This window comes from Arthrobacter sp. UYEF3 (assembly GCF_040546245.1).
GTDB lineage: Bacteria > Actinomycetota > Actinomycetes > Actinomycetales > Micrococcaceae > Arthrobacter.
Map to the genome: position 1 here is coordinate 1 of NZ_JBEPNK010000028.1, position 52,264 is coordinate 52,264.

Annotated in this window: 51 protein-coding genes, 6 pseudogenes, 1 riboswitch and 1 other annotated feature; of the genes and pseudogenes, 31 read left to right on the forward strand and 26 right to left on the reverse strand. The window is 65.1% G+C overall.

What is annotated here, in order from left to right:
• Positions 1-107: 107 nt before the first annotated feature.
• From ABIB14_RS15990 to ABIB14_RS16005, 4 genes and pseudogenes are all read left to right on the forward strand, one after another.
• Positions 108-623, forward strand: a pseudogene (locus tag ABIB14_RS15990) (TetR/AcrR family transcriptional regulator); the annotation flags it as partial.
• Between the two features lie 18 nt (positions 624-641).
• Positions 642-1,436 carry a maleylpyruvate isomerase family mycothiol-dependent enzyme gene (locus ABIB14_RS15995; RefSeq protein ID WP_354236902.1) on the forward strand — a complete coding sequence of 265 codons (795 nt, stop codon included), beginning with the start codon at positions 642-644 and terminating at the stop codon, positions 1,434-1,436.
• Between the two features lie 53 nt (positions 1,437-1,489).
• Positions 1,490-1,927 carry a hypothetical protein gene (locus ABIB14_RS16000; RefSeq protein ID WP_354236903.1) on the forward strand — a complete coding sequence of 146 codons (438 nt, stop codon included), beginning with the start codon at positions 1,490-1,492 and terminating at the stop codon, positions 1,925-1,927.
• The gene (locus ABIB14_RS16005; RefSeq protein WP_354236904.1) at positions 1,924-3,081 is read left to right on the forward strand and encodes a cation:proton antiporter; all 1,158 of its coding nucleotides are present in this window, start codon (positions 1,924-1,926) and stop codon (positions 3,079-3,081) included. Before ABIB14_RS16000 ends, ABIB14_RS16005 begins: the two co-directional genes overlap by 4 nt.
• A gap of 59 nt (positions 3,082-3,140) precedes the next feature.
• On the opposite strand, the gene ABIB14_RS16010 is transcribed toward ABIB14_RS16005, so the two are convergent.
• Complete coding sequence (locus ABIB14_RS16010) at positions 3,141-3,362, reverse strand: hypothetical protein (protein ID WP_354236905.1); 222 nt, start codon at positions 3,360-3,362, stop codon at positions 3,141-3,143.
• A 36-nt stretch (positions 3,363-3,398) separates the two neighbouring features.
• On the opposite strand from ABIB14_RS16010, the gene ABIB14_RS16015 reads away from it, so the two are divergent.
• Complete coding sequence (locus ABIB14_RS16015; protein ID WP_354236906.1) at positions 3,399-3,983, forward strand: dihydrofolate reductase family protein; 585 nt, start codon at positions 3,399-3,401, stop codon at positions 3,981-3,983.
• A 52-nt stretch (positions 3,984-4,035) separates the two neighbouring features.
• Here the strand turns inward: ABIB14_RS16015 and ABIB14_RS16020 are convergent, their stop codons facing one another.
• On the reverse strand, positions 4,036-4,806 hold the full coding sequence (locus tag ABIB14_RS16020; protein WP_502909685.1) for a hypothetical protein: 771 nt from the start codon (positions 4,804-4,806) through the stop codon (positions 4,036-4,038).
• 4 nt (positions 4,807-4,810) lie between these two features.
• Positions 4,811-4,996, reverse strand: a riboswitch (cyclic di-AMP (ydaO/yuaA leader).
• 176 nt (positions 4,997-5,172) lie between these two features.
• Between ABIB14_RS16020 and ABIB14_RS16025 the strand changes: the two genes are divergently transcribed.
• Positions 5,173-5,427, forward strand: a complete 255-nt coding sequence (locus ABIB14_RS16025) for a hypothetical protein (RefSeq protein ID WP_354236908.1) — start codon at positions 5,173-5,175, stop codon at positions 5,425-5,427.
• Here ABIB14_RS16025 and ABIB14_RS16030 read toward each other — a convergent pair.
• From ABIB14_RS16030 to ABIB14_RS16045, 4 genes are all read right to left on the reverse strand, one after another.
• Positions 5,424-5,954, reverse strand: a complete 531-nt coding sequence (locus ABIB14_RS16030; RefSeq protein ID WP_354236909.1) for a DNA alkylation repair protein — start codon at positions 5,952-5,954, stop codon at positions 5,424-5,426. The genes ABIB14_RS16025 and ABIB14_RS16030 overlap by 4 nt on opposite strands.
• A 55-nt stretch (positions 5,955-6,009) precedes the next feature.
• Positions 6,010-6,849 carry an anti-sigma factor gene (locus ABIB14_RS16035; RefSeq protein WP_354236910.1) on the reverse strand — a complete coding sequence of 280 codons (840 nt, stop codon included), beginning with the start codon at positions 6,847-6,849 and terminating at the stop codon, positions 6,010-6,012.
• Positions 6,836-7,405, reverse strand: coding sequence for an RNA polymerase sigma factor (locus ABIB14_RS16040; RefSeq protein WP_354236911.1), 570 nt, complete (start codon positions 7,403-7,405; stop codon positions 6,836-6,838). Before ABIB14_RS16040 ends, ABIB14_RS16035 begins: the two co-directional genes overlap by 14 nt.
• 161 nt (positions 7,406-7,566) lie before the next feature.
• Positions 7,567-8,265, reverse strand: coding sequence for a DUF4397 domain-containing protein (locus ABIB14_RS16045; protein ID WP_354236912.1), 699 nt, complete (start codon positions 8,263-8,265; stop codon positions 7,567-7,569).
• A gap of 285 nt (positions 8,266-8,550) precedes the next feature.
• Between ABIB14_RS16045 and ABIB14_RS16050 the strand changes: the two genes are divergently transcribed.
• The 3 genes from ABIB14_RS16050 to ABIB14_RS16060 all read left to right on the forward strand — a co-directional run bounded on the left by ABIB14_RS16050 (position 8,551) and on the right by ABIB14_RS16060 (position 11,325).
• A complete protein-coding gene (locus ABIB14_RS16050) occupies positions 8,551-8,940 on the forward strand; it encodes a hypothetical protein (protein WP_354236913.1) in 390 nt (129 codons plus the stop codon).
• Positions 8,941-9,054: 114 nt separating this feature from the next.
• Entirely contained in the window at positions 9,055-9,498 is a 444-nt protein-coding gene (locus ABIB14_RS16055; protein ID WP_354236914.1) for a glycoside hydrolase family 16 protein, read from the forward strand.
• A gap of 789 nt (positions 9,499-10,287) precedes the next feature.
• A complete protein-coding gene (locus ABIB14_RS16060; RefSeq protein WP_354236915.1) occupies positions 10,288-11,325 on the forward strand; it encodes a Gfo/Idh/MocA family protein in 1,038 nt (345 codons plus the stop codon).
• 25 nt (positions 11,326-11,350) lie between these two features.
• Here ABIB14_RS16060 and ABIB14_RS16065 read toward each other — a convergent pair whose 3' ends face one another.
• The 5 genes and pseudogenes from ABIB14_RS16065 to ABIB14_RS16085 all read right to left on the reverse strand — a co-directional run.
• Positions 11,351-12,745 (reverse strand): MFS transporter, encoded by a 1,395-nt coding sequence (locus tag ABIB14_RS16065; RefSeq protein ID WP_354236916.1) that lies wholly within the window; start codon positions 12,743-12,745, stop codon positions 11,351-11,353.
• The gene (locus ABIB14_RS16070) at positions 12,738-13,178 is read right to left on the reverse strand and encodes a MarR family winged helix-turn-helix transcriptional regulator (RefSeq protein ID WP_354236917.1); all 441 of its coding nucleotides are present in this window, start codon (positions 13,176-13,178) and stop codon (positions 12,738-12,740) included. The genes ABIB14_RS16065 and ABIB14_RS16070 overlap by 8 nt, the downstream gene beginning before the upstream one ends.
• A 52-nt stretch (positions 13,179-13,230) precedes the next feature.
• On the reverse strand, positions 13,231-13,638 hold the full coding sequence (gene mscL / locus ABIB14_RS16075; protein WP_354236918.1) for a large conductance mechanosensitive channel protein MscL: 408 nt from the start codon (positions 13,636-13,638) through the stop codon (positions 13,231-13,233).
• A 284-nt stretch (positions 13,639-13,922) separates the two neighbouring features.
• Complete coding sequence (locus ABIB14_RS16080; protein ID WP_354236919.1) at positions 13,923-14,444, reverse strand: IS3 family transposase; 522 nt, start codon at positions 14,442-14,444, stop codon at positions 13,923-13,925.
• Between the two features lie 57 nt (positions 14,445-14,501).
• Positions 14,502-14,615 (reverse strand) — a sequence feature (AL1L pseudoknot).
• Positions 14,573-14,872: pseudogene (locus ABIB14_RS16085) on the reverse strand (transposase); the annotation flags it as partial. Its footprint overlaps the feature before it by 43 nt.
• Before the next feature lie 437 nt (positions 14,873-15,309).
• Between ABIB14_RS16085 and ABIB14_RS16090 the strand changes: the two are divergent.
• Positions 15,310-15,531 (forward strand): annotated as a pseudogene (locus tag ABIB14_RS16090) (MFS transporter); the annotation flags it as partial.
• 101 nt (positions 15,532-15,632) lie between these two features.
• Here the strand turns inward: ABIB14_RS16090 and ABIB14_RS16095 are convergent.
• Positions 15,633-15,842, reverse strand: a pseudogene (locus tag ABIB14_RS16095) (IS256 family transposase); the annotation flags it as partial.
• A gap of 197 nt (positions 15,843-16,039) precedes the next feature.
• On the reverse strand, positions 16,040-17,242 hold the full coding sequence (locus tag ABIB14_RS16100; RefSeq protein WP_354236920.1) for an integrase catalytic domain-containing protein: 1,203 nt from the start codon (positions 17,240-17,242) through the stop codon (positions 16,040-16,042).
• A gap of 212 nt (positions 17,243-17,454) precedes the next feature.
• Between ABIB14_RS16100 and ABIB14_RS16105 the strand changes: the two genes are divergently transcribed.
• From ABIB14_RS16105 to ABIB14_RS16140, 8 genes are all read left to right on the forward strand, one after another.
• The gene (locus tag ABIB14_RS16105; protein WP_354236921.1) at positions 17,455-17,712 is read left to right on the forward strand and encodes a hypothetical protein; all 258 of its coding nucleotides are present in this window, start codon (positions 17,455-17,457) and stop codon (positions 17,710-17,712) included.
• 271 nt (positions 17,713-17,983) lie between these two features.
• Entirely contained in the window at positions 17,984-18,268 is a 285-nt protein-coding gene (locus ABIB14_RS16110; RefSeq protein ID WP_354236922.1) for an Hsp20/alpha crystallin family protein, read from the forward strand.
• Positions 18,269-19,242: 974 nt separating this feature from the next.
• On the forward strand, positions 19,243-19,614 hold the full coding sequence (locus ABIB14_RS16115; RefSeq protein WP_354236923.1) for a hypothetical protein: 372 nt from the start codon (positions 19,243-19,245) through the stop codon (positions 19,612-19,614).
• Positions 19,615-19,841: 227 nt separating this feature from the next.
• Complete coding sequence (locus tag ABIB14_RS16120; RefSeq protein ID WP_354236924.1) at positions 19,842-20,597, forward strand: hypothetical protein; 756 nt, start codon at positions 19,842-19,844, stop codon at positions 20,595-20,597.
• Between the two features lie 15 nt (positions 20,598-20,612).
• Complete coding sequence (locus tag ABIB14_RS16125) at positions 20,613-21,332, forward strand: class F sortase (protein ID WP_354236925.1); 720 nt, start codon at positions 20,613-20,615, stop codon at positions 21,330-21,332.
• A 107-nt stretch (positions 21,333-21,439) separates the two neighbouring features.
• Positions 21,440-21,922: a cupredoxin domain-containing protein gene (locus ABIB14_RS16130; RefSeq protein ID WP_354236926.1), complete on the forward strand. Its 483-nt coding sequence runs from the start codon at positions 21,440-21,442 to the stop codon at positions 21,920-21,922.
• A complete protein-coding gene (locus ABIB14_RS16135) occupies positions 21,919-22,434 on the forward strand; it encodes a hypothetical protein (RefSeq protein ID WP_354236927.1) in 516 nt (171 codons plus the stop codon). The genes ABIB14_RS16130 and ABIB14_RS16135 overlap by 4 nt, the downstream gene beginning before the upstream one ends.
• A 260-nt stretch (positions 22,435-22,694) precedes the next feature.
• On the forward strand, positions 22,695-23,264 hold the full coding sequence (locus tag ABIB14_RS16140) for a copper resistance CopC family protein (RefSeq protein WP_354236928.1): 570 nt from the start codon (positions 22,695-22,697) through the stop codon (positions 23,262-23,264).
• A gap of 1,161 nt (positions 23,265-24,425) precedes the next feature.
• On the opposite strand, the gene ABIB14_RS16145 is transcribed toward ABIB14_RS16140, so the two are convergent.
• The 4 genes from ABIB14_RS16145 to ABIB14_RS16160 are packed head-to-tail and all read right to left on the reverse strand — an operon-like array spanning position 24,426 to position 30,243.
• The gene (locus ABIB14_RS16145; protein ID WP_354236929.1) at positions 24,426-25,886 is read right to left on the reverse strand and encodes a UDP-glucose dehydrogenase family protein; all 1,461 of its coding nucleotides are present in this window, start codon (positions 25,884-25,886) and stop codon (positions 24,426-24,428) included.
• Positions 25,887-25,934: 48 nt separating this feature from the next.
• Positions 25,935-27,077, reverse strand: coding sequence for a right-handed parallel beta-helix repeat-containing protein (locus tag ABIB14_RS16150; RefSeq protein ID WP_354236930.1), 1,143 nt, complete (start codon positions 27,075-27,077; stop codon positions 25,935-25,937).
• The gene (locus ABIB14_RS16155; protein ID WP_354236931.1) at positions 27,074-28,948 is read right to left on the reverse strand and encodes a right-handed parallel beta-helix repeat-containing protein; all 1,875 of its coding nucleotides are present in this window, start codon (positions 28,946-28,948) and stop codon (positions 27,074-27,076) included. Before ABIB14_RS16155 ends, ABIB14_RS16150 begins: the two co-directional genes overlap by 4 nt.
• Before the next feature lie 23 nt (positions 28,949-28,971).
• Positions 28,972-30,243 (reverse strand): glycosyltransferase, encoded by a 1,272-nt coding sequence (locus ABIB14_RS16160; RefSeq protein ID WP_354236932.1) that lies wholly within the window; start codon positions 30,241-30,243, stop codon positions 28,972-28,974.
• A 717-nt stretch (positions 30,244-30,960) separates the two neighbouring features.
• Between ABIB14_RS16160 and ABIB14_RS16165 the strand changes: the two genes are divergently transcribed.
• On the forward strand, positions 30,961-31,902 hold the full coding sequence (locus tag ABIB14_RS16165; RefSeq protein ID WP_354235508.1) for a ferritin-like domain-containing protein: 942 nt from the start codon (positions 30,961-30,963) through the stop codon (positions 31,900-31,902).
• 260 nt (positions 31,903-32,162) lie between these two features.
• On the opposite strand, the pseudogene ABIB14_RS16170 reads toward ABIB14_RS16165, so the two are convergent.
• Positions 32,163-32,612, reverse strand: a pseudogene (locus ABIB14_RS16170) (twin-arginine translocase subunit TatC); the annotation flags it as partial.
• A gap of 34 nt (positions 32,613-32,646) precedes the next feature.
• Here ABIB14_RS16170 and ABIB14_RS16175 point away from each other — a divergent pair.
• On the forward strand, positions 32,647-33,714 hold the full coding sequence (locus ABIB14_RS16175; RefSeq protein WP_354236933.1) for a glycosyltransferase family 4 protein: 1,068 nt from the start codon (positions 32,647-32,649) through the stop codon (positions 33,712-33,714).
• Here ABIB14_RS16175 and ABIB14_RS16180 read toward each other — a convergent pair.
• Genes ABIB14_RS16180 through ABIB14_RS16190 form a run of 3 tightly spaced genes read right to left on the reverse strand, consistent with a single transcriptional unit; the run spans position 33,689 to position 37,289 of the window.
• Positions 33,689-35,182 (reverse strand): glycoside hydrolase family 130 protein, encoded by a 1,494-nt coding sequence (locus ABIB14_RS16180; RefSeq protein WP_354236934.1) that lies wholly within the window; start codon positions 35,180-35,182, stop codon positions 33,689-33,691. The genes ABIB14_RS16175 and ABIB14_RS16180 overlap by 26 nt on opposite strands.
• On the reverse strand, positions 35,179-36,201 hold the full coding sequence (locus ABIB14_RS16185; RefSeq protein ID WP_354236935.1) for a glycosyltransferase: 1,023 nt from the start codon (positions 36,199-36,201) through the stop codon (positions 35,179-35,181). The genes ABIB14_RS16180 and ABIB14_RS16185 overlap by 4 nt, the downstream gene beginning before the upstream one ends.
• Positions 36,198-37,289 carry a glycosyltransferase gene (locus ABIB14_RS16190; RefSeq protein WP_354236936.1) on the reverse strand — a complete coding sequence of 364 codons (1,092 nt, stop codon included), beginning with the start codon at positions 37,287-37,289 and terminating at the stop codon, positions 36,198-36,200. Before ABIB14_RS16190 ends, ABIB14_RS16185 begins: the two co-directional genes overlap by 4 nt.
• A gap of 838 nt (positions 37,290-38,127) precedes the next feature.
• On the opposite strand from ABIB14_RS16190, the gene ABIB14_RS16195 reads away from it, so the two are divergent.
• From ABIB14_RS16195 to ABIB14_RS16210, 4 genes are all read left to right on the forward strand, one after another.
• Entirely contained in the window at positions 38,128-38,865 is a 738-nt protein-coding gene (locus ABIB14_RS16195) for a 13E12 repeat family protein (protein ID WP_354236937.1), read from the forward strand.
• A 192-nt stretch (positions 38,866-39,057) separates the two neighbouring features.
• Positions 39,058-39,915, forward strand: a complete 858-nt coding sequence (locus tag ABIB14_RS16200; RefSeq protein WP_354236938.1) for an SDR family oxidoreductase — start codon at positions 39,058-39,060, stop codon at positions 39,913-39,915.
• A gap of 177 nt (positions 39,916-40,092) precedes the next feature.
• Positions 40,093-41,280: a TerC family protein gene (locus tag ABIB14_RS16205; protein WP_354236939.1), complete on the forward strand. Its 1,188-nt coding sequence runs from the start codon at positions 40,093-40,095 to the stop codon at positions 41,278-41,280.
• A gap of 322 nt (positions 41,281-41,602) precedes the next feature.
• Positions 41,603-41,989, forward strand: a complete 387-nt coding sequence (locus ABIB14_RS16210) for a nuclear transport factor 2 family protein (RefSeq protein ID WP_354236940.1) — start codon at positions 41,603-41,605, stop codon at positions 41,987-41,989.
• Between the two features lie 88 nt (positions 41,990-42,077).
• Here ABIB14_RS16210 and ABIB14_RS16215 read toward each other — a convergent pair whose 3' ends face one another.
• Positions 42,078-42,542: a DUF8821 family protein gene (locus tag ABIB14_RS16215; RefSeq protein ID WP_354236941.1), complete on the reverse strand. Its 465-nt coding sequence runs from the start codon at positions 42,540-42,542 to the stop codon at positions 42,078-42,080.
• A 198-nt stretch (positions 42,543-42,740) separates the two neighbouring features.
• Between ABIB14_RS16215 and ABIB14_RS16220 the strand changes: the two genes are divergently transcribed.
• Positions 42,741-43,334, forward strand: a complete 594-nt coding sequence (locus tag ABIB14_RS16220; RefSeq protein ID WP_354236942.1) for a VOC family protein — start codon at positions 42,741-42,743, stop codon at positions 43,332-43,334.
• Positions 43,226-43,969: an SDR family oxidoreductase gene (locus ABIB14_RS16225; protein ID WP_354236951.1), complete on the forward strand. Its 744-nt coding sequence runs from the start codon at positions 43,226-43,228 to the stop codon at positions 43,967-43,969. Before ABIB14_RS16220 ends, ABIB14_RS16225 begins: the two co-directional genes overlap by 109 nt.
• Before the next feature lies 1 nt (position 43,970).
• Here the strand turns inward: ABIB14_RS16225 and ABIB14_RS16230 are convergent, their stop codons facing one another.
• The 3 genes and pseudogenes from ABIB14_RS16230 to ABIB14_RS16240 form a co-directional block, all read right to left on the reverse strand.
• Complete coding sequence (locus ABIB14_RS16230; RefSeq protein ID WP_354236943.1) at positions 43,971-44,381, reverse strand: 3-hydroxyacyl-CoA dehydrogenase family protein; 411 nt, start codon at positions 44,379-44,381, stop codon at positions 43,971-43,973.
• 75 nt (positions 44,382-44,456) lie between these two features.
• A complete protein-coding gene (locus ABIB14_RS16235; protein ID WP_354236944.1) occupies positions 44,457-44,840 on the reverse strand; it encodes a hypothetical protein in 384 nt (127 codons plus the stop codon).
• A gap of 307 nt (positions 44,841-45,147) precedes the next feature.
• Positions 45,148-45,819, reverse strand: a pseudogene (locus tag ABIB14_RS16240) (plasmid pRiA4b ORF-3 family protein).
• A 105-nt stretch (positions 45,820-45,924) separates the two neighbouring features.
• Here ABIB14_RS16240 and ABIB14_RS16245 point away from each other — a divergent pair.
• Together ABIB14_RS16245 and ABIB14_RS16250 are read left to right on the forward strand one after the other, a co-directional pair.
• A complete protein-coding gene (locus ABIB14_RS16245) occupies positions 45,925-46,317 on the forward strand; it encodes a hypothetical protein (protein WP_354236945.1) in 393 nt (130 codons plus the stop codon).
• A gap of 3 nt (positions 46,318-46,320) precedes the next feature.
• Positions 46,321-47,025: an RES domain-containing protein gene (locus ABIB14_RS16250; protein ID WP_354236946.1), complete on the forward strand. Its 705-nt coding sequence runs from the start codon at positions 46,321-46,323 to the stop codon at positions 47,023-47,025.
• Positions 47,026-47,345: 320 nt separating this feature from the next.
• Here ABIB14_RS16250 and ABIB14_RS16255 read toward each other — a convergent pair whose 3' ends face one another.
• Positions 47,346-48,224, reverse strand: a complete 879-nt coding sequence (locus tag ABIB14_RS16255; RefSeq protein ID WP_354236947.1) for a LysR family transcriptional regulator — start codon at positions 48,222-48,224, stop codon at positions 47,346-47,348.
• A gap of 611 nt (positions 48,225-48,835) precedes the next feature.
• On the opposite strand from ABIB14_RS16255, the gene ABIB14_RS16260 reads away from it, so the two are divergent.
• From ABIB14_RS16260 to ABIB14_RS16270, 3 genes are all read left to right on the forward strand, one after another.
• A complete protein-coding gene (locus ABIB14_RS16260) occupies positions 48,836-50,626 on the forward strand; it encodes a DUF3604 domain-containing protein (protein ID WP_354236948.1) in 1,791 nt (596 codons plus the stop codon).
• A gap of 175 nt (positions 50,627-50,801) precedes the next feature.
• Positions 50,802-51,578 (forward strand): transporter substrate-binding domain-containing protein, encoded by a 777-nt coding sequence (locus ABIB14_RS16265; protein WP_354236949.1) that lies wholly within the window; start codon positions 50,802-50,804, stop codon positions 51,576-51,578.
• A gap of 3 nt (positions 51,579-51,581) precedes the next feature.
• Positions 51,582-52,208 carry an ABC transporter permease subunit gene (locus ABIB14_RS16270; RefSeq protein WP_354236950.1) on the forward strand — a complete coding sequence of 209 codons (627 nt, stop codon included), beginning with the start codon at positions 51,582-51,584 and terminating at the stop codon, positions 52,206-52,208.
• Positions 52,209-52,264 lie beyond the last annotated feature (56 nt).

Here is a 52,264-nt window from a genome sequence, read left to right on the forward strand (position 1 = left end):
ATGGCCAACTAAATTGAGACGGTTCCTACCCGATCTGTCTCAATTTAGATGTCCTTTTCCCACGTCACCATGGCCAACTAAATTGAGACAGGACACTCGATGCGGCATGGACCCTTGCCCGTGAGCGGGGGCTGCCCGGCTTCACGCTGCGGGAGGTTGCCGCCGTGGTGGGGATGCGGGCCCCCTCGCTTTACACCCATTTCCCGTCCCGCAACGCGATCATCGACGCAATGTTCGGGCAGGCCTGGGCTGAGTGCGCCCGGGCCCTCGGTGCGGTGGGCGCAAACCAGACCATGGCCCCGCGGGAATGGCTGCATCGATCCGCCCGCGAGTTTTTCGATTTCTGCGTCCAGGACCCGGTCCGGAACCAGCTCATGAACCAGCGATCCGTCCCCGGGTTCGTCCCCAGCCCGGAAAGCTATGCGCCGTCCGTGTCGTTCATGCAGCATTTCACCGCCAATATGGCAGTCTACGGACTCACCCGTGCCGAAGATGTCGATCTATACACCGCGATGATCGGCGGATTGATCGATGCGCAACTGGCCAACGATCCAGGTGGCGACCGCTGGCGGCGCCTGCTGGACCGGGCCGTCACAATGTACGCCGACAATGTGGGCCTTTGACCCCCGGAATGAGTCATCATGAGCACCATTACGAGTGCGGGAAGTACCGAACAGTCTCCGTGGCGCCCCGCTCTGCCGAGGGCCCAAGCCATGCGGCTGGCGGCTGAGGAATACCGGCGCGTCGCTCGGGTAGTCGAAGTTTTTGGTCCCGAACAATGGCGACGGCCCACCGATTGCCCGGCATGGAACGTCCGGGAGTTGGTGGCGCACATCGTCGGGATGGCCGCTTTGCCGTCCTCGCCTTTCGAAAGCGCCAGGCAGCTCAAGAAGGCCGGTGTGGCCGCATCGTCGTCGGGTGGCGCCTTCATTGATGCCCTGACCGCGCTGCAGGTCCGGGAACGGATGGGCAGCACCACGGACGAGCTCGTCCGGGAACTGCAGAAGATCGGACCTAAAGCGGTCCGCGGCCGCCTCCTTATTCCCGGCGTCCTGCGGCACCGGGTGATGAATCCTGCCCAGTACGTAAGCGGCCGTGAGGAATGGTGGAGCCTGGGGTTCCTGATCGACACCGTCCTCACCAGGGATCCGTGGATGCACCGGATCGATTTGGGCCGCGCGACGGGACAGACCCTCCCACCCGATGCCGGGCACGACGGCGTGATCGTCGCGGATGTGGTCAGGGAATGGGCCACGCGGCACGGCCAACCGTACCGGCTCCGGCTCACCGGAGATGCCGGTGGCAGCTTTTCCTCAGGCGTCCCGGCCCGGGACGACGCCGTGCCGACTCTTGAGCTGGACGCGCTGGAATTCTGCCGCATTCTGTCCGGGCGGAAAGACGGCGTGGGCCTGCTGTCCGTGCAGGTGGCGTTCTAAGGGTAATGACCGGGCCAGGAGCGGAGGACGACGGCCAGGACTAGTCTCATTCCATGGCGAAAGAATCCAGGAAAAACAGTCCGGCGGCATCCGTCATTTGGCTTTCGGAACCCCAGGAACACGATTACCCGGCCGCGGAACGTTATCTTGCCCTGCTTACCGACGATGTCAGCGCCGCTGCCACCGTGCAGGCTCTGCGCAGCCTCCCGGTCACCCACCAGCTGGCGAAGGACATCCTGCGCGCGTCGGGGTTGCCGCTGCTGACAAAGGAGAACCCCCACGTCGCCTCGGATCTTGCCAAGATAGCGGCCGGCAAGAAGCTCTCGCCGGTGCTGATGGTCCGCGGCGACCTCCGCTCCGGCATCGCGGCCCAGATCGCCGACGGCTACCACCGGGTCTGCGCTTCCTATCTCACCGACGAGAACACTCCCATTCCTGTGAAGCTGGCGCCCGTGGCAGCCCGCGGAACCGCCGGGGCGGGCGCAGGGTGACATTCCTGTCCCTGGCGCTGATCGCCGTCGTCGCCCTGGCCGGTCCCCTGCTCGCACTGCCGGTCCGCTGGCGCCTGCCGGTGGTCCTGGGCGAATTGCTGGCAGGCATCGTGATCGGGCGGACGGGGTTCGCTCTGGTCGATCCGGCGGATCCCAGTTTCAGCCTGCTGGCGAACATCGGTTTTGCGCTGATGATGTTTGTGGCCGGAAGCCGCGTGCCGGTGAGGGATCCCCAGATCCGCTCTGCTCTCGGCAAAGGCTTCAGCCGGGCCGTGATCGCTGCCATCGCGGCTGTGGTCATCGGCACCGGCATGGGCCTGGCGTTTGGCACCGGACACGGTCCGCTCTACGTGGTGCTGCTGGCCTCCTCATCGGCCGCGCTGGTCCTCCCGATTGTCGATTCCCTGCGCCTGGGCGGGCCGCAGGTGGTGGCCATGACCGCCCAGGTGGCGTTGGCTGACATCGCCTGCATTGTCGCGCTGCCGCTGGCGGTGGACCCCCCGAACGCCGGCCGCGCAGCCCTCGGAGCGCTCGCTGTGGGGGCATGCGCCGTGGCGCTCTTCTTCGCGCTGCGCTCGCTGGAGCGCAGCGGTACCCGCCGGCGCATGCACCGGCTCTCGGAGGACCGCAAGTTTGCCTTGGAGCTGCGCATTCAGCTGGTTCTGCTCTTCGCGCTGGCCGGGGTCGCCAGCTTCGGCCACGTCTCGGTAATGCTGGCCGGGTTCTCGCTCGGCCTGGCGGTGGCAGCCGTCGGCGAACCGCGGCGGCTGGCACGGCAGCTCTTCGGCGTCAGCGACGGCTTCCTGGGCCCGATTTTTTTCGTGTGGCTGGGTGCCTCCTTGAACCTCCGTGACCTCGCCGGGCATCCGGACATGATCTTCCTGGGCTTATCTTTGGGGCTCGGGACGGTGCTGCTCCACGCCGGGTTAAGGGCCTTTGGGGTCCCCCTGCCGCTGGGCGTCATCTCGGCTGCCCAGCTGGGCGTCCCCGTGGCAGCAGCCAGCATTGGCAACCAACTCCATGTGCTGCAACCTGGGGAAGATGCCGCGCTGCTCCTGGGCGCTTTGGTCACCATCGCCGCTAGCGCCGCTGCAGGCTCGAGGGCCGCCAAGTCGTTCGCCGTGCCGGTAGCGGCCAAAGGCGCCAAGCACTGAGTTCGGAAATCAGTGCGGGGCGCCCACCATGCAGCGTCGTGGTGAGGAAGTCACTCAGCTCAAGAAGCACCGGCCCGAAACTCGCGGGCGCGCTGCTGCTGCTCATCGGCCTGACGGGCCTGCTGCAGCAACTCCTCGAGCCGGATGGCGGCAGCCGCGGCAAGGGCCGTACGGTTGGCACTAGCCGGCATGATGTTGCCGAATTTGGCTCCAACCGATGCTGCCAGCATCAGCGGACAACAGACCGGCAGCATCTTGCTGATTGCGGGGCCCAGTGCCATTTTTCCGCGCCGGCAGCCGGCGCGTAGGCTCAGGCCATGCGGAAGATCATCCTGGCACTGCAGGTATCACTCGACGGGTTCGTGGAGGGTCACAACCGGGACATTGGTTGGCACATGGTGGACGAGGAACTCCACAGCCATTTCAACGAAAGATCCCGCAGCATGGACGCGTTTCTGGAGGGCCGCGTCACCTATGAGCTGATGGACGCCTTCTGGCCGACGGCGGACCACGACCCGTCCAGCACGCCGTCCATGGTCGAGTTCGCCGGAATTTGGCGGGAGATGCCCAAGGTTGTCTATTCCAGGACCCTCGAGGGTGCCGGCGCGAATTCCACAGTGGTGCGCGACGTCGTCGTCGATGACGTCCTGGCATTGAAGGCCCAATCCGGTGGTGACCTGGCCCTTGGCGGGGCCGACCTGGCCGACTCCTTCCGCCGGCTCGGGCTCATCGACGAGTATTGGATCTACGTTCATCCGGTGCTGATTGGCCGCGGGACACCCTTGTTCAAACCCGCGGACAGCACCACCCCGCTCACGCTCGTCGAGACCCGGACGTTTGGCAACGGGGTTGTGTTGCTGCGGTACTCCAGCCCGACAAAGGCCACTGGCCGGCTGTCTTAACGACAGCCGGCCAGTGGCCAGTGAAGAGGGGTTCTTCAGCCCTGATTACGCTTTAGGCGCGGACGAACGTCACGCCGCCGGTGGCGGTCAGCCAGGACAGCGGGTGCACGATGGTCTGGTTGGTTCCGTTCATGCCGCCGCTGATTACCTGGCCGTTGCCGGCATAGATGCCGACGTGGCCGGCCTGGACGATCATGTCGCCGGGCTGCGGGGTTGCCACTACGGTCCCGTGGCCCAGGAACTGCTGGGGACCGAGGTCGCCCACCGGGTGACCGGCCGCGCCGAGGGCCTTCTCCACCATGGCGGTGCAGTCCTGGATGATGCCGATCTGGGCGTAGGCGGACGCGAGCATGGCGGCATTGACGCCACCGGCCGCCGCCGCGGGGGCCGGTGCCTTCGCCGGGGCCGCCTGTACGGTGATCTTGGGAGCGGTGATCCTGGGTGCGGCCGGAGCCTGCACCGCGACCGGCGCAACGGCGACGGTCGCGGCAACGGCGACTGCCGGGACTGCGGCTGGCTGCTCGGTTACGGGAGCCGGCGACGTTGCGACGGCAGAACGGTCGAAGCTGACCTGCACGGCGGAATCGGCCGTGACCGGCGTCGAGACTTTGCTGGTGACGTCAACGTTCGATGCGGGGCCTGCGTCGAGCTGTACCGGTGCAGCGGCGGCGTTGGCCGCCATGCCGCTGGTGAGGACGAGTCCGGAGGCTGCAAGGATTACTGCGGCCTGGCGGCCGATGGTGCCTGACTTCACGGAAAATGCTGAGGACCGACCGGCGGTGGCGTCGGAGCGATGGCGCGCAGCAGTAGTGCTTGAGAACATGTATGTAGCCTCTCCCAATGCCTGCGAGGTGAGCTGTCGGATTCGGATGGGAGGCACCCGGCCGCGGGCCCGTCAGAACGGGCGCTGTGCGGCTTCACCCCAAGACCTGTCAAAATTGCAGGTCGAATGTGGTTTCCCCGTCCCTGCCAGAAGGTTGCATTCGGATCCCGGGCCGCGGCAGAGTTAGGCAATCGGCTCGGGAGCGCCCGTATCGGATACAACAGGCACCCAACAACGGTAACGGAGTTGGGCGGCAATGTCACATTCAGGTAACGCAGGCGTGTCGTTGCGGGGAATATCCCTAGTTCGCCGATATGCGGCACGCATAGGATAAAGGCATTAAGCGCACACCGAGTGGAGGTCCTCATGAACAGCCCCTGTGTCGCAATCTGCCAGTTGACCGATCAGCCGCAGGGGGACTTTGACGTCAATACCGAGCTGCTGGTTCTCGAGGAGAGGGAAATCCATGTGGCCACCTGGGACGCCGAACCGCGCGACGGCGGCTTCGATATCCACGTCCTTAACGACCGGGTGGATTCGCTCGGTTTTATGGTGGTGACCGGCTGGCAGTTCCTGGACGGCAGGGCGTACGCCGTGGTGGAACGCCGTCCCGCCATCTAACCCGGCCGGGAGCGCTTTGGGGACGCCAGGCCACTGGCAGCATCAATCGCCTCGCGCACCAGTGCAGCCGAACGCCGAAGCCGCGGGTCCGGATCCTTCCGCCACCGCTCCAGGACCGCCTCGGAACGGCTCCTGCGGGCGCCGTCGAGGCCAGCGATGAGCGGTCCGACGACGTCGACCGCCAGTGGATCCGCCAGCTCGCGGAACCCTGAGCCGCGCACGAAGCCCTCGATCCGGGTCAGGTCCGAGTTGTCCAGCATGGCCACACAGGACTGCAGGAGCACGACGGCGGCGAGGCGCCGTTCGAAGACGGGGACCGCCCACAATTCCGAGCTGAGCGCGGTCAGTTCGTCGCGGCCCAGGATCCGGTAGCGGCGGAGCGCGTCCCGGACCGTGCCGCGGACCGCGCCGACCGAAGCGCCGTAGCACTTCAGTTCCGGACCAAAACGGGCCTGCGCTTCCTCGGCCCGCTGCCATGAGCTTTCATTCTGCAGCGCCCCGTCAATGAAGTCGCCGGCATCGCTCATGGGTCCATTTTGTCGTGTCTGCGCCGCCGTCGCCTCACGGCGGGGCTCGTCCCGGTCAACCCGCCACCGTGAACTTCCCCCGCGCGATGCTCTCCGCGGAGTGGGCCGGATCCCCATCGTAGGGCTCGTTGGAAACGTCGAGCACCGGATAGTCGGCCAGGTTGAGGCCGCCAGGGATGACAAAGGCACCCGGTCCCTGGCCCAGGACCCCCAGGCTGACCATCTTGGACAGATCCGCGGATGCCATCCAGACCTCGCGGAAACCCGTGAGCTTCTCCTCGGGAAGGCTGATAATCAACTGCCGGGTTCCGTCCGGGAGCCTCTCCACGAGCGCAGTGCCGCTGGCGGAGTGCCCCGCCAGCGGACCCAGTGCTGCTTCAGCGACGACTGCCGCCGTGGGCGGTGGTGTCGGGGCTGACACCGGCGGCTCGGCGGAGCCAAGAAAGGTCAATGCCGTCCACGCGCCGGCGGCGCCCAGCGCGACCCCCGCCGCCAAGCCCAGGACCCACGACCGTCCGCGCGGGCTGTGCCGCGGCCTGCGCCTGCCAGGCTGCCGGGTATCGGGTGTGAGCGGCCTCGGTTCAGCGTGGAGCCCCCCGCGGGCCGTGCCCTCGTAGGGGCGCCCGGCGATGACCGCGGGCGGGCGCAGCAGCGGATCCCCGGCCAGGGCCGGGGACAGCCCCAGTGCCTGATGGATAGCGGCCCAGTTATGGCTGCCCGGCGCCTCCAGCTGCACGTGTTCCGGATTGATCGTCGCTGCAAACACGGTATTTTGCAGCGCGTTGAGCATCGCCCGGCACTCATTGCAGCTGTCCAGGTGGACCGACTCCGCCTCGCTGGCGGGCCGTTCACCCAGCGCCAGCAGATCGAGGAGATCATCGTCAGGATGATCCATGTTCCACCTCCAACCGGGACCGCAGCCGGGCAAGGCTACGACGGATATGGCTCTTGACCGTGCCAAGCGGAAGGTTGAGCCGGGACGAGATCTGGTCGTGGGTCAGATCCTCGTAGAACGCCAGCCGCATGATGGCTGTCTGGGGGTTGCCCAGCCGCTCGAGTTCGTCGTCCAGTGTCAGGCGGTCCGCCAGCGTGTCGGCGGTCGGCCTGCCCGGGCTGGCTGCGGGATCGTTGACCAACTGCAGGGCGGCCCCTTCAACGTCCCGTCGACGGGAGCGGGCAGACAAGGCGTCGGTAATGGCATTCCGGGTGATTCCGATCAGCCAGGCGGGCAACCGTGCGGCGTCCGGGCGGTAACTGGTTCGCGACTTCCAAGCGCGGATGAAGACCTCCTGAGTAACGTCGTCGGCGGCACTATGCTCGCGCAACGCCCTCAAGGCCAGCGTATGGACAAGAGGCGCGAGCATTCGGTAGGCATCAGCGAGCGCTCGCTCCTCCCCCGCGGCGAAGGCCTGGTCAATGTCAACGTTCCATTCACGATCGGCAGTCTCCATCGGTGCTCCTTAGAGCGGGAAATGAGACCCGTGGAACGTCATTATTCCCCGGCGCCGGCAGCACTGCAATGGCGGAGAGGTCGGGGGGCGGCTGGCGGGGCCGCAATCGTCGCGGCCCCGCCACCCGTCGGGCGCCCACTCAGCAGCAGCACCCGGGCCGCTCAGTCGTCATGCCGTGACAGCTTCACCACCTGCACGGCAATGCCGAGATTGTGGTCGGCCAGGCTGCCCCAAGCGTAAACTATCGTGTTAGTCCCCTCGCTGATTTTTACATCCGCCGGTCCGATCAGCGCCTCGGTGCTGCCGGCCGCCGTCACGGAGGCGGAGATGGTACCGGCGTCGAGCGTTAGCTTCTCCTGGCCGGGGTTTTCAAGGCCCTCGATCACTGGGGTTCCGCCGGCGAGGACGTCGACGGCGGGTGCCGCGGCGACGTGCCGCACCGTCAGCCTGCCTTCGCCGTCACCGACCGCGGACGTGTCGTTCTTGAAGAGTGTGGCCGTGGGCTCACCGTCAGCCGTCAGGTGCGCCACGGCTGTATAGTCCCGGCCTGCTTTCAGATCCACTTCCACGGGCCCGATCACAGGATTGTCGGCGCTGGTGGCGTCCGCCCCGGTGATGGCAATCTCGTGGTCTCCCGCAGGGACGTCCAGCGGACCTGCCAAGGTTCCCGGCTTGAAATGATCCAGCGTCAGCTTTCCATCGACCCAGACGTCCACGGTGAGTCCGGGCACGCCGTGTAACACGGAGAGTTTTGCTGTGTCGTGCTCGTGGCGTTGTTCGCTTGCCTGCGCCGGGGCTGCAAAAGCAAGCCCCGCCAGCAGCGTTAGGGCTCCGGCGGCGGCAGAAAATGATTTACGCATCTTGAACTCCTCATTGAGGCCCGGATACGGGCGTTTTTTGCTTACACCCTTACTACCGGCCGGGGGTGCTGCCCGGATGCGGCGGCGAGCAATTATTTTGTTCCGCCTGCCGCAGACCAACTGCCGGTCCGAGCGTGATCGGACCGCGGCTGCGGTTTTGCGAACAAAGGTCACGATCGCGTAACGTTGACGGCTGGTCCCGGGCGCAGGCCCGCCTGCGGGGCCTCGGATGCTCCGTCGGGCCCCTGCCGGGCTGGCACCAATTCAATATCCCGAAGGGATCACTTGTTCAAAAAAATTGCCGTTACCGTTTCCCTCGGCGCTTTATCGCTGACCGGATGCAGCGCTGCGTCAACGCAGGGCACCGCCGGACCCGACGGGGCAGGCAGCCCGGCGTCGTTCTCCGCCGACCCGTCGACGCCCCCAACGGCCGCCGTCGTTACGGCCCCTGCCAGCGCGTCCGCAACAACAGCAACAGCAACAGCAACAGCAACAGCCTCGAATGCTCCGCCCGCCGGACCGGTGGTCCCGCACACGACGGTGGCCCCCGCGGCGCCGTCTGTCCCTCCCGACCCGGCAGTCGACGGTGTCCAGGCCGCGGCCACCCTCGGTTGGGGCACTGTGCTGGCGGGCGACGAATTCTCCTACGCAGGCGCGCCGGACGCCACCAAGTAAGATGCCCTTGACGGTCCGGGCCAGGCCGGGAAGGGCGTCCGCAGCCCGCAGGCCTGGTCAGTGTCCAGTGGGGTGGCAACGGTGAAGGGCGATGCGGCCGGCACCACCGGCGGCATGTCAGCAAAATTTGGCCAGCAGAGGTACGGACGCTGGGAGACCCGCATGAAGACGAACGCCCGCGACGCCCACTACCACCCGGTGCTGCTCCTGTGGCCGAATTTCAACACCTCGCCGAATTGTGCCGAGGTCGACTTCGCCGAAGGCACCACGGACACCGCTGCCATGAACTTCTACCTGCACTACGAATGCAGCGGCGGGGATGTCCAGATCACAGCTGCCACGCTGATCGACACCACGCAGTGGCACAACTATGCGGTGGAGTGGACTCCGGCCGGCATCACCGGCTACATCGACGGAGTAAAGACGTTCACCGATTCGGTTCCGGCGCATCAGCCGACCGTTGGCATGCACCAGAGGATGCAGCTCGACTGGTTCCCTGCCGGAACTGGGACCAGCCCGGTTCAGATGGACGTGGATTGGGTCCGCGTCTACCAATAGGACGACTTGCCTGGGAGGACTGCGCCGGGCACGCAAGGGCTGCTGCTTCGGGCCGGGGTGCTTTGCGCACGGCACGCAAGACGCGGGAGATGATCCAGCATGCAAGTGACGGCCTGGACCTTTCCGATCCGCACGTCCGGAGACGGAGTTGGCTCCTTGCCTGCACCGCCGGCGTCCTCGCCGTAGCCGGCTGCACGTCGGGTTTGCCCTCCCCGGCCATCCCGGTTCCCCGTCCGGTGACGCCGGATCCGCCAGCGCATCCGCCCCGGCCATGACAGCGGAGAACGTGTTTTCTGATGAAGATTTGATGGCCCTGACCGGCGCGTGGACACGCGACGCCGTCGCCTTAGTCTTAGCCAGGAGTGCGCCCCGGGTCGACGTGGCAGCCGCGGATTCTGCCTACACCGAAGAGCAATCCGGCAGGTGCCTCACATTCGTTCAGGCCGCCACCCCGGAGCACTCCCCCGGCGGGAGCCACGATTGCCTTGCCGGCCCTGCTGGGCAGCGTCTCGTTCGGGCTGGGCCGCAGGCACCCGCCGGCGCTTCCGCTTCCGCTTCTGCCGACGAATTCGCAACCGTCCCGCGGCCGCTGGTCCGACTGGCGAAAAAGCTGGTCGCGGAGACGTCCGCCAGCCTGAGGCCCGGACCGGCCCCAACACCCGCGCCAACCGCCAGTGAACGGCTAGCATGCTCACAGGGTGTAGTCGCACTCCACCTGACCGACTTCCCACCTGCCCGACTGCCCACCTGACCGACTGCCCACCCGACCGACTGCCGAGGACCGACGCCATGTCAGAGAACGCCACGACTCACTCCACTGCCAGCGCCCGTGTCTCCCCCGCCGTCGTCCGCTGGGGAATCCTGGGCACCGGTTTCATTGCCGGGCTGCAGACCTCGGACCTGGTGGAGCACGGCTTCAACGTCCAGGCGGTGGGCTCCCGGAACGCCGCTACGGCACAGGAGTTCGCCGACAGGTTCCAGCTCCCCTCCGCCCATGGCAGCTACGAAGCACTTGTGAATGACCCTGACGTGGATGTTGTCTACATTTCCTCGCCGCACCCGTTCCACTACGACAACGCGCTGCTGGCCCTCAACGCCGGAAAGCATGCGCTGGTGGAAAAGCCGTTCGCCATGAATGCGCGGCAGGCCCGGGAAATGGCGGACCTCGCCGAGTCGAAGGGCCTGGTTGTCCTTGAGGCGATGTGGACTCGGTACCTGCCGCACATGGTCCGGATCCGCGAGCTGATCGGGGCCGATGCCCTGGGTGAGGTCCGCACGGTGATCGCGGACCACAACCAGAACCTGCCCAAGGATCCGGGGCATCGGCTCAACGATCCCGCGCTGGGCGGCGGAGCGCTCCTGGACCTGGGGATCTACCCGGTGTCCTTCGCCTTCGACGTCTTCGGGGCGCCCGCAAGGATCCGGGCCGCGGCCAGCAAGACGGCCACCGGCGTCGACCGCCAAACGGCGATGATCTTTGAGTACGCGGACGGGCAGCAGGCCGTACTGCACTGCGCCCTTGATACCGCCGGGCCCAACCGGGCGGCGGTGATCGGGACCGCTGGCAGTATCGCGATAGATCCGGTCTGGTACACGCCCACGGCGTTCACCCGGTACGACGACGGCGGACACGTCGTCGAGCGCTTCGACCAGCCGGTCACCGGCCGCGGCATGCAGTATCAGGCGTGGGAGGTCGAGCGGCTGATCGCGGCCGGAGCGATCGCCAATGAGGTCCTGCCGCCCCACGGCAGCGTCCAGGTGATGACGGCGATTGACGCCGTCCGGGGCGAGATCGGCGTCCACTACGCCAGCGACGTTCTGCCCTGAGCCCCGTGCGGTGCAGCCTCCGCTTTCACGCTGCCCGGCGGGAACGCGCCTGCAGGGTATGGAAGAGCAGTGCGCTGAACACTACGAGGCAGACCACCGCGCCGATCGCGAGCGTCGCAGTGATTCCGGCACCGGTCGGGTGAAGATCGGGCGCCATGTTTCCCGCGAGCACCGCGCCCGAGGCAGCGGTGCCGAAGGAGCTTCCTACCGTCCGCAGCACCTGGTTGAAGCTCACCGAGCTGCCCAGCTCTTCAGTGGCCACGCTCCGGGCGATCAGCGCCGGCATGGCCGCATAGCTTGTTCCCATGCCCACGCCGAGGACCAGCATCCCGATCAGGATTTGCCCGAGTTCGAAGTGGGCAATCCAGAGCAGCAGCGCGGCTGCCGCCATGACGCCGGCGCCAATCGGCAGCAGCGTAGCCAGCCGGATCCGGCGCGCCACGCGGCGCACCAGTCGGTTGGCGCCGAAGCTTCCCACCGACAGCGGAAACATCACAAAACCGGCCCAGAACACCGGCAGTGCGATCCCGTAGCCGGTGGACCCTGGCGCCTGGGCGATGAGGCTGGAAATCGAGAGGCCGATGTACATCGCCGCACCCAGTCCGACTGCCGTGCCATTGGCCAGCAGCACGTCCCCGTTCCGGAGGACCCGAAGGTTCACCAGCGGGTGTCGCATCCGCAGCTCGGCGCGGACCCAAGCGACCAGGACGCCGGCCGCGACGATGAAGGCGCCGACGGTCCACGGTGAGCTCCACCCCCAGTTCGGTCCTTCGCTGACGCCCAGGAGCAGGGCGCCGAGGCCGAGGCCAAGCAGGCCCGCACCGTTGTAATCGAAGGGCAGCCGAAGGGCCCGATCGTCCGGTCCTGCCGGCACAACGCGGAAGACCACGACGATGGCCGTGACCACGAAGAGTGCCGCAAACCAGAAAGCGAACCGGAAGTCGAAGAGGCCGGCGATGATGCCGGTCAGCGGGTAGCCGATGCCGATCCCGGTTGACACGGTGACCGACAGGCTCGAGATGGAGAACCGCACCTTGTCAGCTGCGACATAGCGGCGGGCGAGGGCGATGGTGACCGGGACGATCCCGTAACTCAGTCCCTGCAGGGCCCGTCCAATCAGGAACACGGTGAAATTTGGTGCGGCTGCCGCGATCACGGACCCGAGGAGGATGATCGACAGTGCTGAGAGGAGGAGCCGCTTTTTGTGCGGTCCGTCGCTGAGCCGGCCCATCACGGGAGTCGCGATCGCGCCGACCAGGAGGTTCAGGGTGAGCATCCACTGCGCCGCGCTGACCGACACGTCCATCTCGCGGGAGATGGTGGGCACCAACAGCATGCCCAACGAGCTCACGATCGCCGTGGAGAGCGCCGCGTAGACCAGGGCCGGTACGGTGCTCGGGTGTGCCGCCGGTTCAGTCAACGGTGGCCTCCGCCCCAAGTTTCCGCAGGATCGGGATGGCCGCTTCGAGGGTATTCCGGTCCTCCGGCGTCAAGCGCTCCGTGATGGCCCGGTCTAGCCAGCCGTGCCCGGCCGAGGATTCCTGGGCAAGCTTCTGCCGCCCGGCGTCGGTGATCTCAATCCAGATCCGTCGCCGGTCCGTGGCGTCCGGCACGCGAACAACGAAGCCCAGCCGTTCCAGCTCCCGCGCGGCCAGCGAAATGGCCTGCGGGCTGACATAAACGACTGTTGCCAGTTCGGACGTCGTCGCCGGGCCATGCTCCGCTACGTGCCGGAGCACGCCCACCTTCCCGGGCGAGATGGTCCGTTCGGTGTTCAGCCGCCGAAGCAGGGGCTGCAAGGCCTTCAAGAAAGAGCGAGCCGGGTCCTGTCCCGGCATGGGTTCATGCGTCATTCTCCAATTGTACAAGCAACTTGATCAAGTTGCTTGTACAATTTGGGGATGATTACGGGCGGCGGTCCAGTTGCAGGGCGTCGCGGATTTCGGTGAGCAGGGCGATCTGCGGATCCTCGGCCGCCTCTTCCTTCACGTCCCGGTTGATGCCCAGGCGTCGGTTGCGGCGTTCGATCATGTGGTTCAGCGGCAGGACGATCACGAAGTAGATGGCGGCGGCCACCAGCAGGAAATTGACGATGGCGGTGAGCAGGACACCGAACTTGATGTCGTTGCCGTTGAGGGTCACGACGGCGAAGCGGTCGAAGTTCGGCGATCCAACAAGCGCCGCGATGAACGGCATCAGCACGCTCTGGACTAGGGCGGTAACTACGGCGCCAAAGGCGGCGCCAATCACGACGGCGACGGCAAGGTCCATGACGTTGCCCTTCATGATGAATTTCTTGAATCCGGTCAACATACGAATTAAATTACCCCACGGCGATGGGCACTCGGTGACTTCTAAGCGAAATTGTCGGGGTGTCGCCGGCGTCTTTCCGGTCCAAAGGAAGGTTGAGTTGCTCGGCGCCCAGCCGGGCCGCCGCCCAAGCCAACGGTGCCGGCGCCCAAGCCAACGGTGCCGGCGCCCCATTCTGTCCACGGTGGCGTGACCGCGCGTCCGCTGCTTCCGTGGAGCTGCAGCGGACACGTTAGCAGGCTCAGCTCGGGCCGCTGCTACATCGATGTCGTCACCCGGCGGGTGGTTTAAACCGACCGCGCGGCACAAGTAGCCGCGGGCCTGAAACCGCTCCGCGGACTATCGCAGCTCCGCCTGTGAACGCTCCGCACGCACCGGCTCTGACGTGCCGGGGCGTCAGAGTGCCGCTGGCAGACCCGGGGTCGCGCTTTATTTGTTGGGTGTGAGGTCCAGGTGGACAGCTGCCAGCCGACCACCCGGCGGGAGAAAACATCCAAAACAAAGGCCGCGTAAACCCAGCCGGAGAACGTTCGAATGTAGGTAATGCCTGCGACCCAAAGGCAGTTCGGAGCCGGTGCGCTGAATTGTCGCCGAGCCAGATCCGCCGGCCGCTCCGCCAGGGGTCCTGGCAGGGTTGTGCGGGGCCCCTTGGCACGGCGGACACCGTGCAACCCGGTACGGTGCATCAGCCGCTCCACGGTGCACCGGGCCACTTTGTAGCCCTCACGGTTCAGTGCCGCATAAACTTTCCTGGCCACATAAACGCTGTAGTTCTCCCGGTGCACCCGGGTGATTTTCTCCGCCGTCACGGCGTCGGTTATTGACCGTTTGGACTACGGGCGTGCCTTGGCAGCGTAGTAGGTCGATGGGGCAATCGGCAGCTCTCTGCAGATCGGCTCGACCCCGTATTCTTCCTTGTCATTATCGATGTAGGTGATCATCGTCGGGAGGGGCGGTCGAGCTCCGCTGCGAAGAAAACCGATGCTGATTTCAAGATCGCATCGGCCCGGCGCAACTCAACAACTTCACGCTCAAGCCCGGCCATACGAGTCGCGTCATCGGTGGTGGTGCCAGGGCGCACGCCCTGATCGATCTCCACGATACGCACCCAGCCACGGATGGTGTCTGCCGGGATGCCCAGCTGCGCACCAATCCGGGTGCACGCACTCCGCCGGCCGCTGGGATCCTTCTGCGCGTCCATAACGAGGCGGACCGCCCGCTGGCGAAGCTCGTCAGGATACTTTTTTTGGTGCTGGCATGGTGCTCATCCTTTCAAGGACTCAACACCCTCCATTAATTCCCGGGCCGATTCAATATCGTCGGGGGTGTACAGGCGGTATCCGCCTGGGCTGCGCGGCCGGGGTCCGGATCAGCCCGCGTCGCTCGTAGAGCCGGATCGCTTTGGCCGGTGTCTTGGGCAGCCTGGCCGGTGGTGAGCATGGTTCCCATTTTTCCTCCTTGTATTGACGTTATCCCCGGGTCAAGGTTTAGCGTGGGACGTGCGAGGAGGTGGAAGAAAATGGCTCTACAACTAGGTGAGGTTTACCGTTGTCCGGATGCGTCGTGCGCCTGTGAGATCACGGTGACGAAGGGTGCGGCGGAAGGCCACGGCGGGGACAAGAACCCAACATGCTGCTGCGGGCACAGCATGGAGAAAGTCAGCTGAGCGGACAAATGGCAGACGGGCGGCCAGGCATCCGGGCGGTTTTCGCGTGCCCGGCGTACCGGCGGCTCTGGGCGGCGCGCACGGCCTCAGCCGCCGGCGAGGTTTTCGCGACCGTGGCGCTGAGCCTGCTGGTGCTGGATCTGACGGGATCCGGTTTGGGCGTGGCCGGTGTTGTCGCTGCCGAAATCGTCCCGGTTCTTCTGCTCGGTCCGGCGGCCGGGATCGTCGTGGACCCGTGGAGCCAGGTGCCAGGTGCCAGGTGCCAGGTGCCAGCGATGGTCTACGCGGATCTGGCGAGGATGGTGTGTGCTCTGTCCCTGCCGATGGCGCTCAGGTCCCGTTCCAGAACGGCCTTGACCATTTCCGGCAGAAACCCGCCTTCGCCGGTCAGACGCAGCGAGCCGTCATCGACGCGGCCCATCAGATCATCGAGCAGACCGGCTTCAACCATCCCGCTGACAACATCCCGGGCGGATCCTGGTTCCTGTGATTCACTGCCAAGCGAACTCTGCTGCTGATCTTGTCCTTCGATAATAGTCATGATCATTTCTCCAGTTCATTCTGAAACCTGATACACGATCTAATTGACACCTCCCCCAGGCTCCCCCGGAAACCCGACCGAACGAGTGAGCCCGGTGGGTCCGTCAAAGGGTAGTGCCTTCTGGGAGCCGAACAGAAGGAATACGCCGCCTCCGTAACGACTCATGTCAAGATGCTCGCGAAAGTGTTGTGCTTGCCTCATCTGTTTCTGCTCGCGTGGAGGAGGCATCCAGGGCCCGAGTTTTCGCCGCAGCGAGAGGCGATCAGTTGGGTTTGGATGGTGGTGATGCCTCGGGTGAGGTCGGCCGGGTTGGTGGTCTCCATCAGTTCCGCGAGTTCGGCGGCTTTGGTGCCGGTCAGGATTCCGGAATCGATGACGCGCTGGTACGGGGTCCGTGGCTTGTCGTAGATGCGGGTCTTCTTCCCGTGGTTGTTCGAGCGCCAGCCGGTTGCTTTCGTCGCGGCGGTGAAGAGGTTCAGCCGGACCCGCACGAGGGCGTAAAGGGTGTTGAGGAGCTTCTGTTCGGCGGCCGAGTCGTAGTAGCGGTAATGGAATGCGTGGCGGCGTACCACGTCGCCGTTCTTCTGCTCGACGTGGGCGTTGTGGTTGGACTTGTACGGCCGCGCGCGGGTGAAGTAGATGTCCTGGTCGCCGGCCCATTTGATCAGGGCATGGTTGATGAATTCCCCGCCGTTATCGGTGTCCAGCCCGACCATTGGCAACGGCAGACGTACCACAATCTCATCCATGGCTTCAAGCACCCATTTGTGCGCGCCGTTACGGACCGCGATGTTCTCGGTCCAGCGTGTGAACACGTCCGTGGCGGTCAAGGTCCTGGCGAATTCCCCGGCCAGGGTGGGGCCGCAGTGGACGACGATGTCCGCTTCGATGAAGCCGGGGGCCTGTTCGTGTTCATCCCCGGCCTTGCGGACCGTGATCGAGTTCCGCAGCAGCGGGTCGGCCCTGGTCGCGGACAGGCCCTTGAGTCTGTCGGCGTCCCTGGTGGGCTGGAGCACCCGGTCGATCGTGGCCCCGGAGATCTTCAGCAACTGCGCCCTGACCGCCGGGGTGAGCCTCTGTGCGTCCAGTTCCCCGAAGGCCTCCAGCTTGGGCAGCCACAACTCCTTGGTCGCGGCCGGATACTTGCCCGAGGGCATCCCGGCCAGCCGCCACACACCGATCAGGACCTTCAACGTGTCATAGCCGTAGGTCCGCCCCCGCGGCTTCCGTACGACCGATTTCGCCGGGCCTTTGCGTTTACGGGCCGTAGACAGGGCCCGGCGGGCCCTGGACCACCCCGTGACCGCCACGAGCTCGTCCAGAATCAGCCCCTTGGCTTTCTTGGACGCCTTCGCATAATCGGGCGCGCACTTCCTCGTGATTTCCCTACGCGTTGCCATCGACAGGTCCATCCCTCATCGTCACCGCCGTGCCTGTAACGGCCCGTAGTTTCGCGAGCGTTTCTTAAATGAGGCATGCACCCCGTTTCGCGAGCACTATAGGTGAGTCTCGTCGCCCTCTGTCATTCTCTGATCGCTAGGGGTACCCTGAGCATGCCCGGCTTCCAGATACCTGGCGCTTCCGCCGTGGCCTACAGAGGAAGGCTGCATCGATGGAGATGAACCTCAGGGACCACTGGCACCGGCTGAGTGCCGCCACACGGCAATGGCTTACCGATAACCCCGGTTGCCTGATCCTGCCGCGCACACTGGCCGCCACCATTTGTGAGGAAACCGGTCTAAGCCCCGACCGTGATCAGCACGGCGAAACCGCCCTCTCACAGGAGGACCGCGACTTTATCCTGGCCCAGGCCAGTCCGGTCACGACTACCGGACCCATGCATCGTTTCTTCGACGCAAACCAGTCTTGAGCAGGCGCGTCTGGCCTAGTACCGTCCCGGCTGTTCACCTCGGCGTCGCGGCCGAGCAGCCGCCGCCGGTTGTGCCTAGCCCCGACCCGATCCGGGGGATGGTCCGCGGAGCGTGAGACACATCGGCACCGGCTGCCGAACCCGCATCCACGCGGCCCTGAAATCCTCTTCCGGATACCACCCGGACGCCGTAGGTTGCTGTTTATACAGCACTGGCTCCCGCGGGCGCTGTCTGCGGCCCGGGCAGCGCGCCCATCACAGGGAGGAATCCATGAGCGACATCATGCGGCACATGCCTTTCGACGTACCCGAACCGGTCCGCCGTTTCTTGCAGGGGGACATCGGGTCCTCGCTGCGCGTGGAAGAATATCAGGACGGATCCACCATGGTCATCAGGGCCGACGTGCCCGGCATTGATCCCGAGACGGACGTCGACATAACCGTCTCGGGAACCACCCTCACCATCGAAGCCCGTCGTGAAGAAAAATCCGAACACAAGGACAAGCACAACTACCGGTCCGAATTCCACTTTTGGGGCGTTCACGCGCAGCTTTGAGCTGCCCCCGGGGACGGCGCCACGGGCCTGGGGACCACAACCACCACAAGCGAAACCACCGCACCGGCGCCGGCCTTCACCGCACCGCCGGATCCCGACCGACCGGTCACGCCGCCGACGGGATCCTCCATCTGACCCGGCATTCCGGACCTGACCCGCACCGGTGACGCGCGCCGCCATGGTGTAGAGGCTCGAAACGCCGGGCGTGGGATTCTGACGTGCGTCGGTTGGAAGGGCTTCCAGTTCATCCGGTGCGTGGTCGCCGGTAAACGGGTTGCAGCCTCTGAAGGAGCCATCGCCGATAGCAGGACGCCCATGTTGCTAGCCTGCGGGTACGAATAATTCCAGAGCGATTCCGTCTGGATCCTTGAAACTCAGAGGCCGTTCCGTAGGTGGCGTCGACCAACCCGCTGCGCTCGACGCCAATTTCTTCGAGATGGTCGCGCCACTCGAGCAAGCCCGTTCGATCATGCACCGCGAATCCGATGTGGTCGAGGCCGGGGGGTGGGGTGTGAAAACCTATGGCAGACGGTACTGACGTGAGACGACCGCCGCTTTAGCGGGGTTGCACGGGCCGCCGACAGGTGAGCGGGGTGGGCGGTGGAGCCGTCCTCAGAGGGCGCCTGGCGAATACGCTGTGCAGGGTCTTGGGTATCCGTCGGCCTTGGAATGTCTGGAAAGGTTTACCCATGAATAGCATGATCCGGCCACACAACACCCGTATGGGCTGGATCGGTGCTGCGGTCCTATCCGCGGTGCTGCTGGCCGGGTGCGCCGCCGGCCCAGGAGCCGGCGGCATGCCGGCCGCCGCTAACCCCGCGGACCTTCCGTCAGCGACCGCACCTGCCGCGGCAGGGGGTGGTTCCCCGACCCCGTCGCTATCTTCTGAGGTTCCGGGCCCGACATTAGCGGGTTCACCCTCGGCATCGGCGAGGATGATATGCGGGGACGAAACCCGGGCCAATGTCACACTGATGCTGTCCCTGCCCGATCAGCCCCGGACCACCGACGCCTGGACGGACAAGCTCTACACCTGCACGTATGCGCTCCCGGCCGGGTCGCTTGTGCTTTCGGTGAAGGAAGCGCCGGACCCTGCCGGCGCACGCGCTCACTTTGACGCACTGCAGCGCAGAACCGCCTCGGCCCAGCCCATCGAGGGAATGGCGAATCTGGGTTTCCCCGCTTTCCAGACCACCGCCGGGGCCGTGGCTTTCGTCAAGGACAACTTCGTCCTCACGGTCGACGCGACGGCCCTGCCGGTAACCCTGGGCCCGCATGGCGTTACCCCCAGCGCCCTCGCGTACGAGGTGGCCACCGCGGTACTGGCCTGCTGGTCCGACACCTAAGCAGGGGTCATCTGCGGGACCGACTTTATGGCGGAAAGTTCTCCCGGGCCGTCCCAGCCGTGGGCCCCGGTAGCGACGAATAGCCGCCTTGAGGGGTACCAGCCGACCCCCTCAATGGCATTAGTCACAACAGTCACTCCAGTGACAGGGGTCACTTTAGAGGTTAGTCTGAGACCACGTGCCTGCCCGCCACGGGGACGCACGATCACAACCGGAGGAAATCCGTCATGAAGAATTCCGCTTTCCTGATCGCCCCGGCCCTTGCCTTGGGCGCCCTCGCACTCTCCACCAGCCCGGCCCTCGCCGCGGACACCACCACGTACCAGGCGAACCTTGCCGCGATTAACGGCAGCAACGCCTCGGGTACGTTCATGCTCACTCTCAACGGTGACCAGGCCACCGTCACCGAAAAGGTCTCCGGACTTGCTGCGACCTTCGGTGGCAATCCCTACCCGCACGTCCAGCACATCCACATCGGCGCCAAGGGGACCTGCCCGGACATGTCCGCGGACACCAACAAGGACGGCGTGATCAGCACCACCGAAGGCGCCCCGTCCTACGGCGGGATCGGCACCACACTCTCCACCAGCGGGGATACCAGCCCGGCAGCCGGCACCGACCTGAAGGTGGCCGGCATGGGCGCCTCGTACACATACAACCGCACCTTCACCCTGGACGCGAAAACCGCTGATTCCCTCAAGGCCGGTACCGCCGTCGTAGTGGTGCACGGACTGGACCCGGCAACCTTGTCAGAGGCAGCGCAGAAGGCTCCGAGCGATTTGGTTCCCTCGCTGCCGCTGGCGGCTACCTCGCCTGCTCTCTGCGGCTCGGTGAAGGCTATGCCTGCCGGAGCGCCGGGCACCGGCATCACCACCCCGGCTCCTGCCGGACCTGACCTGGGTCTCCTGGCCGCCGGCGGCGGCCTCCTCCTGGCAGCCGGCGGAGCCTACGCCGCCCGCCGCCGGATGAGCGCCACCGCCTAAAGACGCAGGAACCTGATGGAATCTGAGAACAGCAGCCGCCGCGGACGCCTCATCGCGTCCGCGGCGGCCGCCCTGCTCCTCGCTGGCGGGATCACCACCATCGGCCTCGGACTCCACGCCGAACCCCCCACACCCGGGGCAAACGACACCACGTCCACCACCGCCCCGGCCGCCCCCGCCTCGCGTGCTGCCGCGGCGGCTGCGCCGGAGCCGGCATCCGCGACTGGACCACCGGCGCGGACGCTTCCCCCCGCGCCGGACGCACCGTTGCCGGCGTCCATACCGGTCAGCGTTGAGGTGCCCTCCATCGGCGTCAGCTCAACCGTGTTGCAACTGGGCAAACAAGCCAACGGCGAAGTAGAGATCCCGCCCGGAGAGCCCGGATCCCCTGCCGGCTGGTATCAAGACTCGCCCACCCCGGGCCAGAGCGGCTCCGCGGTCATGCTCGGCCACGTGAATTCGACAAAGAACCCAGTCGGGGTCTTTTACCGCCTCCAGCAGCTCACCCCGGGCCAGGTCATCACCGTCACCCGCGCCGACCACACCGCCGCCGTCTTCACAGTCGATAAAGTCGACATCTACCACAAGGCAAGTTTCCCGACCGTGGAGGTCTACCAGAACGCGGACCGGCCCGAGCTCCGCCTGATCACCTGCGGCGGCTACGACCCGGCCACCAGGGAATACCTGGACAACACCGTCGTCTACGCCCACCTGACTTCCAGCCACCCCGCCTAATAAACCCCAGAGCTGGCCCCTAAACGCCAAGGCAGGCCGGGCAGCCGGATCTCCAGCGCTACCCCGTCAGCTCCCATAACCCGTCAGCTCTGTGAAAAGGGAACACCATGAAGACGACCCCCACCCCGCGCCGCCTCGTTCTTGCCCTGATCTGTGCAGCCACCCTTCTGGGTGCCAGCGCCTGCGGGACCACCGGCACGGGGACCGGCTCAGCGGCAGCCACTCCATCGGCCACGGCCACGGCATCGCAGCCGGCCGCCACAGCGACCGGCCCCACCACAACCATGGACCCCGGCATGCGCGCCTCCCCAACGGGGTCCCCGACGGGATCCACGGGCACCGCAGCCGAAGCGACCATCCACATCAAGTCCTTCGCCTACACCGGCCCCGGCAGCGTCCCGGCCGGGGCAACGGTGACCGTGATGAACTCGGACTCCGAGGCACACACCCTCACCGCCGACGACGGATCCTTCGACGCCGTCGTCAAACCCGGCACCAGCGCCACATTCACCGCCCCGGCCAAACCAGGCACCTACACCTACCACTGCACCTACCACTCCAACATGCACGGAACCCTGAACGTCAAATGACCACCGCCAAAAGCTCCGGCCAGGACCCCGTCATGGAACCATCCGGACCGACCCGCCACCATGGCCGCTCAGCCGCGAACGTGATACTGCGGATCCTTGCAGCAGCCACCCTGACCGTGGACGCCGTTGTCCACGCCCGGCTTGCCCCGGGCTACCAGTCCGCCGCCTCCGAAGGCCTCGGCGAAGGCAACCTCTTCCTTGCAGAAGCCGCGGCGGCCGCCCTGGTTGGGCTCTACGTCCTGATCCGCGGCAGCCGGGCCGCCTGGGTCCTGGCCCTGTTCACCGCCGGAGGCGGCCTGGCTGTCCTGCTCCTCTACCGCTACATCGACATCCCCGCCATCGGGCCCTTCCCCGCCATGTACGAACCCGTCTGGTTCTTCGATAAAACCCTCACCGCCCTCGCCCAAGCAGCCGCGGTCCTCCTCGCCGCCGCCGCCCTGACCCTCCACCGGCGAACGCGGGTCGCTCCGCTCCACACCACGTCTGCCCGCGCCGTCCGGGATGACCCGTGACGCCTGAAGCCCACACCGGGTGGGCCGGCGCCTGCCATCCGCCGCCAGCGACGGCCGCCGGTCCTGTCGAGGGGCCTCGGCGTGGGTATCGGTATCGTTCTGGGTGCCGCCAGATTCGTCCCCGCCACAGCCGCGCGGACTCCGGTCCTGGACGGCCGGCGCACCCGGACAGCAGGCAAGTAACAACGCCGCCGCGCTGCGGCAGGACGCGAGACGTTCCGCCGCAACCCGGGGGTAACGCTCCTGAAAGGACCCGCCCCATGAAAACGACTCACCGTTACCGTTCGGCAGCCCGACTCGCGCGATGCCTGCTGGCCCTGAGCACCGCAGCATTCCTGCTGTTCCCCGGGGCGGCGGCGCAGGCTCACGATGTCCTCGAGGCCACGGACCCTGCCAACAGCTCCGCCGTCCGCGCCGTTCCCGAGAAGATCGACCTGACCTTCCATCACACGCCCACTGCCATCGGTTCCGTCGTCCGCGTAGAAGATGCCACCGGCACCGACCAAGCCGATGGGCCCGTGACCACCATCGACAACCAAGTCACCCAGAAGGTCAAAACCGGCGCCCCGCAAGGCAAGTACACGGTGGTCTGGCGGGTCGTTTCCGCCGACAGCCATCCCCTCGAAGGAACGTTCACGTTCACTGCCGGCGCCACGAACCCTACCGCCGCGGCAACGCCGCCGACGCTTCCGGTTGCGACAGGCACCAGCGCGGGCCTCCCGGCGGGCCTGCTCACGGCGGGAGCGGTCGCGGTCCTCGTGGTAATTGCGTTCGTTGTGCTGGCACTCTCCGTGCGGCGCCGGCTCTACGCGCCGGAACCGGGCCCCTAAAGGGGCACGACACCGAAGGCTCTCGTTTCCGGTGACGAACCGGACTGGTTTGAAGATGGCGGGGAGGGGCGCCACTTCGCCCGCTGCCTTCTCAGCAAAGGATCCCTTACCAAGACGAGGCGGCCAGCCCGCCGGTCTGGGACTTCCAAGCCGGGATGGCGGTTGCATCGCAGCTTGAAGTGGCGGTTTTGCCGTTACGTTGGGGACGCGGCTCTCGATTCGCTAATCCTTTGCCGTAGCCCAGTGGTCAACGATTCAACTCGAGCAGGGACCGAGATCAGCACCGGATTTCTGGCCTCTTTCAGCGGATTCCCCAGGGATAGACCCGTAGCGCACCGTTTGCCTCCGTCCACCAAAGGCCTCCTTGTTCCACGGGCAGGCCCGTTCGGCTGTCAGTTCAGGAGTTGTTTGCACTGGACCCGCGATAGTACGGGGCTGGTGCAGGCAGTTGCCGACACGGGAGCGATGGAAAGTCGTCTGCATCGGCCAGGTCCGTCCACGTATTCCCCTGTGACAATGAGGTAGTCGGTACTCGTGTTACTCATGAGCCGAAATTCTAGGCCGGTTTCTGCGCGGGCCCCGGAACGGGAGGGTCAGGTTGGGGGCCTGTTCCGGGAATCCGGGCCCGCGCGACGTACTTCCTTCGTGAGCAAGTAGCAGTCCGATGGTCTCTCCGCCGCAAAACCAGCACACCCGCACTTGGGCCGCCTGGCCCAGGCTCTCGGGCAGGCCGTACACCGGCCCCAAGAGGCACGCAGCCCGTTTAGGGCCGGTCAAGTCGTGGTGGGAGATGACCCCTTTAACGGACGCAGGGAGGCACCATCTTGGTGATCTGTCACGTCCCGGGTTTGGTGGAGTTTGTGTAGACCAGTTCAATCGTTTGATAGCCGGCAGATTCGAGCAGAGAGTCGTTCCGGCTTCTACCGGCGGCATATATAGCCGGTCTTTCCGTGGAGACGCTGGTTGTTTTACCCATCGTTGTTCTCCCGCGACGCAGAGTTCAAGGTCGTTGATGCCGGTCCACGAACCTTCGCCATCGCCTTCAGCAAGCGGTTCCGGCAGCTGAAAACTAGTTACGGGAACGGCCGGATACGCCGGTTGGTGAGATAGTCCCGTCCCGGCGGGCAGAGGGTGCGGCAAGGGGAGACCGATGGGGCGGGTTCAGGACCGTGCGGCGCGTGCTCGGTCGATCTGCCCGGTGTGCCGGGCCAGTGCCGGGAGCTGGGTCGGGACGGGACCGCCGGTTGTGGAAGGTGTGGGTGTGCCGAGAGCGCGGTAGTCCCAGCCGGCGGCGCGGTAGGCCGCGGCGTCCAGTGCGTGTCTGCCGTCGACGATATTGCGCAGTTGCACGAGTTCGCCGAGCACGGCGGGGTCGGCGCGTCTGAACTCGTCCCATTCAGTGAGCAGTGCCACGATTTCGGCTCCTGCGACGGCTTTCTCGAGTGTTGGCGCGTATGCAAGTTCCGGGTAGGTTTTGCTGGCATTGCCCATGGCTTTAGGGTCATAGACGGTGACGCGGGCCCCGCCCTGGTGGAGCATGCGGGCAACGTCCAGGGCGGGGGCGTCGCGGATGTCGTCGGAATCGGGTTTGAAAGCGGCGCCGAGGACGGTGATGCGCACGGCGGTCAGGTCTCCGAAGGCCATTTCGGTGATGAGGTCCACGGTGCGTTGGCGGCGGCGTTGGTTGATGGCGTCGACTTCGCGCAGGAACCCGACGGCCTGTCCGACGCCGAGTTCTTTGGCCCTGTGGGCGAATGCGCGGATGTCTTTGGGAAGGCAGCCGCCGCCGAAGCCTAAGCCGGGTTTGAGGAAGCGGCCGCCGATCCGGTTGTCATAGGAGAGGGCGCTTGCAAGGTGGTTGACGTCGGCTCCGGTGGCTTCGCAGATTTCGGCCATCGCATTGATGTACGAGATCTTGGTGGCGAGGAAGGAATTCGCGGCGACTTTGACGAGTTCGGCGGTGGCCAGGTCGGTCACAATCACGGGTGTGCCCCCGTCAATGATCGGTGTGTAGCAGGCGGTGAGCTGCTCGCGGGCCCAGTCGGAGGGGACGCCGAAGACCAGCCTGTCGGGGTGGAGGGTGTCTTCGATGGCGTGTCCTTCGCGCAGGAATTCGGGGTTCCATGCCAGCTCGGCCAGTTTCCCGGCCGGTGCTGTGGCCTGAACCAAGGCGGTGAGGCGCTGCGCGGTGCCGATGGGTACCGTGGACTTCCCGGCGATCAGGCATTTATGGGTCAGGTGCGGGGCAAGCCGACGGACGCCCGCATATACGAAGGTGAGGTCCGCTGCCGGGGAATCCGGGGCTTGCGGGGTTCCGATGCACAGGAAATGCACATCCGCCCCGGCTGCGGCGGCGAAGTCGGTGGTGAACGTCAGCCGGCCGCTGTCCAAAGCGGTCCTGAGGAGTTCTTCCAGGCCCGGTTCGAAGAAAGGCAGGTGTCCTTGGCTAAGTGAGCTGATCTTGCCTGCGTCGACGTCGATGCCGGTGACGGTCAGACCCAGGGACGCCATGCAGACGGCGTGGGTGGCACCGAGGTAGCCGGTGCCGATGACCGTGATGTTGGCGTGCTGACGGGGCCCGGGCGGGAGGGATCCGTTGTCGGCGCTGGTGGCGTTGTGCATGGTCATCCTTTCGGCGTGTGCCCGGACGGAATGTGGAGACCTGCCGGGTCAGAGGTTTGTGCATTTGATGTTGCTGAGCTGCCCGGCGCCGATGATTTTGTTCGAGCAAGCCACGATATTGTTCATTGGCGGGGTGGCAGCGATCGCGGTTCCCCGGCCGCTGATGGTGGCCGTGTTGCCCCTGAAAAGGTTGTGGTCCCCCCAACCGAGGAGGATGTTATGGGTCTGGAAACCGTCCCGGGGACTGTCGGTTCCGGTATTGGAGTCGATGGTCCAGGCATTGCCTTTGACGTTGATCCAGGCATCCGCTGCGCTCATGCCGTTGCCGTTGAACGTGTTCCCGGAGATCACTCCGCCGATAGTGCCTTCCTTGATGTCCACGCTTTCGGCGGTGGTGGCGGTGACAGTGTTTCGGGCGATCAGGTTGAAGTTGCTTTCATCGGGGCGGCAGCCGGTGACGGCGCACCAGTTGCTGACCGCGGTGCCGACGTAGATGCCTTCGCCGTATTCGGGGGTGGTTTTGCCGGTGTTGTTCACGGTGTTGGCGATGAGGAGGTTTCGGGTGCTGTTCCGGCGCAGGTGGATGCCTTCCTGGCCCAGTCCGGTAACGGTGAGCCGTTGCAGGACGGCGCCTGTGACGCTGTCGGCGACGATACCTTTCTGGCCGTTGCGCACGGTCAGCCCGGAGATGACCCAGTAGTCCGCATGATCAAGATGCAGGACATACCCGCTGTCCGTGCCGCCTCCGTCCAGGACCGTGCCGGGGCTACCGCACAGGTAGATGCGCCGCTCCGGCGTCCCGGGCCGGTTGGCGGCGAAATGTCCGAAGTAGGTGCCGTCGGCCAAAGAAATGACGTCGCCGGGGTTAGCCCGTCCGAGCGCGGCAGAAAGCTCATCCGCGCCGCGGACGGTGCTTGTCGGGCGCGGGCAGTCCCTGGTTTCGGCTGCCGGGATCGGACCCTGCCCCGGGCGGGCGTTCACGGCGGCGGCGCTCATGGGGGCGCCGTCGGACCCGGGGTCAGCGGATGCGGCACCGGTGGGCCGGTCTTCCCCCGGACCGGGGGCCCGGGGGAAGGTGTACTCCGGGTGGTGCAGGGCCGACGAGAGCAGCCCGACGAGAACAAACGTGATGATCATGGCCCCCGCCAGCCCGTATGCGGCCAGGCGCCGCCGGCCGCGCTGGAGTCTCATCTGCGCGCCCCGGGGGAACTGGCGGAACCCGGGGACACCGCATGCCTGCGTTGCTGCCGCGGGATGGTAGCAGGGCTCTGGCCGGTGGTGAAGTTCGACAAGGGCGCTTGCGCCGCGTAGGGATGAACAATCTGTCGCCGGGCGTGCCGGCCGGTGACGGCTGTCAGGAGCAGGATCAGGCCCAGCAGGGTCCAGATGACGGTCAGGGGCTGGAAAAAGTTGGCGACCCGGGACCAGAACGGTGCGGTTTTGTCCCATCCCTGGGTGTCGTTCCCGCCCCGGGTGACGCTGCCGTGGCTCTCGCGCAGGTTAAGTGCACTGGGTCCTGTGCCGCTGATGGTGTTGCCGTGCAGCTGCACAGAGGAGTTGCCATTGATGGTGATCCCGTGGAAGGTCAGCCCTGTCATGGTGTTCCGGGTCACGGTTCCGGGAGTGTTGCGCAGGTAGATCGCCGTGGTTCCGCCGGTGATGGTGTTGCTCTGAACCAGGGTGTCAGGGGCGCCGTCGGTGACGGAGATGGACCGGGTTCTCTGGTTTTCGAACCGGTTCCCCTCGATTTTTGCGTCGGCCACCGCCCGGGAGAGGTCGATGCCGCGGTCATTGCCGGTGATGCTATTGGCGAAGAGGCCGACGTTCCGGCCGCCGATGACCTCGATGCCGTACCGGTCGTTGCCGTTTGCACGGCTGCCAGTGACGGTGTGGCCGGAGGAAACCGTCCCGGGGTCCCCGCCGGCAGAAGGTCCTTCGGCCAGCGGCAGCCCCTTCATGAAGATCCCGCTTCGACCGTTGAAGTCCGCGCCGGTGTTCGTCAGTGTGATCCTTGCCGTGGCCCGGGCCAGGACGAACCCGTTGCCGGCGTTGTGCGAGGACGTGGTGTCGGTAATGCGAGTGTTGGTGACGTACCGGTGCAGGACAATGCCGTCCACGAGGCTGTTCCGGACCGCGACGTTCCGGATTTCCACGTCCCGGGCCTTCGTGGTGAAGATCCCGAACGCGTTTCCGGTGACGGTGCTGTCCCGGATGGACCCGGTGGCGTAGTTATCCGTCAGCACCCCCGGATCGGCCTCCAGCAACCTGATGTCGGAAGGGGCGGGTGCGGGGGGGCCATTCTTGGGTGGGGCCGCGGCCGGAGGGAGCGCCGGGGTGCGGGCCGCGGTGGTGGGCCGGTCGGTGCCGGTCCAGGCGATGCCCCCGGTCCGGCCGGACCAGAATCCCAGGGACTCGATGCGGGCGCCGCTGATCGTCATCGCCCCTCCGATGGAGCGCACGTAGGCTCGCCCGTCGGAGGTGAGGGTATCGGTAGTCCCCGTGGACGGGTCCCAGCTGCTCACACGGGCCGGTGCCCCAGCGGTGCCGCTGATTTCCAGCTTCCCGCCGTCGTTGATGATAGAGACAAAACCGGCAGGTGTGCTCTCCAGGTGCAGGGTCAGGCCGCCGGGGCCGCCCAGGGACAAGTCAGCGCCGGCTAAGACGATGATGCTCTCGCTGAGCAGGTAGGAGCCGTCGGCTTCGTGCACGAAGGATCCCGGGGCCAGTTCCGTCAGGTCCTGGGCCGTGTAAGGGGAGGGTCGGGGGGTGAGGACCAGGGTTCGGGGAGCCCCGGTGGAGACGCGGTACGGGGAAAGTAGTTTCTCACCCCGGAGTCGGGCGGCAACGGCGGCCGCCCGGACCCGGATCAGCCGCTGGTCTTCGGCCGCGGCCAGGAGGGGTTCGTTGAGCGCGTCCCCTGCATAGCTTCGGGTGCCGGCGGCTGTGCCGGAGGGCGCCACCGGCTGCCCTGTGGAGGAGAGCCGGCTGCTGTCCTGTCCGGGACTACCGTTGATGGAAGTGGAAACCGGAAGGACGATCAGAGACAGTGCCAAAGCGCTCATGACCGCAGCCTGGCGGCGGCGCATCAACGGCCCTCCCGGCCGGCCAGGGTGGCGGCTGTCTGTCCGTCGCCTCCGGAACGGTTATCCCCCCGCGTCAGCCAGCCTTGCTTGTTCATCGTCAGGAAGGCGTATGCCTTCACTGGAAGGGCCACGGCGATCACGACCACGGTCATCAGTGGCAGCAGTAGCAGGTCCCTGGGGTGCCGGCGCAAATGCGAGAGGCCGCGGATTCCCCGGCCCAGCAGCACCCAGGCCAAGGCCAGAACAACGCCCACAGGGGTGAAGTCCAGGCGCCCCCACAACAGGTACGTCATCGACACACCCATGGTCACCGGTGTCAGCAGGATCTGCAGGACCGTTACTTTCGTGACGAAGGGCACCTTCCACAGCCAGCGCTTGTAGACCGCGGTCAGGTAGCAACGGTAGGAATTCCGGCTCCACCGCAAGCGCTGCTTCATGAAACCGCGCAGGGTATTCGGGAACATGGACAGCGCCCTGGCCGAGGACTGGTGGACCGTCTTGTAGCCGGAGGCCAGCACCAGCCACGTAAGCCTGCCGTCATCACCGGAAATACAGCGCCGCCCAAGGAAAAACTCATTCTCCAGATGCGGAAGCAACGGCAACACGACAGCGCGCCGGTAGGCCGCGGTCCGCCCCGACAGGCACGCCACCGCACCAGCCCGGCCCATCGCCGGAACGTAATCGTTGTAGCGCAGGTTGACCATCCAGTCCGCTATCCGCCGCCACACGCTCGACCGGGCCTGGTACACGTTCTGCTGCGTCCCCACCCCGCCGACCCACGGGTCCTCGAAGGGCATCTGCACCGCGGCAAGGAGCCCGGGCTCCCAGGAGGTGTCGGAATCGACGAAGATCAGCAGATCACACCGGGCCGCCCGGACCCCGCATCCCAGAGCCGAGCGTTTCCCGGCATGGCGGAATAGCACAGCATGCACCATCGGATTCCCCAGGTCGGTGATCCGCGTGTAGGCCTCAATGTCCTTCAGATCCAAGACAATGATGATCTCTGTCGGTTCCTGGGCCAGCCAGGAATCCAGACAGCGCATCAGGATGTCCGGATCCTCATGGAAAGACGGGACGATGACCGAGGTGGAGGCGGAGAAATTACTGATGATCGGCCGGGCCCGTCGCGAGAGGATAACCCGGTACAACCACAGGCCCCACACAACCGTCCCCGCCAGCGCAAAAGGCAGATACCGGTGCCAGGACGCGAGGTCCACCCCGGCAAAAACCGGCTCGGCTGCCGCCCGCAAAACCGCGAAACCGGCGACCGTCATGACCGCCCGCACTCCTGCGTGCCGCACCGACAAGGCGCCGCGGACGGCAGGGAACACAGCGACGCAGTCCAAACCATGCGGAGACCCTTCCTGCAACCATCAATCCAGAAGCAACGGCTGCGCGCCATGTTAGGGCGTCACCGCTCCGGCCGTCACGAGTACCAAATACTCGGCCAAAACCGCCGGCACTGAGTAGAGCCCCCCGCTTCCACCCGGAAACCGGCCCGATGGTCTGGCCGCCGACCGGGCGACCGGGCGACCGCCAGAGGTGCAGGGCAAATGCTCCCGTGACCGCTTCGAAAAATCGGCCGCCCCGCCACACGGCGATGACCCGGCCGCTGATCAATCTCTATACTGCCTGTCAATTCGTGGCAGTGCCGAGTGGCCAAAGGGGACGTGTAACTGACGGTGTAACCGGCTCGACACGCCAGGCAGTAGGCCTGGCAGGAATCACCTGGTTACGACGGTGACACTGCGTGCCGCGTCGGGCATCTGCGGAGCACCGCCTCCCACCTGGCGTTACCGGAGACTGCCGTAACGTACGTGAAATGGTTTCGCGGCCACTCGTTCATGATGCGGATCACAACGAATCTGCAGTGTCATCATCATGGGCCAGCCTGCAGCAATTTGCGGTGGCTATTCCGTCTGGGGATCCGGCGGGAGTACCCTCCGGAATGTCATGGTCTCAAAAAACGCACTCATGACAGGAGCACACCGATGTTCGACCAAAAATTCATCACCGAAGCACTAAACCGGAGCGCCGAAAATCCTTTGGACCGGCGCATTCTGTTCCGGGCCGCCGGGATCGCGGGAATCGGCGGTGCCGCGGCCCTGCTTACCAGCGCACCGGCCCAGGCGTCCAAGGACAAAGATAAGATGCACGGCGCACCAAGCGACGGGGCGATCCTGAACTTTGCCCTGAACCTGGAATACCTCGAAGCGGAGTTCTACCTCCGTGCCGTCACGGGCCGCGGCCTGGATGAAGGGCTCACGGACGGCAAGGGACGCATGGGCGGCGTCACCGGCGGCGCGAAGGTCCCCTTCAAGCCCGGCAGCCTAATCGAAAAATACGCCAAGGAAATCGCCGCCGACGAAAAATCCCACGTCAAATTCCTCCGCACCGCGCTGGGAGGCGCGGCTGTGTCCCGACCGCAAATCGACCTGGAGGCCAGCTTCACTGCCGCCGCCATGGCCGCTGGCCTGATCAAGAAAGGCCAAAAATTCAACCCCTTCGCCGATGAAACCAGCTTCCTCCTGGGCGCGTTCATTTTCGAGGACGTAGGGGTCACCGCCTACAAAGGAGCAGCCCCGCTGATCGACAACAAAACCTACCTTGAGGCCGCTGCCGGCATCCTCGCCGTCGAGGCCTACCACGCCGGCATCATCAGAACCACCCTCTACGCCCTCGGGCTGCAGGGGCCCGCCCAGGCCATCTCCGATGCCCGGGACAGCCTCGACGGACCCACCGACCTCGACCAGGGCATCGGCACCAAAGAAACCGCCAACCTCGTCCCCACCGACGCCAACGGCATCGCTTTCAGCCGCAGTCCCGGACAGGTTCTGAACATCGCCTACCTCACCCCCGAGGAAGCAACCGAGGGCGGATTCTTCCCCGACGGCGTCAACGGCGAGATCAACACCAGCGCCAACAACGCCTGACCCACCCAACACCCACCAAGAGAAACACCGGAATCACCGGAGGCGGCACCCGGAAAGGGTGTCGCCTCCCCTGCACGGGGGGAACGGACCCCGCCTCGGCGGCCCCGATGACACACCCCGCGATGAAAGACAACTTGCCGGACTGGCCGGTTACCGTTTGCAACGGTGTGGCACAGGCTCCCCACAGCCACCCGACGCTTCGGATAGCCGGCGCGAGGGCCTGGCAGGAAGCCCCTGCCGCCGGCCCGGACACCGCGGGTTTACAGGTTCTGTAGGTCGGGGCCTGGAGTGGCCTGGTCGGCCGTGGCTTCGGTCTCGGCGGCGGCCGTGGCGGCGCGCTTCTCGCGCCGCCGGTCGTTAAGTACGCACAGTCCGATCGCGGTGAAGAAAAGCAACAGCATCGGCACGGCGAGGTAGAACATGCTCGTCGCGTCCGCGCCGGGCGCTGCCATCGCGGCGAAGAGGCAGACCAGGAACACGGTGATCCGCCAGCTCTTGAGCAGTTGCGCGCCTTTGACCAGGCCGGCTAAATTCAGCCCGAACAACACCACGGGCAGCAGGAAGGCAATGCCGAAGGCGAGCAGCAGGCGTAACACGAAGGACAGGTACACCTGGGCGCTGATGAAGTTGGAGCCGCCCGAGGGCGTGAAGTCGGTCAGCACCCGCACCGCGTTCGGCAGCACCAGCCACGCGATCAGCACGCCCCCGACGCTGATCTACAACCTAGATGAAAGTCTGAACACTATGAGTCGCTCACCCACGGTTCCCGTGGAGAAGAGGATCCGGGCCCTGCGAATCGGGGTCATCGCCTCCATCGCGCACCGGACGCCTCCGCGGGACTATGGGCCTTGGGAGCAGGTGGCGTCGACGTTGACCGAGGGCCTAGTGGCACAAGGTCATGACGTCACGCTTTTCGCGACTGGCGATTCGATCACGTCAGCGCACCTGCACGCCGAGGCGCCGAGCGGCTATGAGGAGGACCCGAATATCGACGCCAAGGTGTATGAAGGCTTGCACATCGCAGCCGCCTTCGAGCGCGCTGACGAGTTCGACGTCCTGTCGAACCAGTTCGACTTCCTGCCGCTGACTTACAGCCGCCTGGTGGCCACACCCGTAGTGACGACCATCCACGGATTCTCCTCCGACCGTATCCTCCCGGTGTACCGCGCGTACGACGACGTGGCTCGCTATGTCGCCATCAGCGACGCCGACCGGCACCCCGACTTGACCTACGAGGCGACGATTTACCACGGCATCGACCTGGCCAGCTTCACCTTCCGGCCCGACCCCGGCGGTTACCTGCTCTTCCTCGGTCGCATCCACCAAGATAAGGGGGCGCACCGGGCCATCGAGGTAGCACGCCAGTCGGGGCTGCCGCTGATCCTGGCGGGCATCGTGCAGGACCAGGCGTACTTTCGCGATCAGATCCAGCCCCACTTGGGCAAGCCTGGCGTCACCTACGTGGGTCCGGTCGGACCGGCTGAGCGTGACACGCTGCTCGGGGGAGCCCTGGCGCTCCTGCACCTGATCGACTTCGCCGAACCATTCGGCCTGTCGGTGGTTGAGGCCCTCGCTACCGGCACCCCGGTGATCGCGCACCCTCTGGGCTCGCTGCCCGAGCTTGTTCGTCACTGTGAAACCGGTTTCCTGGTCGCTGACGTGCCCGCGGCGGTCGCGGCCGTCGGCATGGTCCAGGGGCTGCATCGCAGGGACTGTCGGAATGACGTCGAGAAGCGCTTCACGGCGGACCGCATGGTTGTCGACTACGCCGATCTGTTCGCCCGGGTCATTTCCACGGGCCGTCCACGGTGAGCCGGTCCAACAGCAGTGGAATGTCCACGAAGGCAAAGCGGACCGACGAGTCGCTGACCCCGTAGGGCAGCAGCAACTGTTCCCCACAGACGAGCGCTCCGCACGAGTAGACGACGTTGGGAACGTACCCGTCCCGTTCGCTCGGTGCCGGGCGAATAAGAGGCTCGCGCAACGCACCGATGACCCGGCTCGGGTCATGCAGGTCGAGCAGGATGGCCCCGAGGGAGTACTCGTGCATCGGACCGACACCGTGGGTGAGGACCAGCCACCCGGAGTCGGTCTCGACGGGCGAACCAGCATTGCCGAGCTGGATAAGCTCCCACGGTTGTTCCGGGGTCTGCAGCGTCGTCGGGCTGCCCCACGCCCGGCCGTCCGGAGACGTGGCAATCGCGCTGCTCTCGCGGTCCCAACGCGACAGGGCGATGAAGCGGCCGCCCACCTTGCGAGGGAACAGTGCCATCCCTTTGTTCCTCGCCGCGGGACCCGAGAGCTGCCTAATCTGGAAGCGTTGGAAGTCCGCCGTCTCGATGAGCTGCGGTGCCACATGTTTCCCGTCGAAGGCCGTATAGGTCGCGTAATATGTGGCGCTGCCGTCGTCATCGATGAAGCGCACGAAACGGGCGTCCTCGATGCCCCCGGACTCCGATGGGGCGTGTGGCCATAGAACCCGCTCCGGCAGCGGGGACGTTGCGTCGAACTCGATGTCATAGTTACACGTCGCGATGTGCCGTGCCAGGTGGCCTGTGCGAGCGGCGCCGTGCCAGGTTTCGGGCTGGCCCGCCAGGGCTGACAGCGCCGATTCCAACGCCGCATTGTCGAAGTGGGATGGGAGCCGGCGCCTCAGGAACGAAGAGCTTTCCTCGTCGGCGGCCGCCTCCAAAAGCTTGCCCAGAAACAGCTCGCGCTCGTACGTCGTCGGTTGGTGGTGCCCGGCATCGAGGAACCGTCCGGGATCATCGAGCCGGAGATTGCGGCCCGGACCCACCACCCCCGTGCGGAACTCAAGGCTTGAGATATGGCCCTCGCCGACGGCCCGCAGGCTCAGCACGAACCGGACGGCTCCCCGCTCAAGGCCCGACTGATCTGGGTGCGCCACGGCCGAGGGGTTGAACAGCGCAGCGGCCTCAACCGAGTATTCTTTTGTGAAGCAGGCACCGATGAGCAACCGCCGCTCGTTCGATAGGGCTGTAGCGTCCGTCACCCGGTGCGCGACCCGCTCGTAGTGGGCCTGCAGGATCGCTCGCAGGTCCCGGTGCCGTCCAGTGAAGCGAGCCGTCACCGCCTCGAGAGTGGTGTCCACCGCCTCCTCCGGCAGCGCGAGGATACGGCTCAGCACACCGGAGGTGCGGGACCTGCGGTCCCGGACGAGTTCCTGACCAGGAACGAAAAGCTGGGCCAACACGCGGGACGGGTCGGGATCGAGGCGCACCTCGGCGCGGGCGATTAGCTGCCGGATGGCGGAGCTCATCGGCTCGCCCCGAGAACCCGACACCCGTGCTGCAGGGTTGAGAGCACGGCCAGCGTCGACTCGGCACCTTGGTTCTCGTTGCGCCCTCGGTGTTCCAGGCCATCGCAGCCGCCGCCACTGACCGGGTCGTATAGGGGCGTGCCTGCATCGTTGGCACCGAGGAACCAGGTCACGGCAAGCTCGAGCCCGTCAGCCCATTGGGGTTCGCCGGTGATGGAGTACGCCCGGGCGCAGGCGTCGGCGATGGCCGCGACCTCGATCGGCTGCTGATCGAACGCCGGGGCTGCCTCGCCCGGTCCGCGACCCCCAACAGGTGTCACGGACAGGTACCCGCCGCGTGTCTCAACGTCGAGCAGCCACCCCAAGAGCAGAAAGCCGTCTGCTCGCAGCGACTCGTCGTCTAGTGCGGCTCCGGCAGCCAGCAGGGCTTCGGGCAACACCGCGTTCGCGTACGCGAGGCGGTCCTCGGGCCATGGCCAGAGCGGGGACGCGCGCGGCCGGCCGATCCGGTGGGCGGCACCGGCCAGCAGCGCGCGCGCGCCAGGGTGGTCGGGGAGAACCCGCAGCACCTCCGCAGCGCCGAGAGCGGCGAAGGCCATGGGACGCCGCCAGGGTGACCGCCACCGGGCACCGAGGGTGAAGGCGTCGAGGGCCGTGTCGCGTAACTGAGACGTCGGGAATGCGGCTGCGGCCGCTCCCAACCCCCAGAGGGCGCGTCCCCAACAGTCCTCGACCGTGGGTTGGTCCTGCCAGCGACGATCGAGGCCGAGCCGATTGTGGAAGCGCCCGTCGCCGGCTTGCGCCGCGAGCACGAACGACAAGTACACCTCTGCCAGCCCTTGCAGTTCGCAGCTGCCGGAAGGAGCGAGCTCACGGCATACCACCACCAGGGCGCGCGCCACGTCGTCGACGCAATAGCCGCAGTTGCGGCGGGCCACGACGCCCTCGGCGTGCTCGAACAGGCCCGTGTCGTCGGTGAGTCTGCCCAGGTGCGCGAACGAGGGCGTGGGGATCTTCACGAGGCGGCAACGAGGCTCGCGGCGGCCGACCGGTAGCGCTGCGCGACTGCACTCCAGACCAGGGAGGGGGCCTGGCTCGCAGCGCTGGCAGCCATCTCTTCGGCGAGTCCGGGCTCGGTCAGCACGCGACGCAGGGACAGAGCCAGCGCGCCCGGGTCCCGCTGCGGGACGATCAGGCCGGAACCGCCCGCCAACAGCTCCACCGCGTGAGGGAAAGCCGTCGAGACGACGGGCCGGCCGGCGGCCACCGCCTCGATAAGGACGCCCGAGGTGACCTGGTCGGGCGAGTCGTACGGCAGCAGCACCACGTCAGCGCACTCGACGAGGTTGGCCAACGCGGGAAGCTCGAGGTAGCTGGCGTCGAACTCCACAATGTCGGCGACCCCACGCTCGCGTGCGCGCACCGCGAGGCTGCGCCGGTACTCCTCACCGTCGCGCTTGAGCACTTTGGGGTGGGTCTTGCCTATGACCAGGTAGCGTGGCCGCAAATCGCGCAGGCCCTGCATGGCGTCGATCGCCCACTCGATGCCCTTCCCCGGACCGAGCAGACCCCACGTGAGGATCAACGGCCGGGGGCCGGCGGAGCGGGTCCCCCGCATGCTGCGGTGGTCGATGGCCCCATGGGGGATCACCACGATGCGGGCCAGGTCCACGCCGTAGTACTCCACCAGCCGGTCTCGAGCGGTCTCTGCCATCGTCACGACGACGTCGGCAGCGGTGACGAGCCGTTCCAGGATCCAACGCTGTTGAGAAGTGGGGTTCTCCAGCACGGTGTGCAGGACCACCATTGTCGGCACGGTGAGGGCCTCGACGACCTCAAGCACGTCGGCGCCGTCGAACCCGCCGTAGATGCCGTACTCATGCTGCACGACCACGACGTCGTAACCGTTCAGGGTGTGCACGGCGGCGGCGGCGCTAGCACGGGAACCGTTCACCAGGTCGGCGACGACCTCCGCTGCGGGCGGGCCCCCGTCGGGGTCATCCAGAACCCTGACAACCCCGACGTGTCCTGGCAACCGGCTCAGGTGCTCGTAGAGGGCAGCCGTGAACGTCGCCAGCCCGCACTGCGTCGGAGGATAGGTGCTCAACAAGGCGATGGTGGGCGTCGACGGCGATGTCAGTGTTTGGAATCGAGAACCATGTCGGTGCGCAGACCTCATGTCAGGCTGCGCGAATTGGAATTTTTCGTGTTCCAGCGTCATGGGTAACGCTCCCGTCTTGACCGCGAACCGGCCCAGCGTCTCTCGTCGTTGGCGACGCGATCTTGGGTTGTCCGCAAGCGAAATAGCTCCGATACCCCCGCACTCTACGCGACTCAATGGCGCCCGCCCAGAAGAACACCCGAGGACCAGTAGCCGGCCCACGTTTCGTCGGGAAATGCCACGATCCGCGGCTTGGTATGCGTCGAGCGGGGCGGACTTCCCGCCCAACCGGCGGACTGCCGGTTGGGCCGGTTGACCTCCACGATTTCAAAGCCTTCTGTCGCCAGGACGCGAGAGCCAGCCCGGCACCGTAACTGCCGGCGCCTTCGATTCCGACGGCGATGGCTGGCCCGAACTGGGTGAATGTACTCAACGATGGCCCGGTAGCCGGGTCCGGTGGCCGCGAATTTCTCGTCGGCCAGATGTTTCCCGTGCTGATTAATCAGGGCGACATCGTGGGTGTCGGCATCAGTATCGACACAGGCGATGACTTTGATGATCTCATTTGCCCTCGCTGCGTCCGCCGCCGCGCTGGCTGCTCTCGCCGACACTGAAGCGGGCGCGGACTGCGACGTCGACGAGCCCTCCGACGCAGACCCGCTGCGGGACTTTGATCCGTTGCGTGCCAGGGCGGACGTGTGTCTGGACGTCCTGGCCGGGCTGGCGCGGTGGGAGGCCCGGGCTGGCGCGGTGGGAGGCCGGGGCTGCCGCGTTGAAGGTGCGGGTGACCGCGGATTACGTGCAGGCCGCCGAGGCGTTGGCGGCACCGGCAGTCTCCGCGCAGGAACGCACCGGCCAGGAAATGGCCGTGGTCGCCGAAGTCGCCTGCATCCCGACCGTCAGCGAACGGACCGCCGGCGCCCTGATCTCCGACGCGCTGGCCCTGGTAACGGCGCTGCCGCTGACCCTGACGGCACTCCAGGCCGGCACAATGTCCTGGCAGCACGCCCGGATCATGGTCGATGAAACCGCAAATCTGGATGGGGCCGGGGCGGGCGAGCTCGTGCCGGGCCGGTTCCGGGCCAGGGCCCGCACCTGGCGCGAACGCCACCACCCCGTCAGCATCGAAACCCGCCACACCAGGAGCGCCGGTGACCGGCGGGTCGAGTTCGCCCCGGACCGGGACGGCATGGCCTGGCTCTCCGCGTACCTGGGACGTGCCTACTCCAGCGAACACCAGGACTGGGAACCACCCCGTTGGCCGCAGCGTTTTCTGGCTGCCGCCACAGGAACGGTCCCTGGCCGGCCAGTGGACCCCGGCAACGAGCCAGAACCGGAACCGCCCCCGGATCTAGGCCCGCCAGCCGGCCCAGGACCGGAACCTGAACTGCCCGAGGACCCCGTCCCCGATTGGTACCTGTTCACGGCCGCGCACCCACTGCCCGACGCGGACACGGACGATCCTTGGGGAGAGCCACTGGATGCCCCTTTCCCGGCAGGCTCCCGGTTCCTGGACGCCTGATCGACTGGTTGCTGGTGCACGACCGGGCAGGAAACGTACTGGCCTGTCAGACAAGCTGGCTCAGCTCGCCACTTGTTAACTGAGACGAGAGCCAGCGTTACGCCGGCAGCAGGATACGTAGGCCGGCACCTCGGAACAGCCGCCAGGCCGGACCTCTTGCCCCCCTCCTGCCGCTGCGGGTAGGAGTGAGTCATGGATACGCAACGAAACGTCCTCCGCGGACGCGTGGCTGTTGTGACGGGCTCAACCCGCGGTCTGGGGTTTGCCATGGCCCGGTTGCTGGGGAATCGGGGCGCGACGGTGGTGCTCGCGTCCAGGTCGGGCGCCGACGTCGCGGCCGCCGTCGAGCGGCTGCGTGCCGAAGGGATTGCAGTTTCCGGTCGTCGCTGCGACACCGGTGAACTGGCCGACGTCGAGGCCCTGTGCGACGAGGCCGTCAGCCGCGGGACGCTGGACATCTGGGTCAACAACGCCGGAGCCTCCGGCGTCTTTGGGCCGACGGCGTCCACTCCGATCGACGATTTCACGCAAGTGGTGCGCACGAACATCCTCGGCAGCTTCCACGGCTCGAGGGTCGCGTTGCCGGTGTTCCTCGGGCAGGGCCACGGTGATCTCGTCAACGTCTACGGCCACGGCGACCGGGGGCCCGTTCCGCTGCAGAACGCGTATGCGTCGAGCAAACGCTGGGTCCGCCAATTCACCGAGACGTTGCGGCGGGAGACCAGAGGCACCGGGGTCCGCGTGCATGGCATGAAGCCGGGCCTGGTGATGACGGATCTGCTGGGGCACGTTACGTCCCAGCCCGGGTACGAGCATCGGCTCGGCGGTCTGCAGATCGTTGCCGGACTCTGGGGGCAGACTCCGGACGACGCCGCGCGCCCTCTCCTGGACCTGGTGACCACGGACGCAGCGGAGTTTCGCTATCTGACGAAAACGACCATGGTGACCAGAGGGGTGCGCAACGTGCTGGCCGGCCGCCTGCGTCGCGCCAACCGTATGCCCCTGAACGTCACCGTTCAGGGCCGCTCGCCCGGGGCCCGGGCCGACTGATTCGTCTCGGACGGCCATCTTGGTTAGAGTAGAAGTGCGTAGGGGAGTATTCCGAAGCGCTGCATACGTCAACACGTCAGGCACCGATGCCTGGCCGGGTGCAGCGGCCAGCCGGACGGCGGGCGGAGAGACTTACAAGGCTCACTGCTACCCACCTTACGAAAGCAGGCACACACCTTGAGTGTTCCTCCCCTGATCTGGGGCATCACGATTGTGGCCATTCTGGCCCTTCTGGCCTTCGACTACTTCTTCCATATCCGCAAGGCCCACGTTCCCACACTGAAGGAAGCGGCCATCTGGTCCGGCCTCTACGTGGGTATCGCAGTCATCTTCGGCATCCTGGTCCTGATCTTCGGCGGGCAGGCCATGGGCTCGGAGTATTTCGCCGGGTACATCACCGAGAAGGCCCTTTCGGTGGACAACCTCTTTGTCTTCCTGATCATCATTGCCAGCTTCCGGGTTCCCCGTGAGGACCAGCAGAAGGTCCTGCTGTTCGGCATCGTGTTCTCGCTGCTTGCCCGTACTGGCTTCATATTCCTCGGCGCGGCACTCATCAACTCCTTCGCCTGGGTCTTCTACGCCTTCGGCCTGATCCTGCTGATCACAGCCGGCAACCTGCTCAAGCCCGAAACCGAGCACGGGGGCGAAGCGGACAACTTCATCATCCGCCTGGCCCGCAGGTTCTTCCACACCTCCGATCACTACGACGGCGACAAGCTGTTCACCATGGAGAACGGCAAAAAGGTCCTGACCCCGATGTTGTTGGTGATGGTTGCCATCGGCGGCACGGACCTCCTGTTCGCCCTGGATTCAATTCCGGCCATCTTCGGCCTCACCCAGAACGTCTACGTTGTCTTCACCGCCACGGCCTTTTCCCTGATGGGCCTGCGCCAGCTCTACTTCCTGATCGACGGACTGATGGACCGGCTGATCTACCTCTCCTACGGCCTGGCGGCGATCCTCGCCTTCATCGGCGTCAAACTGATGCTGCACGCCCTGCACGAGAACAACCTGCCGTTCGTCAACGGCGGCCAACCGGTCCCTGTTTTCGAGATCACCACAGGCCTGTCCCTGACCGTCATCATCGGCGCCCTCGTCATCACCGTGCTGGCATCACTGCTGAGCAAGGCTGGGAAGGCACAAACCGCGATCAACAACGCCCGCCGACACGCAGTCAGCTATCTGGACCTCGAATACACGGCGGATCCGGCCGAGCGCGAGCGGATCTACAATGCCCTGCTGGACGAAGAACGGCAGATCGAACAGATGAACCCGAAGTACCGCAACAAGGCCAAGGACGTGGACACCATCCGCACCGAGGTGGCAGAGGCGCACCGGCAGCACGAAGAGTACCTGGCCCGATAGTGACGGGATGCGGCGGTGGCGCAGCTGGCGCCGTCGCCGCTTTGGACACGACGGCGGGGGCTGGCGTCGGCTGCTTGCAGGTCAGCCGATGCGCTCGGCTAAGGCCACCATGATTTCCTCCGGACCGCACACGCAGGCCAAGCGCCAGGTGTGCCCATACTGGCCGCTGCCACCTGCCAGATGGGCTCCCACGTCATCGGTTCGGAGCTTCCCCTCGTTCCGCCGGGTCGCTAGGCTTCGCAGATACGCCGTCGGCGTCCACGGGTCGGGGGCTGGACCGGGGATGCCGGCTGGACTTCGTCCGAACAGGAAGGAATGCCCCTTGCAGGATTCCAGCGTTGAGACAACGGCACGGTCCTACATCGAGGCTGTTGGCTCCCACAATATTGACGCTCTCAACGATCTGTTCGATGACGACCTTGCGGCCACCTTCGCCGGGACCACTCTCGACAAGGCCGGCTGGATCACGGCGCTCGAGCGCCTACTTCCGGTGTTGATCAGGAACGACGTCCGGGAGGTCTTCACCGCGGAGAACCGAGCCTGCGTCGTGTATGACTTCGTTACCGATACGGCTGCCGGTGCTGTCCGGTGCATCGAACTGCTCGCCATCAGCGGGGACAAAATCCGTGAGATCGAACTCGTCCTGGATCGGGCCGCCTTCGCCCCGGTCAATGCCGCGCTGAACGCGCCGGCGCCGCCGTCCCCATAACGCCTGGCGATATGAACAACGACGACGGCACTGGACTGATCCCGTTACCCGGCGCCGGGCGGGAGCCCGCAGCGGTCGGATGCAGCGGTCAGTATTTGCCTTTAATCACGAAGTAGGAGCCGCGAATAACGCCCGCCAGCTTCGATTTTTGCCGGGCGAATTTGAAGCGCGTCTCCAACTCTTCCGGGATCGCCATGCCTTCGGCAAGCTTGAAACCGACCGCCCGCTTTCCGCCGTCCTCGATGCTGTACATGACATTGATCGACAGCCCCGACTCGTAGAAAACGTAAGCCATCCGCAGACCGTCAACTTCGAAGGCGGACGCTTCGAGCGGGCGGGAGCCGATGACGATGTCACGTTCGTCCCGGAGGATCCGGCTGACCCGGTCGACGACCTCCGGAACCTCGGTAGCGGGGCTCACCGTGAAGACGTGCTCGTACTTGTTCCGGTAATAGCGGGCCTCGTTGGCGCGCAACCCGGCCAGGGCGTCGGCGACCGGAGACGATTCCACTCCGACATTGGAAACATTCTCGAAGTCAACGATGTACGGCATGCACCCTCCTGGTAAGACGTGTTGGGACCAATGTTAGCGCCACGACGCGCCAGCCCTGCCGGCGTCCCGGCATTGTTCCCCAGCTTCGTCCTCTCCGTCAGCGTGACTGTTCATGCACTTCGTCGCGTTGCCAGCCGACAAGCCCGCTCCAACTGATCTGCGCTTTTTACAGCGCACCTCGTGGGCTATCGTGGTGCCATGCCGAGCCAACTGGCGGGTGTTGCCATCGACGCGATCAGACCCAGGCTGGTCGCGGACTTCTGGTGCGCCGTCCTCGGCTGGCATTTTGTCAAGGAGGATACGGACATCGTCAGCATTGCCCCGCGGGATGCCACCTCCCCGTCCATCGATGTGATCGCTGTGCCCGAGACCAAGACCATCAAGAACCGGCTGCATTTCGACCTGCGGGCTGACGGCGTGTCTACGGCCGAGGAGATTGAGCGCCTGCTCGCCCTGGGTGCGGTGCGTACAGATGTGGGCCAGGGTCCGGACGTCAGTTGGGTGGTTCTGGCTGATCCCGAGGGCAACGAGTTCTGCCTGCTGTCCCGCTCCGTCCAGGCCCTGGAACAGGAAGAAGCCGAACGGGCCTACCCACTTCAGCAGCGCGAGGCTCCCCCGTCCAGGCGAACCGATGAAGGAAAAATTCCGTGGCACGCATCTTCATCACCGGCTCCGCCTCCGGGCTGGGCTTCGGCGCGGCACGTGCCCTACTCAGTGACGGGCACGACGTCGTCCTGCACGCCCGCAGGCCCGAAAGCGCCGGCGCCCTCCTCGAGGCCTTCGGCGAGCTAGCCGCTCGGGCGGCGGGCGTCGTCGTCGGCGATCTCAGCAGCGCGGCGGAAACGCGCTCGGTGGCTGAACAGGTGAACAGCATCGGCCGGATGGACGCCGTCATCCACAACGCCGGCACATACCTTGAGCCGACACGCGGCACCACGCCGGAGGGACACGCAAGGACACTCGCCGTGAACACCTTGGCGCCGTACCTGCTCACGGCACTCATCGACAGGCCGGACCGCCTTATCTATCTCAGCAGCGGCCTGCACCGAAGCGGCAGCAGCTCACTGGAAGACCTCGACTGGGCCGAGCGGCGCTGGAACGCCGGCCAGGCGTACGCCGAGAGCAAGCTCTACGTCACCGCGTTTGCCCTGGCAGCGGCGCGCCGCTGGCCTTCGGTGCTGAGCAACGCCGTCGACCCCGGCTGGGTCCCCACCAGAATGGGCGGCCCCGGAGCGCCCGACGACCTGGAAATGGGGCACCTCACGCAGACCTGGCTGGCCGCCAGCGATGATCCATCGGCCCTCACCAGCGGCGGATACTGGCACCACCGGAAGCTCCACCCGCCCGCTCCTGACGCCTTCGACTCCGTCTTCCAGGAGCGGCTGCTGGGAGAACTCGCTGAGCTGACCCGGATTCCGCTGTTCTGATTCAGTAGGTGTAGAAGCCCTCGCCCGTGGCGACGCCGAGCTTGCCCCGGTCAATGTAGTTGTCCTTCAGGTACGCGGCGAATGCCTGCGATCCGGCGTCCGGTGAGGACGAGGCGATGTTGTACGCGGTGGTCAGGCCGACGACGTCGTAGATCTGGAACGGCCCGATCGGCGCTCCGGTAGCGATCCGCCAGGTCTTGTCGATCGTTTCCGGGCTGGCGACGCCCTGTAGCAGCAGCCCGGCGGCTGCGTTCAGGAGCGGGACGAGCAGCGAGTTCAGGACGTAGCCGGCCTTCTCCTTCTTGATCTCGATCGGCTCCAGACCGCTGTTGCGGGCAAACTCGACGACCGCGTCGAACACTTCCGGGTCAGTTTCGGCCGTCCGGGCGCGGCAAGGGGTTGAGCGGACCATACGAGGACTTGGCGATTCTGTATCCCAGGACCGGCCCGTCCACGAAGGCCAGGCCAGTGGCCGCGCAGACCTCCGTCAAGCGGAGAACCTGTCCTCGGTCATCGCGATAGCCGCACCCATGACGTCCTTGGCGCGCATGTCCCGTATCGCCTCGATCGGGGAGACCTCACCCAGCCACGGGTTGGCACCGACAAACCACAACCTGGCCACATGCTCACCCTCTACACCCGCCACAGCCGTCCAGGCACGGTGCGCCAATTGAAGCCTGGCCTGCGCCTCAGCCCGCGGTTCGGGTCCGTCCGTGCGGGCCCAGCGGTAGCTGATCTTCGGATCCTTGCTACCCGCCAGTGCAGCAACCAACGTCGCCCCAAGAGCACCGTTCAGCTGCCGGACAACCTCGCGGATACCCAGCCGTGCGGTGCCGCTGTGAGCTGCGCCCACATCAATCGAGATCCTCATAATGCTCCCTCGCGTAGTTCACCAACTCTATAGGGAACACTACGGAAGTTCCACTAAAAAGCCACTGAAAGCATACCTGCGGGCACGTGTTACCCGGTGGCCGTGCACTAGTCGCAATGTCCGCTCTCAATGACTTTGGCCACGCCGACGTGGGGTTTTGCCATGCAAAGTGAGGCGGATCGTGGCGTTGTCGTCTCTCTTGGGCTGGCAAATCCGCATGCATCTCAGTCGGTCGCCAGGCGTGTTCCCATTGAACGCAAGGAGAGTTGAGCACTCGTGTGGCCAATTACGATGACACGGGCCCTGCTCAGAAGGTCTCGGCCAGTGCCTGGTTCACCGCGGGAATGTCCAGGAAGGCAGGGTCGAAGGGCTCATCAGGTCCGGTTATTTCGGCCGCCCATGCGGAGTGTTCGGCGTAGTCGGGATGGGACGGGTCGGCCAGGGTGTCCATGATTTGCTCGTATCCGGGGAAACCTCGCGAATCTTCCAGCGGGCCGCGCCGCGCACCGTCGGTCAACCGGGCCGGCGGGGTGTCTTCGTCTGCGGGGCGGCGGGAGACCAGCTCGAGCCGGTGAAGCCAGCTGTCGCCAAAGTCGTACTCATAGAACGCGGCGCCGGCACCTGGCGCGAGCAGCTGCTCCAGAGAGCAGCCCTCCTCGGGTCGGTCCGCCGGTTCGGCGCACTCCTGTCCGGGAAGCCACTGCACAACGTCCGGAACTTCGCCGTCGATCGGCCGCAGCGGCGCGAAGGGGTCACCGGTCGTGAACCTGTGCAGGTGGACGTCCTACCAGCCAAAGGCAATTTGCAGAACCTGGTGCACCTGATCCAGAGCCATGGCGCCCTGGAGCTCCAGCTGGCGCCAAATCCCAGGCACACTGTCGATCAGGTCGATACGAATCTCCAGGATTGATCCCGGGCCAGCCCCTGTGCCGGCTTCAAGTTTGTCCATGCAAGCCATTCTTTCAGGCCCCTGCTGCATACTCTTGCGGCGTCGCTACCTCCCCTCTCGTCAACGCTTCTCCTGTGTGATTTAGGGTGTGATTAGCCCATTGATACCGTACGGGCTTTATGCCATCATGAAGACATGACAGCAGTTGCAGGAGCTCGGGGCGGGCTGAAAGCGCACCAAGATTCCATTCGGCTTCCCGACGCTGAACTGGTGCGGTACCTGCGTGAGATCCTTGGTGCGAAGTTAGTCGCCTATATCGGCTCGGTGAGGGAAACCCGAGCCGTGCGCCAGTGGGCCGACGGCGAACGAAAACCCTCAGCCGAGGTGATGACGCGATTGCGCCATGCCTACCATGTGGCCGCTTTATTGGCTGAGCGCGATTCCCGCGCGGTCGTCCAAGCGTGGTTCCAAGGCATGAATCCCCAGCTGGAGGATGTGCCGCCGGCTCGGCTGCTCCGGGAAGGCCAGGTCGAGGGTGCAGCGCAGGCCGTTCTTGCCGCCGCCCGGGCGTTCGCGGCAGCAGGCTGACGGGTGAGTTCTGGACTGCTGACATCATCGGCTGCAGACACCCGGGTATGGCGGATTGGGTTCCGTCCTGACCCGTGGGCATGGAGCGGCTGGGAATGGGCAACCAACGGCAGGTTTCCAGGCCGGTGGGATGATCTTCACGGAAACTTCCGTACCGTGTACGCGGGATCCAGCCTGCGAGCATGCCTTCTCGAGGTGCTGGCCGGGTTCCGCCGCGACGCCAGGCTTGCCATGGAACTCGACGAAATCGTTGAAGACAATGAAGACGCAGTTCTGCACCCCACCGTCCCGCCGGGACAGGTTCCGCTGGAATGGCTCGACGCCCGCGCTGCGACCTCGGCCGAGTTGTCCGGCGCCTACTGTGCCGTGACGGACTCCAAGTCCATCGCAGTCCTGTATCCACACTTCATCGGCATGGCCTTCAGTCTCGGTCTGGCCGACCTTGACGCCGCAGCGTTGAAGGACGCCCGACCACGGGAACTGACCCAGGCAATCGCCGCCTGGATCTACGAGAACACAGACCTCGACGGCGTTACGTTCGCCTCCCGCCACGGGGACGACCTGCGGCTATGGGCGATTTTCGAACGACCAGGCGACGGTCTTGTCAGCTCAAAGCTTCGGCATAGCAGGTCCGAGGAGCTTCATCCTGACAGTAACGCGATCAAGCACGCGTTTCAGTTGCTCGGTCTAACCTGGAAGATCGACTAGGCCACTCCCCTGCCCTGCCGGCCCCTTGACGAAAGATCCGTTATCGGCGTCCGAAAAATGGGCAAGGGACCGCCTCGGAAATAGCATTTCGGCCGCTACCACGACTCGTTGAGCTCGCGTCTGAGCCATCATGGTCGGGCAGGGTCTTGTGGCAACGCTCGACAAAGTATTTGACAGCACCGCTGCCCGGCACTCTTTCCGTCCTAAGCCCCTGTCCTCGTACGTCATGATCATTTCTCCCCTTCGCCGGAGGCCGCGATTGCAACAGCCCGGCGCCCCTCGTCTTTGCCAAGCGAGGGCAGGCACTTTGTGTAGCAGAGTCATCTGGCTAGCCGGAGTGCTGTGTCCACGAATGCTTTGGCAGGAGGGGTTAAGCGGCTGCCGTGGGCCAGCCAAATTGGGATATTGACCGGCGGATCAAGGCTCCGCAGTGAGCCTCCCGCAGCTTCGACAAAAGTTCGCCAGCCCGCCGGCAGGAAGCCAAGCCCGACCCCCTTCAACACCATGGGTAAAACGGCCTCCCGATGGCTTGCTTCAGCGACAACATGAAGGTTCTCGACCCGTCCTGAGATGTCCTCAAATAGGGTGCGCAAGGTTGTGCCTGGCGGAGCGACAATAAACGACTGATTCCGTAGCGCGTTCGGGTCGATACGCTGCTGAGAGGCCAACGAGGAGCCGGGTGGCAGGGCCAGCATCAACTCCTCCATGTGGATGCGGTGAAAAAGGACGCCGCCAGCCACTGGTGTCTCTGGCTGACCGAACAGCGCGACTTCGCAACGCCCGTCAATCACGGCTTCAAGCGCGGCAGCTGAACTTGTGCACCCGACGCCGACCGTGAACACGCCCGGATGCCGGTGCTGGAGCTCGGCAACTATAGTGGTCATGGGCTCGATGGCCGGGGCCGGGCTTAGTGCAATGTTTACGGTACCCGCCACGACATTCACCTCTGAATTCGCGGCAGCTTTAAAGGCTTCCATGTCATGGAGGATCATGCGCGCTCGACGCATGAGGTTCTCAGCGGCCGGAGTGACCACAATGCCGGACGGCTTTCGATGGAGAAGCGTCGTTCCCAGTTCATCTTCCAGCAGTCGGATTGAGCGGGAGAGGGCTGGCTGGGAGACGTGCAGTGCGCGTGAGGCCCTTGTGAAGCCCCTGTGTTCAACCACCGCAACGAAGAACTCCAGTTGTCGACGTTCCATAGTGAGGCACCCTACCCCATAAGCCGACGTTATAGGCCTATCCGTAAAAAGTCTTTGACCGTGCTCTAGGCGCAGGGTTCAAATGAGACATAGCCCACATCGCACCCTTGTTTGGGCAGGGAGTCCTCAAAGTTCTGGGGAGATTTCCTCCGTGTCGCACAAGGTCACTGAAAAGCCCTTGGAAAGGTAAAAGACAGCTCATGAGCATTTTGCATACCGAAAGCCTGGCTTCTGCCACGACTTGGCCCTCCGGACAGGTCGGAGAGGTGAGCCTGAGCCCACGCACTCCAGTTGTTGCAGGCTCCTTTGGCTCCTGGACCTTCCGATACGAGACTGGACCCTACGGCGTTGACGACGGGGGCGCGCTGAAGTTCCTTCTTCCTATTCCCAGCGACCGAGGTATCCCCCAGTTCCAGGACCCCACGGCCCCGAATTACGTAACGGTTCGGAATTCGGGACCAGCCCGGGTCACGGCGAGGTGGCAGACCAAAGCGGGCGTCAGGCCTTGGGTTAAGGGCATTGTTGTCGATGTAACCGACGGAGCCCTTGCCCCTGGCGACGTCGTGGAACTTGTCTGGGGAGACACCAGCGCCGGAAGTCCTGGAGCTTCCATGCAAAGCTACGTTGAAGAGGCTTCACCTGTCCGTGTTCTGGTGGATGCCTTCGCGACCAATGTCTACTACGACGTGCCTGGCACCACCACCGTGGAAGTAATAGCCGGCCCTGCGAACGCTCTGCTCGCGACAGTGAAGCCAGTGCCCAGAGACACCGGGTCAGCTCGGATGTCAGTGCGGGCGATTGACAGGTTCGGCAACGTCGCGACGAACTACACGGGCTCAGCCACAGTTTCCCGTCAAGGGGAAACGATCGCCGTTATGGACTTCTCCCCGGAAGATAAGGGCATCAGGACCCTTGACGTGGCGGTGCCTTTCGGCAAAGGGTCGGTACGCTTTGACGTGCTCGACGCCAATGGGCTCGCCGCGATATCTAACCCGATCGTTATGGGCGCATCAAAGTCTTCCTTGTATTGGGGAGACACGCAGGGACAGACCGGGGAGACAGTTGGAGCCGGCTCTTTGCGCGAGTTCTTTGAATATGCCCGGGACGCGGTTCAGCTTGATTTTGTGACCCATAGCGCCAACGACTTCCAGGTCGAACGGGAAGCCTACGCCGGCGTTCTCAAGATGACAGACCAGTACACGCAGGACGGCACCTTCGTGGCCTTCGGTGGCTTCGAGTGGTCGGGAAACACGCCGACCGGTGGTGATCACAACGTTCTCTATGCCGATAACTCTGCTGCTCCCCTTCTTCGGTCAAGCCACGCCCTTCTGGATGACCTCTCAGACGTAGACACCGACTGCAGGACGATCACGGACGTGTACTCAACGCTCCGTGCGGAGGGAATTGACGCGATCACCGTTGCCCACGTCGGAGGCCGGGTAGCAAATCTGGATTTGATCGAAACTGATATCACACCGGTTTTGGAGATGACATCCGTCCATGGCTGGTTTGAATGGTTCGCGTTGGACGCTCTCAGGCGCGGCCTCACTGTCGGGCTGATAGCCGCCTCAGATGATCACTCCGGCCGCCCTGGAGGCAGCTTTCCCAGCCTGCCGGTGTTCGGGGTGAGAAGCGGACTGGCGGCAGTTCGCGCCAACGAGCTAAGCCGCCGCGGAATTATGGATGCACTTCGCCGTCGCGATTGCTACGCAACCACAGGCGAACGAATTGTCCTGGAAGTCACGGCCGGGGAACACACGATGGGCGATCTTTGGGAGGCCACTTCCGCCCCGGTGATCAAAGTCGATGCTGCAGGGACCGCACCCATCGAATCCATCGAAATTATTGACGCCGACCAGGTCCTGGCCGCATGGAAGCCGGCCCATGAGCTCTCGCACCGCCGACTCAGGGTCTCCTGGCGGGGAGCGCGGGATAAGAACCGTACCCGCGTGCAGGACTGGAACGGCCAGCTCCAGGTATCCGGGGCAAAAATCGAGAATGCGAGGACGTGGGCTTTCGATCATCCCGATCAGGGGATCATCGCTGCTGATGGTGAGGTGGTCAAGTGGGTCAGTAGCACCAATGGAGACCACGACGGCATCATTCTGGACCTGGACCAAAAGCCCAAGGCAGTGCATTTCAATGCCGGTGGAGTCGACCTCTCCGTAGATCTGAGCGACCTTGGAGACAGCCCTCTGGAGATCCCCGTCGAAACTGGTGTCGACCGCGCTGTCACGTTTCAATGGCTTCCTGTCCAAGACCAGCCCTTGGACGCCTCCGTTACCTTTGACGCACTGCCCTTCCGCGCCGGCCGCAATGTCTACCTGGTGAAGGTCCGGCAGTCGGACGGTCACGTTGCCTGGGCAAGCCCCATGTTCGTCATCAATTCTTCTGATGCCTAAGACATCCTTGAGAGAGGCAGACCCCATGAACTCAAACCACGCCCGATGGCGGACCTCCCGCCGCGCCCTCGCAGGTTGCGCTTCGTTGATACTCGCCCTGTCCGGCTGTGCATTGACAAATACTGGCCCTGCGGAAAATCCTGGGTCTTCGACGGCATCAGCCGGAGTCGCAGCGGTGAAAGAAATTGCGGACCTACTGCCGGAGAAGTACAAGACGAGCGGCAAAATCACGGTCGGAAGCACGACCGGGCTTGCCCCGATGATGTTCATAGGTAATGACGGGAAAACAATCACGGGCGTCGAGGCAGACCTCATGCACGCCGTCGGCCAGGTCCTGGGCGTCAAGGTCGACTTGAAAGACGTAAAACCAGAAGCATTCATGACGGGCCTTCTGGCGCAACGGTTTGACGCAGCAGCAGGAAGCATCACTTACACAAAGGAACGCAAGGCACAAGCTGACTTCGTCGTGTACGCCCACTACGGTCAGGCGCTGGCCAAGGCGGCAGACAACCAGGAGAACATCACCTTCGACACACTGTGCGGAAAAACGGTGGCAGTCCTCAACGGCTCCGTACAGCAGACCAAATTCCTGCCCCAGCTCTCCGACAAATGTGTCGGGGCAGGCAATGCCGCAATCAAAGGCGACGCCTTCCCCGATGCGAACTCCCTCTTCCTCGCAGTCCAAAGCAACCGCGCCGATGCAGCCTTCCTCAACGAAGTAAGCGTTCTCTACCAAGTTGACCAGTCCAAAGGAAAAATGCAGCTCGCGGACACAGGGCTCGGATCCGACCCGAAAGGCATCGTGATCGGCCGCGACACCGGTCTCCAAAAAGCGCTGACAGCAGCAGTAAAGCACCTGAACGACACAGGCAAGATGAAAGAAATTTTCGCGAAGTGGGGACTGGAAAAGATCCTGACCGGCGACGTCCAGCTAAACCCGGCCGAGGTCTAAACCATGACAAAGACAAATATTAAAGACACCCCTACGGCAGAAGCCCCTGAGGCATCAAGGATCGACAAGGTCGTACCCCTTCGGCATCCGGTCCGGACCACTTTGTCCGTGATTTTCGTTGCCTTTGTGGCCTTGGGACTGATCAACGTTGCTGCCAATCCACGGTTCGAGTGGGACGTTGTTGGTCACTACATGTTCTCCTCTCAGATACTCCTCGGTTTGGAGCGCACCCTCGAACTGACGGCAGTAGCCGCCGCGATAGCAGCGGTTCTGGGCTGCGCCCTTGCGCTTATGCGCCTGTCGCACAACCGGTTACTCAATGTCATCAGCGCGGGCTACGTCTGGTTTTTCCGTGCCACGCCACTCCTGGTCCAGATTCTTTTCTGGTACAATCTGGGGGCGCTTTACGCCCAAATCTCCATCGGCATACCGGGCGGCCCGGGTATTGTCCTCGGTGATGCAAATGAACTGATCACTCCACTGACCGCCGCCATTCTTGCGTTGGCTCTGCATGAAGCCGCCTACACGGCCGAGGTATGCCGTGCAGGCATCATCTCTGTCAACAAGGGGCAAGGAGAAGCTGCGCGCGCACTAGGTGCGTGGGTCAGTAGTGAGGGTGCCGGTTTTTAAAACGCCGGCGGATTGACCGGGTCCGGATAGGGGTGGCTGGGAGAATCGGGGGTATG

Coding starts and splice junctions, on each gene's coding strand:
- ABIB14_RS15995 (WP_354236902.1), top strand. CDS start 642: ATGAGCACCATTACGAGTGCGGGAAGTACCGAACAGTCTCCGTGGCGC.
- ABIB14_RS16000 (WP_354236903.1), top strand. CDS start 1,490: ATGGCGAAAGAATCCAGGAAAAACAGTCCGGCGGCATCCGTCATTTGG.
- ABIB14_RS16010 (WP_354236905.1), bottom strand. CDS start 3,362: ATGGCACTGGGCCCCGCAATCAGCAAGATGCTGCCGGTCTGTTGTCCG.
- ABIB14_RS16015 (WP_354236906.1), top strand. CDS start 3,399: ATGCGGAAGATCATCCTGGCACTGCAGGTATCACTCGACGGGTTCGTG.
- ABIB14_RS16020 (WP_502909685.1), bottom strand. CDS start 4,806: ATGTTCTCAAGCACTACTGCTGCGCGCCATCGCTCCGACGCCACCGCC.
- ABIB14_RS16025 (WP_354236908.1), top strand. CDS start 5,173: ATGAACAGCCCCTGTGTCGCAATCTGCCAGTTGACCGATCAGCCGCAG.
- ABIB14_RS16030 (WP_354236909.1), bottom strand. CDS start 5,954: ATGAGCGATGCCGGCGACTTCATTGACGGGGCGCTGCAGAATGAAAGC.
- ABIB14_RS16035 (WP_354236910.1), bottom strand. CDS start 6,849: ATGGATCATCCTGACGATGATCTCCTCGATCTGCTGGCGCTGGGTGAA.
- ABIB14_RS16040 (WP_354236911.1), bottom strand. CDS start 7,405: ATGGAGACTGCCGATCGTGAATGGAACGTTGACATTGACCAGGCCTTC.
- ABIB14_RS16045 (WP_354236912.1), bottom strand. CDS start 8,265: ATGCGTAAATCATTTTCTGCCGCCGCCGGAGCCCTAACGCTGCTGGCG.
- ABIB14_RS16055 (WP_354236914.1), top strand. CDS start 9,055: ATGTCAGCAAAATTTGGCCAGCAGAGGTACGGACGCTGGGAGACCCGC.
- ABIB14_RS16060 (WP_354236915.1), top strand. CDS start 10,288: ATGTCAGAGAACGCCACGACTCACTCCACTGCCAGCGCCCGTGTCTCC.
- ABIB14_RS16070 (WP_354236917.1), bottom strand. CDS start 13,178: ATGACGCATGAACCCATGCCGGGACAGGACCCGGCTCGCTCTTTCTTG.
- mscL (WP_354236918.1), bottom strand. CDS start 13,638: ATGTTGACCGGATTCAAGAAATTCATCATGAAGGGCAACGTCATGGAC.
- ABIB14_RS16100 (WP_354236920.1), bottom strand. CDS start 17,242: ATGGCAACGCGTAGGGAAATCACGAGGAAGTGCGCGCCCGATTATGCG.
- ABIB14_RS16105 (WP_354236921.1), top strand. CDS start 17,455: ATGGAGATGAACCTCAGGGACCACTGGCACCGGCTGAGTGCCGCCACA.
- ABIB14_RS16110 (WP_354236922.1), top strand. CDS start 17,984: ATGAGCGACATCATGCGGCACATGCCTTTCGACGTACCCGAACCGGTC.
- ABIB14_RS16115 (WP_354236923.1), top strand. CDS start 19,243: ATGCTGTCCCTGCCCGATCAGCCCCGGACCACCGACGCCTGGACGGAC.
- ABIB14_RS16120 (WP_354236924.1), top strand. CDS start 19,842: ATGAAGAATTCCGCTTTCCTGATCGCCCCGGCCCTTGCCTTGGGCGCC.
- ABIB14_RS16125 (WP_354236925.1), top strand. CDS start 20,613: ATGGAATCTGAGAACAGCAGCCGCCGCGGACGCCTCATCGCGTCCGCG.
- ABIB14_RS16130 (WP_354236926.1), top strand. CDS start 21,440: ATGAAGACGACCCCCACCCCGCGCCGCCTCGTTCTTGCCCTGATCTGT.
- ABIB14_RS16135 (WP_354236927.1), top strand. CDS start 21,919: ATGACCACCGCCAAAAGCTCCGGCCAGGACCCCGTCATGGAACCATCC.
- ABIB14_RS16140 (WP_354236928.1), top strand. CDS start 22,695: ATGAAAACGACTCACCGTTACCGTTCGGCAGCCCGACTCGCGCGATGC.
- ABIB14_RS16145 (WP_354236929.1), bottom strand. CDS start 25,886: ATGCACAACGCCACCAGCGCCGACAACGGATCCCTCCCGCCCGGGCCC.
- ABIB14_RS16150 (WP_354236930.1), bottom strand. CDS start 27,077: ATGAGACTCCAGCGCGGCCGGCGGCGCCTGGCCGCATACGGGCTGGCG.
- ABIB14_RS16155 (WP_354236931.1), bottom strand. CDS start 28,948: ATGAGCGCTTTGGCACTGTCTCTGATCGTCCTTCCGGTTTCCACTTCC.
- ABIB14_RS16160 (WP_354236932.1), bottom strand. CDS start 30,243: ATGACGGTCGCCGGTTTCGCGGTTTTGCGGGCGGCAGCCGAGCCGGTT.
- ABIB14_RS16165 (WP_354235508.1), top strand. CDS start 30,961: ATGTTCGACCAAAAATTCATCACCGAAGCACTAAACCGGAGCGCCGAA.
- ABIB14_RS16175 (WP_354236933.1), top strand. CDS start 32,647: ATGAGTCGCTCACCCACGGTTCCCGTGGAGAAGAGGATCCGGGCCCTG.
- ABIB14_RS16180 (WP_354236934.1), bottom strand. CDS start 35,182: ATGAGCTCCGCCATCCGGCAGCTAATCGCCCGCGCCGAGGTGCGCCTC.
- ABIB14_RS16200 (WP_354236938.1), top strand. CDS start 39,058: ATGGATACGCAACGAAACGTCCTCCGCGGACGCGTGGCTGTTGTGACG.
- ABIB14_RS16215 (WP_354236941.1), bottom strand. CDS start 42,542: ATGCCGTACATCGTTGACTTCGAGAATGTTTCCAATGTCGGAGTGGAA.
- ABIB14_RS16220 (WP_354236942.1), top strand. CDS start 42,741: ATGCCGAGCCAACTGGCGGGTGTTGCCATCGACGCGATCAGACCCAGG.
- ABIB14_RS16230 (WP_354236943.1), bottom strand. CDS start 44,381: ATGGTCCGCTCAACCCCTTGCCGCGCCCGGACGGCCGAAACTGACCCG.
- ABIB14_RS16235 (WP_354236944.1), bottom strand. CDS start 44,840: ATGAGGATCTCGATTGATGTGGGCGCAGCTCACAGCGGCACCGCACGG.
- ABIB14_RS16245 (WP_354236945.1), top strand. CDS start 45,925: ATGACAGCAGTTGCAGGAGCTCGGGGCGGGCTGAAAGCGCACCAAGAT.
- ABIB14_RS16255 (WP_354236947.1), bottom strand. CDS start 48,224: ATGGAACGTCGACAACTGGAGTTCTTCGTTGCGGTGGTTGAACACAGG.
- ABIB14_RS16260 (WP_354236948.1), top strand. CDS start 48,836: ATGCAAAGCTACGTTGAAGAGGCTTCACCTGTCCGTGTTCTGGTGGAT.
- ABIB14_RS16270 (WP_354236950.1), top strand. CDS start 51,582: ATGACAAAGACAAATATTAAAGACACCCCTACGGCAGAAGCCCCTGAG.